This is a genomic window from Caballeronia novacaledonica (genome assembly GCF_900258035.1).
GTDB classification, from domain to species: domain Bacteria; phylum Pseudomonadota; class Gammaproteobacteria; order Burkholderiales; family Burkholderiaceae; genus Caballeronia; species Caballeronia novacaledonica.
The window spans coordinates 1-57,671 of record NZ_OGTP01000016.1 but is presented as its reverse complement, the minus strand read 5'-3'; the positions used below and the strand labels follow the sequence as shown (position 1 = coordinate 57,671).

51 protein-coding genes and 1 other RNA gene (1 of these 52 running past the window's edge) are annotated in these 57,671 nt (G+C 64.2%); 40 read left to right on the top strand and 12 right to left on the bottom strand.

The genetic code is table 11. The features are described 5' to 3' along the window. The 7 genes from NOV72_RS21200 to trxA all read right to left on the bottom strand — a co-directional run. On the bottom strand, positions 1–1,035 hold the 5' portion of the coding sequence (locus NOV72_RS21200; RefSeq protein WP_106856541.1) for an alpha-2-macroglobulin family protein. Its footprint begins 4,944 nt before the window's first position; only the first 1,035 of its 5,979 coding nucleotides appear in the window; the start codon lies at positions 1,033–1,035; the stop codon falls past the left edge of the window. 102 nt (positions 1,036–1,137) lie between these two features. Then, complete coding sequence (locus NOV72_RS21195; RefSeq protein ID WP_106856620.1) at positions 1,138–2,499, bottom strand: MATE family efflux transporter; 1,362 nt, start codon at positions 2,497–2,499, stop codon at positions 1,138–1,140. A gap of 40 nt (positions 2,500–2,539) precedes the next feature. Further along, positions 2,540–4,303 (bottom strand): ArnT family glycosyltransferase, encoded by a 1,764-nt coding sequence (locus tag NOV72_RS21190; protein ID WP_106856540.1) that lies wholly within the window; start codon positions 4,301–4,303, stop codon positions 2,540–2,542. 211 nt (positions 4,304–4,514) lie between these two features. After that, positions 4,515–4,769 carry a type B 50S ribosomal protein L31 gene (locus NOV72_RS21185; protein ID WP_106856539.1) on the bottom strand — a complete coding sequence of 85 codons (255 nt, stop codon included), beginning with the start codon at positions 4,767–4,769 and terminating at the stop codon, positions 4,515–4,517. A 143-nt stretch (positions 4,770–4,912) separates the two neighbouring features. Then, the gene (locus tag NOV72_RS21180) at positions 4,913–5,740 is read right to left on the bottom strand and encodes a M90 family metallopeptidase (RefSeq protein WP_106856538.1); all 828 of its coding nucleotides are present in this window, start codon (positions 5,738–5,740) and stop codon (positions 4,913–4,915) included. Positions 5,741–5,843: 103 nt separating this feature from the next. After that, positions 5,844–7,109: a transcription termination factor Rho gene (gene rho, locus NOV72_RS21175; RefSeq protein ID WP_035501035.1), complete on the bottom strand. Its 1,266-nt coding sequence runs from the start codon at positions 7,107–7,109 to the stop codon at positions 5,844–5,846. A gap of 260 nt (positions 7,110–7,369) precedes the next feature. Continuing rightward, complete coding sequence (trxA, locus tag NOV72_RS21170; RefSeq protein ID WP_008349330.1) at positions 7,370–7,696, bottom strand: thioredoxin TrxA; 327 nt, start codon at positions 7,694–7,696, stop codon at positions 7,370–7,372. 333 nt (positions 7,697–8,029) lie between these two features. On the opposite strand from trxA, the gene ffs reads away from it, so the two are divergent. From ffs to NOV72_RS21120, 10 genes are all read left to right on the top strand, one after another. Then, an RNA gene (gene ffs / locus NOV72_RS21165) (signal recognition particle sRNA small type) lies at positions 8,030–8,128 on the top strand. Positions 8,129–8,291: 163 nt separating this feature from the next. Further along, on the top strand, positions 8,292–10,457 hold the full coding sequence (locus tag NOV72_RS21160) for a DNA polymerase III subunit gamma/tau (protein ID WP_106856537.1): 2,166 nt from the start codon (positions 8,292–8,294) through the stop codon (positions 10,455–10,457). Between the two features lie 105 nt (positions 10,458–10,562). Beyond that, positions 10,563–10,889: a YbaB/EbfC family nucleoid-associated protein gene (locus NOV72_RS21155; RefSeq protein ID WP_035930503.1), complete on the top strand. Its 327-nt coding sequence runs from the start codon at positions 10,563–10,565 to the stop codon at positions 10,887–10,889. A 40-nt stretch (positions 10,890–10,929) separates the two neighbouring features. Beyond that, a complete protein-coding gene (gene recR, locus NOV72_RS21150; protein WP_106856536.1) occupies positions 10,930–11,526 on the top strand; it encodes a recombination mediator RecR in 597 nt (198 codons plus the stop codon). A gap of 11 nt (positions 11,527–11,537) precedes the next feature. Further along, positions 11,538–11,762: a DUF1653 domain-containing protein gene (locus NOV72_RS21145; protein WP_106856535.1), complete on the top strand. Its 225-nt coding sequence runs from the start codon at positions 11,538–11,540 to the stop codon at positions 11,760–11,762. 28 nt (positions 11,763–11,790) lie between these two features. Then, a complete protein-coding gene (locus tag NOV72_RS21140; RefSeq protein ID WP_106856534.1) occupies positions 11,791–12,996 on the top strand; it encodes a CaiB/BaiF CoA transferase family protein in 1,206 nt (401 codons plus the stop codon). A gap of 41 nt (positions 12,997–13,037) precedes the next feature. Next, entirely contained in the window at positions 13,038–14,075 is a 1,038-nt protein-coding gene (locus NOV72_RS21135) for an ABC transporter substrate-binding protein (protein WP_106856533.1), read from the top strand. 12 nt (positions 14,076–14,087) lie between these two features. Next, on the top strand, positions 14,088–14,906 hold the full coding sequence (locus NOV72_RS21130; RefSeq protein ID WP_106856619.1) for an ABC transporter ATP-binding protein: 819 nt from the start codon (positions 14,088–14,090) through the stop codon (positions 14,904–14,906). Positions 14,907–14,918: 12 nt separating this feature from the next. Continuing rightward, a complete protein-coding gene (locus NOV72_RS21125) occupies positions 14,919–15,743 on the top strand; it encodes an ABC transporter permease (RefSeq protein WP_106856532.1) in 825 nt (274 codons plus the stop codon). A 257-nt stretch (positions 15,744–16,000) separates the two neighbouring features. Further along, the gene (locus NOV72_RS21120) at positions 16,001–16,960 is read left to right on the top strand and encodes a glycosyltransferase family 9 protein (protein WP_106856531.1); all 960 of its coding nucleotides are present in this window, start codon (positions 16,001–16,003) and stop codon (positions 16,958–16,960) included. Between the two features lie 9 nt (positions 16,961–16,969). On the opposite strand, the gene NOV72_RS21115 is transcribed toward NOV72_RS21120, so the two are convergent. Both NOV72_RS21115 and NOV72_RS21110 read right to left on the bottom strand, forming a co-directional pair. Continuing rightward, entirely contained in the window at positions 16,970–17,956 is a 987-nt protein-coding gene (locus NOV72_RS21115; protein ID WP_106856530.1) for a glycosyltransferase, read from the bottom strand. Between the two features lie 46 nt (positions 17,957–18,002). Then, positions 18,003–18,974: an NADPH:quinone oxidoreductase family protein gene (locus NOV72_RS21110; protein WP_106856529.1), complete on the bottom strand. Its 972-nt coding sequence runs from the start codon at positions 18,972–18,974 to the stop codon at positions 18,003–18,005. A 102-nt stretch (positions 18,975–19,076) separates the two neighbouring features. Between NOV72_RS21110 and surE the strand changes: the two genes are divergently transcribed. The 6 genes from surE (at position 19,077) to rlmD (ending at position 25,287) form a co-directional block, all read left to right on the top strand. After that, on the top strand, positions 19,077–19,835 hold the full coding sequence (surE, locus tag NOV72_RS21105; RefSeq protein WP_106856528.1) for a 5'/3'-nucleotidase SurE: 759 nt from the start codon (positions 19,077–19,079) through the stop codon (positions 19,833–19,835). After that, positions 19,805–20,914 (top strand): protein-L-isoaspartate(D-aspartate) O-methyltransferase, encoded by a 1,110-nt coding sequence (locus tag NOV72_RS21100; RefSeq protein ID WP_106856527.1) that lies wholly within the window; start codon positions 19,805–19,807, stop codon positions 20,912–20,914. The genes surE and NOV72_RS21100 overlap by 31 nt, the downstream gene beginning before the upstream one ends. A 4-nt stretch (positions 20,915–20,918) precedes the next feature. Beyond that, a complete protein-coding gene (locus tag NOV72_RS21095) occupies positions 20,919–21,875 on the top strand; it encodes a peptidoglycan DD-metalloendopeptidase family protein (RefSeq protein ID WP_106856526.1) in 957 nt (318 codons plus the stop codon). Positions 21,876–21,887: 12 nt separating this feature from the next. Continuing rightward, positions 21,888–22,985 carry an RNA polymerase sigma factor RpoS gene (gene rpoS, locus NOV72_RS21090; protein ID WP_106856525.1) on the top strand — a complete coding sequence of 366 codons (1,098 nt, stop codon included), beginning with the start codon at positions 21,888–21,890 and terminating at the stop codon, positions 22,983–22,985. Positions 22,986–23,027: 42 nt separating this feature from the next. Then, complete coding sequence (locus tag NOV72_RS21085; RefSeq protein WP_106856524.1) at positions 23,028–23,804, top strand: 3'-5' exonuclease; 777 nt, start codon at positions 23,028–23,030, stop codon at positions 23,802–23,804. Positions 23,805–23,871: 67 nt separating this feature from the next. Continuing rightward, positions 23,872–25,287, top strand: coding sequence for a 23S rRNA (uracil(1939)-C(5))-methyltransferase RlmD (rlmD, locus tag NOV72_RS21080; RefSeq protein WP_106856523.1), 1,416 nt, complete (start codon positions 23,872–23,874; stop codon positions 25,285–25,287). Between the two features lie 70 nt (positions 25,288–25,357). Here the strand turns inward: rlmD and NOV72_RS21075 are convergent, their stop codons facing one another. After that, complete coding sequence (locus tag NOV72_RS21075) at positions 25,358–26,056, bottom strand: Bax inhibitor-1/YccA family protein (protein ID WP_008349366.1); 699 nt, start codon at positions 26,054–26,056, stop codon at positions 25,358–25,360. A gap of 338 nt (positions 26,057–26,394) precedes the next feature. On the opposite strand from NOV72_RS21075, the gene ndk reads away from it, so the two are divergent. From ndk to NOV72_RS20990, 17 genes are all read left to right on the top strand, one after another. Continuing rightward, positions 26,395–26,820, top strand: coding sequence for a nucleoside-diphosphate kinase (ndk, locus tag NOV72_RS21070; RefSeq protein WP_106856522.1), 426 nt, complete (start codon positions 26,395–26,397; stop codon positions 26,818–26,820). 148 nt (positions 26,821–26,968) lie between these two features. After that, on the top strand, positions 26,969–28,111 hold the full coding sequence (gene rlmN / locus NOV72_RS21065) for a dual-specificity RNA methyltransferase RlmN (protein WP_106856618.1): 1,143 nt from the start codon (positions 26,969–26,971) through the stop codon (positions 28,109–28,111). A 185-nt stretch (positions 28,112–28,296) separates the two neighbouring features. Continuing rightward, a complete protein-coding gene (locus NOV72_RS21060; protein ID WP_106856521.1) occupies positions 28,297–29,409 on the top strand; it encodes a RodZ domain-containing protein in 1,113 nt (370 codons plus the stop codon). A gap of 134 nt (positions 29,410–29,543) precedes the next feature. Next, entirely contained in the window at positions 29,544–30,860 is a 1,317-nt protein-coding gene (ispG, locus tag NOV72_RS21055; RefSeq protein WP_106856617.1) for a flavodoxin-dependent (E)-4-hydroxy-3-methylbut-2-enyl-diphosphate synthase, read from the top strand. A 12-nt stretch (positions 30,861–30,872) separates the two neighbouring features. Next, positions 30,873–32,222: a histidine--tRNA ligase gene (gene hisS, locus NOV72_RS21050; protein ID WP_106856616.1), complete on the top strand. Its 1,350-nt coding sequence runs from the start codon at positions 30,873–30,875 to the stop codon at positions 32,220–32,222. A 105-nt stretch (positions 32,223–32,327) separates the two neighbouring features. Then, positions 32,328–32,957, top strand: coding sequence for a tetratricopeptide repeat protein (locus tag NOV72_RS21045; protein WP_106856520.1), 630 nt, complete (start codon positions 32,328–32,330; stop codon positions 32,955–32,957). Between the two features lie 133 nt (positions 32,958–33,090). Further along, positions 33,091–34,236, top strand: a complete 1,146-nt coding sequence (bamB, locus tag NOV72_RS21040; RefSeq protein WP_106856519.1) for an outer membrane protein assembly factor BamB — start codon at positions 33,091–33,093, stop codon at positions 34,234–34,236. A gap of 389 nt (positions 34,237–34,625) precedes the next feature. Then, complete coding sequence (der, locus tag NOV72_RS21035) at positions 34,626–35,966, top strand: ribosome biogenesis GTPase Der (protein ID WP_106856518.1); 1,341 nt, start codon at positions 34,626–34,628, stop codon at positions 35,964–35,966. Positions 35,967–36,126: 160 nt separating this feature from the next. After that, positions 36,127–36,363: an RNA chaperone Hfq gene (hfq, locus tag NOV72_RS21030; RefSeq protein ID WP_008349383.1), complete on the top strand. Its 237-nt coding sequence runs from the start codon at positions 36,127–36,129 to the stop codon at positions 36,361–36,363. Positions 36,364–36,450: 87 nt separating this feature from the next. Then, on the top strand, positions 36,451–37,719 hold the full coding sequence (hflX, locus tag NOV72_RS21025; protein ID WP_106856517.1) for a GTPase HflX: 1,269 nt from the start codon (positions 36,451–36,453) through the stop codon (positions 37,717–37,719). 60 nt (positions 37,720–37,779) lie between these two features. Next, positions 37,780–39,174 carry an FtsH protease activity modulator HflK gene (gene hflK / locus NOV72_RS21020; protein ID WP_106856615.1) on the top strand — a complete coding sequence of 465 codons (1,395 nt, stop codon included), beginning with the start codon at positions 37,780–37,782 and terminating at the stop codon, positions 39,172–39,174. A gap of 11 nt (positions 39,175–39,185) precedes the next feature. Continuing rightward, complete coding sequence (hflC, locus tag NOV72_RS21015; protein ID WP_106856516.1) at positions 39,186–40,088, top strand: protease modulator HflC; 903 nt, start codon at positions 39,186–39,188, stop codon at positions 40,086–40,088. A gap of 63 nt (positions 40,089–40,151) precedes the next feature. After that, positions 40,152–40,337, top strand: a complete 186-nt coding sequence (locus tag NOV72_RS21010) for a DUF2065 domain-containing protein (RefSeq protein ID WP_425428745.1) — start codon at positions 40,152–40,154, stop codon at positions 40,335–40,337. Positions 40,338–40,458: 121 nt separating this feature from the next. Next, complete coding sequence (locus NOV72_RS21005; protein ID WP_106856514.1) at positions 40,459–41,610, top strand: ATP phosphoribosyltransferase regulatory subunit; 1,152 nt, start codon at positions 40,459–40,461, stop codon at positions 41,608–41,610. Positions 41,611–41,765: 155 nt separating this feature from the next. After that, the gene (locus NOV72_RS21000) at positions 41,766–43,112 is read left to right on the top strand and encodes an adenylosuccinate synthase (RefSeq protein WP_106856513.1); all 1,347 of its coding nucleotides are present in this window, start codon (positions 41,766–41,768) and stop codon (positions 43,110–43,112) included. Positions 43,113–43,211: 99 nt separating this feature from the next. Next, a complete protein-coding gene (locus NOV72_RS20995) occupies positions 43,212–43,772 on the top strand; it encodes a phosphoribosyltransferase (protein ID WP_106856512.1) in 561 nt (186 codons plus the stop codon). Positions 43,773–44,037: 265 nt separating this feature from the next. Continuing rightward, positions 44,038–45,930, top strand: a complete 1,893-nt coding sequence (locus NOV72_RS20990; RefSeq protein ID WP_106856511.1) for a potassium transporter Kup — start codon at positions 44,038–44,040, stop codon at positions 45,928–45,930. Positions 45,931–46,004: 74 nt separating this feature from the next. On the opposite strand, the gene NOV72_RS20985 is transcribed toward NOV72_RS20990, so the two are convergent. Beyond that, on the bottom strand, positions 46,005–48,329 hold the full coding sequence (locus NOV72_RS20985) for a Tex family protein (protein WP_106856510.1): 2,325 nt from the start codon (positions 48,327–48,329) through the stop codon (positions 46,005–46,007). 251 nt (positions 48,330–48,580) lie between these two features. Here NOV72_RS20985 and NOV72_RS20980 point away from each other — a divergent pair, with 251 nt between their 5' ends. The 3 genes from NOV72_RS20980 (at position 48,581) to yoaA (ending at position 51,990) form a co-directional block, all read left to right on the top strand. Beyond that, positions 48,581–49,390, top strand: a complete 810-nt coding sequence (locus NOV72_RS20980) for a flotillin family protein (RefSeq protein WP_106856614.1) — start codon at positions 48,581–48,583, stop codon at positions 49,388–49,390. A 101-nt stretch (positions 49,391–49,491) separates the two neighbouring features. After that, positions 49,492–49,677, top strand: coding sequence for a DUF465 domain-containing protein (locus NOV72_RS20975; protein ID WP_035500990.1), 186 nt, complete (start codon positions 49,492–49,494; stop codon positions 49,675–49,677). A gap of 84 nt (positions 49,678–49,761) precedes the next feature. Beyond that, positions 49,762–51,990 (top strand): DNA repair helicase YoaA, encoded by a 2,229-nt coding sequence (gene yoaA, locus NOV72_RS20970; protein ID WP_106856509.1) that lies wholly within the window; start codon positions 49,762–49,764, stop codon positions 51,988–51,990. A 75-nt stretch (positions 51,991–52,065) separates the two neighbouring features. Here the strand turns inward: yoaA and NOV72_RS20965 are convergent, their stop codons facing one another. Next, entirely contained in the window at positions 52,066–52,899 is an 834-nt protein-coding gene (locus NOV72_RS20965; RefSeq protein WP_106856508.1) for an outer membrane protein assembly factor BamD, read from the bottom strand. A 98-nt stretch (positions 52,900–52,997) separates the two neighbouring features. Between NOV72_RS20965 and NOV72_RS20960 the strand changes: the two genes are divergently transcribed. The 4 genes from NOV72_RS20960 to NOV72_RS20945 all read left to right on the top strand — a co-directional run. After that, positions 52,998–54,155, top strand: coding sequence for an RluA family pseudouridine synthase (locus NOV72_RS20960; RefSeq protein ID WP_245933112.1), 1,158 nt, complete (start codon positions 52,998–53,000; stop codon positions 54,153–54,155). Continuing rightward, entirely contained in the window at positions 54,152–54,988 is an 837-nt protein-coding gene (gene pgeF, locus NOV72_RS20955) for a peptidoglycan editing factor PgeF (RefSeq protein WP_106856507.1), read from the top strand. Before NOV72_RS20960 ends, pgeF begins: the two co-directional genes overlap by 4 nt. Before the next feature lie 329 nt (positions 54,989–55,317). Further along, positions 55,318–57,333: a class I poly(R)-hydroxyalkanoic acid synthase gene (gene phaC / locus NOV72_RS20950; protein WP_106856506.1), complete on the top strand. Its 2,016-nt coding sequence runs from the start codon at positions 55,318–55,320 to the stop codon at positions 57,331–57,333. 75 nt (positions 57,334–57,408) lie between these two features. Then, positions 57,409–57,671, top strand: a 263-nt coding sequence (locus NOV72_RS20945) for a thiolase family protein (RefSeq protein ID WP_483862441.1), incomplete at its 3' end; no start/stop codon positions are given.

The window sequence follows — 57,671 nt, the reverse complement described above, 5'->3', positions numbered from 1 at the left end:
GAGCGTGCGGCCGCTCGCGTCCTTCAGGCTCGCGGGAGCGTCGATGGTGAGATCGGCGCGCTCGGGCAGCGGCGCGGCGAACTCGACGGCGCTCACTTCAGCGTCCTTGTCGGAAGGATCGAAACTCGGCGATGCGTTGCCCTTGGGGCCGTGCAGCACGAACTTCTGCGCATCGGCGCGGCCGATCGGCGCGCTGAAGTTCAGGCGCAGCGGGCGCAGCGGCGTGCAGGGCGCTTTCGCGTTCTCGCGCTCGCACGAAAAGCTCGCCGTGAAGGGCTCGCGCACGTCGAAGTCGAAGCGCTTTTCGACGTCGTTGGCGATGCCGCTCGGACCCGTCACGCCCGCGCCGTACACGAGCTGCATCTTCGTCGCGGACGGCAATGTTTGCTGGCACGCGAGCGTGAGCACGCGATCGCTTTGCTTTTCCAGCCGGAAATGTTTCAGCAGGGCGGCGCGGGTGGCGTCGTCGACCGCGCGCACCGGAATGCGGTTGCCGAGCGCGCTCGATTCGCACCACACGTGCTGAAGCACCGAGGCTTGCGTGGCGGGGCCGTTCAGGCTCAGCACGAAAGCCTGATTTTCTTCGATGTCGCCGTAGCCCGGCATGACGCGCGTGACGAACGGTCCGCCCGTCTGGAATGCGAAGTGGCGCGGGCCGGACAGCGCATTGCCGGCGACGGACTTGAGGCCGTCCGCGAGATCGAGCGCGCAGCGCGCGCCGGGCGGCAGATCGTGTTCGAAGTCGAAAGCCCAGGTTTTGGCGTCGATCCAGCGTTGCGAGCCCGCCGTGGCCGACGCGCTCGCGCCGCTACAGGTGAGCTTTCCGGGCGCGGGCGCCGCCGCATTGCCGAACGCGATCATCGGTTCGTCGAACTTGGCGACGACCTGCCGCACCTGCGCGACCTTGCCTTGCGGCGACACGCTCGCGATGCGCGCGGCATGGGCCCGATGAATCGCGGCGCCCAGTCCGAGCGCGGCGATCAGCGTGGTTGCGGCCAGAATCCATTTTTTTTGTGACGTTGTAATGCGGCTCATCCACTCGCTCCGAGTTTTCCTCGACGCGAAATTCTACTGGAGCCTTACGCCGATCTTTCCGTCGATGCGAACCGCCGATGCTTTTTCGCAAAAACGGGCGGCTCAGGCCGGATCGACGTTGTTCAGGTGCCGCGCGCTCACGCGCCGCCAATAAAGGAACAGGCCGACGCCCGCGACGCCCAGACTCGCCGAATTCGCGATCCAGAAGCCGCGCGCGCCTTGCAGCCATTCGGGCACGCCGCCGCCCACGTCGAAACCGAGCAGATAGCCGCCGCCCAGCCCGATGCCCCACAGCGCGATGGCGTAGATCACGGTCGGCACGAGCGTCACCTTGTACGCGCGCAGGACGAACGCGGTGGTGATCTGCAGCGCGTCGCCGAGATGATAGAACGCGATGATGAGCACGAGCGGCATGGCGGCGGCAATCACGTTGGCATCGGGCGTATAGGCCGCGATGATGTGCGGGCGCGCCGCGATCAGGAACACGCCGTACACGAGCGCGAGCACGCACGCCATGCCGATGCCGTGTCGCGAGATCGAGCGGGCGTCGTCGTGACGCCGCGCGCCGAGCGCCTGCGACACGAGCGTCGACGACGCGATGCCGATCGACAGCGGCGTCATGTACAGCACCGCGCCGAGATTGCCCGCGATCTGGTGGCCGGCGAGCGTCGTGGTCCCGAAGCGCGAGATGAAAAGCGCCATGAACGTGTACGACGTGACTTCGATGAGATAGGAGAGTCCCATCGGAATGCCGAGACGCAGGAGCGCGAGCTGACGCCGCCAGACCGGCCAGCAGAAGTGCGAGAAGATGCCGAACGGGCGAAAGAATTCGAACTTCACGAGCACCGTCATGCCGACGATCGCGAGCACCCAGTTGATGAGCGTGCTCGCGAGCGCGCAGCCCGGACCGCCGAGCGCGGGCACGCCGAATCCGCCGAAAATGAACCAGGTGTTGAGCGGAAATTTGAGCGCGAGTCCGCCGACTTGCAGGAACATCACGAGCCGCGGCTTGCCGACGGCGTTGGTGAGCGAGCTATAGACGCGAAACGCGAGACTCGCGGGCAAGCCGAACGAGAGAATGCGCAGATACTGGACCGTGCGGTCGTGCAGCGCGGGCGGGCTTTTCGCGAGCGAGAGCAGCGGTTCGGGGAAGTAGAGCAGCACGAAGCCGATCACGGTGAGCGCGGCGGCGAGCCACAGCGCCTGACGCGTTTCCTCGCCGATCTCGCTTTCGCGGCCCGCGCCGAAGAGCTGCCCGGCGATCGGCTGCAACGCGACGAGAATCCCCGTCAGGCCGATATACACCGAGATATAGACCGAGCCGCCGAGGCCGAGCGCGGCGAGATCCGTCGCGGAGAAGCGGCCGACCATCGCGGTGTCGATCACGCCGAACGCGATCACCGCGAGCTGGCCGATCAGCACCGGCCACGCGAGCGCGGCGATCTTGCGGACGTCGCTCAGCATGCCGGTCGTGCCGGCGGAGATCGGCATCGCGCGCATCGCGTTATTGCGCCCGGCGCAGGCTCTTCGGGCGCAGCGGTTTCTTCGCCGGCGGCGTGGGACGCTCGATGCGCACGTAGAGACGGAAGCGCTCGTCGCGGTCGGCGACGCGCCGGCCTTCCCACACGAGCTTCCACTGGAACGCGGACATCGACGACGGCTCGCCGTAATCCGCCGGGTCCTGGCGCAGGATCACGTCGCAATCTTCGTCGAACGCGAAGTGCATGCCGCCGAAATAGGCGAAGGTGGCGATCTGCGCGTCGCCGAGACGCACGGGCGAGATGCAGGTGTAATCGGGCGGCAGATGATCGGCGATCTTCTCGGCCACGTCGCGATACGTCCGGCTGTAATTCACGACCGGCAGCCACAGCGTCATGAGCAGCACCCACATGAGCGTGGTGCCCGCGCTCGACAGCACGACGCTGCGCCACAGCACCTTCGGATGACGCGCCAGCCGCCAGCGCGCCAGCAGGAACCAGCAGACCGTCACGGCCACCGCGCACACGAAGGAAATCAGCTTGAATTCGGGATGAAAGCCCGGCGCGAGACGCGCGAGATTGCGGGCCATCGACGCGGGAAAACCGAACATGCCGGCCGTCCACACGAGCCACACCAGCGAGCCGATGATGGTGAAGCTCAGCATCGCGAACCAGTCGATCGCGTTGATCGCGCCGCGTTTCAACGTGGGCAGCGCGAAGGTCGCGAGCACCGAAAGCGGCGGCAGGAGCAGCATGAAGAGCCGGTTGGTCTCGTGCGCCTGCAGGACGACCAGCACGAGCAGCGGCCCGATGATCGACAGCGGCACGCCGACGTGCGGCGAGCGGCGCAGCCCGCCCCAACTGACGAACGCCCAGACCGCGAGCGGCCACGCGGGCCACGTGAAGAGCGGCAGGTTCTTCATGGCGTAGCCGAAGATCGATCCGGGCGTGCCGGAGAAGAACGAAAAGCTGTTGCGCCACCATTGGCGCAGCCACCATTCGCCGTCGTCGGGGAAGTAATGGAGCGTCGGCAGCACCCACGCGGCGATCAGCACGATGGCGACCGGCAAGCCGTAGATCAGAAGCGGCGCGGCACGCACCTGTTTCACGATGATCGTCATTGCGAGCGTGCAGAGCAGGAGCGCGAACACGAGCACCGGCGAACTCGACAGCCCGACCACGCCGATCGCCACGCCCCACATGAGGCCGCCGTGGATCGGCTTGTCGAGGCTGCGCACGAGCGCGTAGAGGAGCATGGCGGTGCCGGCGAACTGCGCGAGCTGCGGCGTGGTTTCGTGGCCGCGCTCCGCGAGCCCGAAGCACGCGAGCAGGATGAGCAGCGCGCCGTCGGCGAGCGTGCGGCCGTAGTCGCGCGGCTCCGGTTCGCCGCCGAACGCGTATTTGAACGGCTGGGCTTCGTCGCGCCGGCCGAGCAGATAGGCCGAATACCACACGAACGCACAGGCCAGACAGAAGAGCAGACCGGTGACGACGCGCGAGGCGTTGCTTGCGTCGACCCACGGACTCAGCAGCCGGATTGCCGACGCGCCGAGCCAGTACATCAGCGGGCCGTCGGCGGTGGGCGCCTTGCCGACGAGGTTCGGCAGCAGCCAGTCGCGCGCGTCGCCGTTGGCCATCGTCCACATGACGCCGAAGCCGGCCGCATCCTCGTTCTTCCACGGATCGCGGCCGAAGAGCCCGAACGACGCGTAAGTAATACAGATGGCGAGCAACAGCCAGCGCGGCAGGGCGCTGGTGGCGGAGGCAGTCAGACGAACGACAGATCGCATGCGAGATGGTTTGATGGAAAACGGTCCGCCGGTCTCGCTTGAAAGCGAGCCTGGGCTGGAGCAAACCGGCATTGTAGTCGCGCAGCGGCGTTAAGGGCGGTTCGATGATGCCGGCGATAACCGCGCGCAACAACGCTTGAAAGAAGAAAAGCAATCGGCGACAAAAAAGGGCAGCCAAAGCTGCCCTTTTTGCTGAAGCATGAAGCCCGACTTACTTCTTGGTGGAGAAGCGCGCGAACTTGTTGTTGAACTTCTCGACGCGGCCCGCCGTGTCCATGATCTTTTGCTGACCGGTGTAGAACGGGTGCGATTCCGACGACACTTCGATTTTCGCGAGCGGGTAGGTCTTGCCGTTGAATTCGGCGGTTTCGCGCGTGTGGATGGTCGAACGCGTCACGAACTTGAAGTCGTTCGACATGTCGACGAACAGGACTTCGCGGTAATCGGGGTGAATGCCTTGTTTCATGGTCTTTCCTGAGATCTGGCGGTAGCCAACCCGTTGCACTTGCTTGATCGAGTGCCGAGCGAGTCACTTGCCTAGGGTCGAAAAACGGCGATTATGCCAGAAAATCAGTCGCTTGACATCTTTTTCGGGCGTTGCGGCGCAACTCAGGCGTCGAGCGCGCCGACGCCCGCCGGGTCCTGCCGGTAATAGCGCGCGAGCAGCCGGTAAAGCTCGGGATACTCGGCTTCGAACGCCTGCGGCGTCACGAAAAGCGCCTCGCTGCACACGGCGAAAAACTCCGACGGATGGTCCGTGGCGTAAGGATCGATCAGCGATTCGCGTTCGAAACGGCGAAAGCGCGACTGCGGCACGGCGTCCACGCGCGCGCAGAACTGGTCGTAGGCGTTGTCGAAGATATCGGACCAGGCGGTGGCGTCGAGCGGCGCGTGCCAGCGGCGAAAGAGCGGGGGGTGACCATCGGCCTCGCCCGTCACCATGTCGATCTTGTGCGCGAACTCGTGGATCACGACGTTGTAGGCGTCCGAGCCGTCCGCCATCTGCGCATCTTCCCACGAGAGCACGACGGGACCGCCTTCCCACGCCTCGCCGCTCGCATCGTGCTCGATCTCGTGCACGACGCCGTCTTCGTCCTCGACCGTCTTCCTGATGATGAACTCGCCCGGATAGACGATCACGCCGACCCAGCCGCGATACAGATCGAGACCGAGATTGAGCACCGGCAGGCAGGCTTGCGCGGCGATCGAGACGATCATCCGATCGGTGAGTTCGAGATCGTGCGCGGTCGTAAATTCCTTTTGCGCGATGAAAAGACTCGCGGTTTCGCGCAGGCGGCCGAGGTCGTCCGCATTCAGATGGCCGAAGCACGGGTACGTGTCGAGCGTGCGCTGCCAGAGCGCGTCGTCGATCGCGTATTTGCGCAGCGCGCGCTCGCGGCGTTGCGCACCGAACCAGCGGGAAAAGAGGTTGGCCATGCGTCGGACCGGAAGACGGGAACAGTTGCGGATTGTACGCACGGCGCCAATAAAAAACCGCCTGACGAAGCAGACGGTTTTTTCTCGACGCAACGAAGCGGGATCAGCCTCCGCCGCGACGCATCATGTCGAAGAACTCGGCGTTGTTCTTCGTCTGACGGATCTTGTCGAGCAGGAATTCCATGGCTTCGACTTCGTCCATGTCGTGAATGAACTTGCGCAGCACCCAGACCTTCTGCAGCAGGTCCGGCTTGATGAGCAGTTCTTCGCGGCGCGTGCCCGACTTGTTCAGGTTGATGGACGGATACACGCGCTTTTCCGCGAGACGGCGCTCGAGGTGCACTTCCATGTTGCCGGTGCCCTTGAACTCTTCGTAGATCACGTCGTCCATTCGGCTGCCCGTCTCGATGAGCGCCGTGCCGATGATCGTCAGCGAGCCGCCTTCTTCGATATTGCGCGCCGCGCCGAAGAAGCGCTTCGGACGCTGCAGCGCGTTGGCGTCGACACCGCCCGTCAGCACCTTGCCCGACGCCGGCACGACCGTGTTGTAGGCGCGCGCAAGACGCGTGATCGAGTCGAGCAGAATCACGACGTCGTGCTTCATTTCGACGAGACGCTTCGCCTTCTCGATGACCATTTCGGCCACCTGCACGTGACGCGCGGCGGGTTCGTCGAACGTCGAGGCGATGACTTCGCCGCGCACGGAGCGCTGCATTTCCGTGACTTCTTCCGGACGCTCGTCGATGAGCAGCACGAACAGGATGACGTCCGGATGATTCGCCTTCACCGCATGCGCGATGTGCTGGAGCATCACGGTCTTGCCCGACTTCGGCGACGCGACGAGCAGGCCGCGCTGGCCCTTGCCGATCGGCGAGATCATGTCGATGATCCGGCCCGTGACGTTTTCCTCGCCGCGCATTTCGCGTTCGAGCGGCAGCGGCTTGTTCGGATGCAGCGGCGTGAGGTTCTCGAACATGATCTTGTGTTTCGAGGCCTCGGGCGGCTGCCCGTTGACTTTGTCGACCTTCACGAGCGCGAAATAACGCTCGCCGTCCTTCGGCGTGCGCACTTCGCCTTCGATCGTGTCGCCGGTATGCAGATTGAAGCGGCGGATTTGCGACGGACTGATGTAAATGTCGTCCGTGCTCGCGAGATACGAGGTCTCGGGCGAGCGCAGGAAGCCGAAGCCATCGGGCAGCACTTCGAGCGTGCCGTCGCCGAAAATCGTGTCGCCAGCCTTGGCGCGCTTTTTAAGAATGGCGAACATGAGTTCCTGCTTGCGCAGGCGGTTCGCATTTTCGATCTCGAGGCCATTGGCCATCTCGATCAGTGCAGACACGTGCTGAGACTTGAGCTCGGATAAATGCATACGGATTTCCCGCCGGGGAGAGAGGTGCGACAGAAAGATTTGGGAGAAGAGGTGAGCGGAACCGCTCGAGACTTAATACTTCTGGAACTCTTGTGATTCTAGCATAGCACACGCCACGCGAGCCTCGGGTCGGCTTTGGGCGGGCCTCTTGGGCCGATGTTGTCGCGCGACAACATCGCCTGCATCGCGTTCGCGCCTGTTGTGCGCTGGGGATGCTGCAAGCGGACGCCGGGAGATGCCGGCGCCCGCCGATAATGCGGTTACAGGTTACTGTCGAGGAACGCGGTCAGTTGCGACTTCGACAATGCGCCGACCTTCTGGGCAGCGACTGCGCCGTTCTTGAAGAGGATCAGCGTGGGAATGCCGCGCACGCCGAACTTCACGGGCGTCGACTGATGCTCGTCCACGTTGATCTTCGCGATTTGCAGGCGATCGCCATAATCCTTCGCGACTTCGTCGAGGATCGGGGCGATCATTTTGCACGGACCGCACCACTCCGCCCAAAAGTCGAGCAGGACAGGTTTATCCGACTTGACGACATCCTGTTCAAAAGAAGCGTCGCTGATGTGCTTGATTGATTCGCTCATTGTCTGAATACCTCTATTGTTTCGAGGTCCGCGTTTGAATGCTCGCCACGATACACCAAACTGAAAAAAATTTTCGTCGCCAACGGCCAGGATTCGGCCCGCACGCCGTGCGCCAATACGGCTCGCGAACGGCGGCGAATGTTCCGAGGAAGGGCAAAATGCACCACATCCGGGTTATTCAAATGTCATCTTAGCCTACTTTGCTATCCGTTGCCGGGTACCGATAGGCCGCATCTGAGGGCGAAAACACGAAGCGCAAGAGGGCGTCGCCAAGGTCCGCGCAATTCGCGGCCGGCTTCCAGGCGGCGCCGACCCCGTGGTACAATTCGACGTGACGGGCCTCCTCGCATGGTGGCGCGGTCAACCTGGTCAGGTCGGGAACGAAGCAGCCACAGCCGCTTTCCACCAGTGCCGAGGGTCGGGCTCGTCACCTTCCGCTTTTCTTCTGTTGTTCCTCTCTCGTTTTCCCTGATTTCTTCGCCGTATTCCGCGCCGTCACTCGGCCTATTTTCGCGCGTCCGTAACGCTTGTCCGTGCGCTCCGGCAGCCTTTGGGGCGGCGTTTGCGCAAGGTCGTTGCTGATACAATTTCGCGCATGACCTATCAAGTTCTCGCACGCAAATGGCGGCCGAAATCGTTCGAGTCGCTCGTCGGCCAGGAGCACGTCGTTCGTGCGCTCACGCACGCGCTCGACGGCGGCCGCCTGCATCACGCCTATCTCTTCACGGGCACGCGCGGCGTCGGCAAGACGACGCTCTCGCGCATCTTCGCGAAGGCGCTCAATTGTGAAACCGGCGTGACGTCCAAGCCGTGCGGCGTGTGCCGCGCGTGCCGGGAAATCGACGAAGGCCGTTTCGTCGATTACGTCGAAATGGATGCGGCGAGCAATCGCGGCGTCGACGAAATGGCGGCGCTGCTCGAACGCGCGGTGTACGCACCTGTCGATGCGCGCTTCAAGGTCTATATGATCGACGAAGTGCACATGCTCACGAACCACGCCTTCAACGCCATGTTGAAGACGCTGGAAGAGCCGCCGCCGCACGTGAAGTTCATTCTCGCGACGACCGATCCGCAGAAGATTCCGGTCACCGTGCTCTCGCGCTGTCTGCAGTTCAATCTGAAGCAGATGCCGGCGGGGCATATCGTGTCGCATCTGGAGAACATTCTTCAGCAGGAGAGCATCACGTTCGAGTCGCAGGCGCTGCGCCTCTTGTCGCGCGCGGCGGACGGCAGCATGCGCGACGCGCTTTCGCTGACCGATCAGGCCATCGCCTATTCGGCCAACGAAGTCACCGAGGAAGCCGTGCGCGGCATGCTCGGCGCGCTCGATCAAAGCTATCTGATCCGCCTCATCGATGCGCTCGCCGCCGGCGACGGTCCCGGCGTGCTCGCGATCGCCGATGAAATGGCGCTGCGCAGCCTGTCGTTTTCGACGGCGTTGCAGGATCTCGCGAGTCTCCTGCATCGAATCGCTTGGGGGCAGTTCGCGCCGTCGTCGGTGCTGGACGAATGGCCGGAAGCCGCGGATATCCGCCGTTTCGCCGAACTCCTTTCCGCCGAACAGGTGCAGCTTTTCTATCAGATCGCAACGGTCGGGCGCAGCGAGCTCGGCCTCGCGCCCGACGAATACGCGGGCTTCACGATGACGCTGCTGCGCATGCTCGCTTTCGAGCCTGCGGGCGGACCGGGCAGCGGCGTGGCGGTGAGCGCACCGGCGAGCGTCAAGCCCGCGCGCACGGCGGCGCTCGCGGGTGCGATGGCCGAACGTGCGGTCGCGCCCGCGCCCGTGGCGAAAGCGCCGGCGCTTTCCACGGAAACCGTCATCGTCAAGGCTAAAGAAACGCCGCCGGTCGAAAGCGCGGAGTCCACGCCGATCAACGAGACGAGCGAACCCGTCGCTTCGAAGCCGATGCCAAGCGCGGTGCGCCAGGCCGTGCAAGCATCGGCGCCCGAGCCTGCGGCGCCGCGCCCCGCAGGCGGCGCAAGCGCGGCGCTCGACGTGTTGCGCAGCGCCGGCATGCGCCTGTCTTCCGATCGCGGCGCGCGAAGCGCACCGGCGGCTCCCGCGGCGCCGAAGCCCGTCGCGCAAGTTCAGGCGCCCACGCCTCGTCGCGCGCCCGCAGCGCCCGAATCGAAAACCGCAGCAGCCAAGTCCGGCGTCGTTCCGCCGTGGGAAGACATGCCGCCCGACGACTATGCGCCGGCGGGATCGGAAGCCGACTACTTCATGCCGCCGGACGACGGCTTCGTGCCCGCCTTCGACAGCGGTCCCGACGACATGCGCTTCAACGCCGAGCCCGTCGCGAAACCCGCGCCCGTCATCGACGTGAAGCCGCTGCCGCCCGCCGTTCCGCTCGATGCGCTCGGCGTATCGGTCGAATGGGCCGCGCTTGCCGTCGATCTGCCGCTGAAGGGCGTCGCTTATCAGCTCGCGTTCAACAGCGAACTGACCGCCTGCGACGCGAATTCCGTCACGCTCGCCGTCGCGGTGCAGATGTACACCGACGCATCGCACGTCACGAAGCTCAAGGCGGCGCTCGCCGAAAAGCTGGGCCGCGCGGTCGAAGTCAGCGTCAACGTCGCGCCCGTGCGCCGCACCGCCGCCGCGCTCGACGCGGCCGAGCGCGCGCGCCGCCAGCAGGAAGCCGAGCAGGAGATCAAGCAGGATCCGTTCGTGCAATCGCTGATCCGCGATTTCGGCGCGAGCATCGTGCAGGGTTCGATTAAGCCGATCTCCGCATCGGGCGCGAACCCGTCATGAATCGAAGCGCGCGGCGGTTTTTTCGACGCCGCGCGTAGACACTGAATCACGAGCGCGCGAATCAGGCGCGCTTTCGCTACACGTTTTCCAGAAAGGAGCCGAACCATGATGAAGAACCAACTCGCCGGGCTGATGAAACAGGCTCAGCAGATGCAGGAAAACATGAAGAAGATGCAGGATCAGCTCGCGCTGATCGAGGTCGAGGGCCAGTCCGGCGCCGGTCTCGTGAAAGTGACGATGACCTGCAAGAACGACGTGCGTCGCGTGCAGATCGACCCGAGCCTGCTCGCCGACGACAAGGACATGCTCGAAGACCTCGTCGCCGCCGCGTTCAACGACGCCGTGCGCAAGGCCGAAGCCACCACGCAAGAGAAGATGAGCGGCATGACCGCCGGCATGCCGATGCCGCCGGGTTTCAAGCTGCCGTTCTAAACCCGCGCGCCGGAGCGATTCCGGCGTGCCATGAGGAAACATGAAACAACCTTCCGCCCTGTCGGCGCTCGTCGAAGCGCTGCGCGCGCTGCCCGGCGTCGGACCGAAGTCGGCGCAGCGCATGGCGTATCACCTGATGCAGCACGACCGCGCGGGCGCCGAAAAACTCGGCGCATCGCTTCTCTTCGCCACCGGGCATCTGAAGCACTGCGAGAAGTGCAACACCTTCACCGAAGCCGACATCTGCGAAGTCTGCCTCGACGAGGAACGCGACCCGGCCTTGCTGTGCGTCGTCGAAACGCCCGCCGATCAGATCATGCTCGAGCAGACGCTCACGTATCGCGGGCTCTATTTCGTGCTGATGGGGCGGCTGAGTCCGCTCGACGGAATCGGGCCGAAAGAGATCCACTTCGAGCGCCTGATCAGCCGCGCGCTCGACGGCACGGTGCAGGAAGTGGTGCTCGCCACCAACTTCACGAACGAAGGCGAGGCGACCGCGCACTATCTCGCGCAGACGCTCAAATCGAAAGGACTGAAAGTGACGCGGCTCGCGCGCGGCGTTCCCGTCGGCGGCGAGCTCGAATATGTCGATGCGGGCACGATCGCGCGCGCGATGCTCGACCGGCGTTCCGTATAAGGATCGATTCCATGACAGAAACCGAAGCGCTCGGGCTCGCGACGCATCGTCACTACAAGGGCGGGCTGTATCGCGTGATCGGCGTGGCGCGCCACTCCGAGACCGAGGAAGCGATGATCGTCTACGAACATCTCTGGCCGCACGAACGCGGGCTGTGGGTGCGCCCGGCCGCGATGTTCAACGAGACGTTGCCCGACGGCACGCCGCGCTTCAAGCCGCTCGACATTCCGCTTTAAGACCCGCACAAAAACAAGGGAGACGAACATGAGCGCAACGACGGGACCACTCGCCGGCGTCAAGGTTCTGGAGCTCGGCACGCTCATCGCCGGGCCGTTCGCCGCGCGCTTCATGGGCGAATTCGGCGCCGACGTCATCAAGATCGAAGACCCGAACGGCGGCGATCCGCTGCGCAAGTGGCGCAAGCTTTATCCCGAAGTGGGCGGCACGTCGCTCTGGTGGGCGGTGCAGGCGCGCAACAAGAAATCGGTGACGGTGAATCTCAAGGCCGACGAAGGCAAGGAGATCGTGCGCCGGCTCGCGAAGGAAGCCGATATCGTCGTCGAGAACTTCCGGCCCGGTTTGCTCGAAAAGCTCGGGCTCGGTTATGAAGTCCTGTCCGCCGACAATCCCGGTCTCGTGATGGTGCGTCTGTCCGGTTATGGGCAGACCGGGCCGTACCGCGACCGGCCGGGTTTCGGCGCGATCGCCGAGTCGATGGGCGGCTTGCGGCACATCACGGGCTATCCGGATTTGCCGCCGCCGCGCATCGGCATTTCCATCGGCGATTCGATCGCGGCGCTGCACGGCGTGATCGGCGCGCTGATGGCGCTGCATCATCGGCAGGTGAATGGCGGCAAGGGGCAGGTCGTCGACGTGGCGCTGTACGAAGCCGTCTTCAACATGATGGAAAGCGTCGTTCCCGAGTACGGCGTGTACGGACTAGTGCGCGAGCGCACCGGCGCGTCGCTGCCGGGCATCGTGCCGTCGAATACCTATCCGTGCCGCGACGGCAGCATCGTGATCGGCGGCAACAGCGATCCGATCTTCAAGCGTCTCATGAACGCGATCGATCGCGCGGATCTCGCGGACGATCCCGCGCTCGCGTCGAACGATGGCCGCGTGCCGCGCACGAAGGAAATCGACGACGCCATCGCCGCGTGGCTCGCGACGCGCAGCATCGACGAGTCGCTCGCCGTGCTCAACGCCGCCGACGTGCCGGCCGGGCGCATCTACAGCGTCGCCGACATGTTCACCGATCCGCAATACATCGCGCGCCAGATGCTGCAACGCTTTCCGTGGCAGGACGGCAAGGACATCACGTTGCCGAACGTCACGCCGAAGCTCTCGGACACGCCGGGCGAAACGCGCTGGCTCGGCCCGCAACTCGGTGAACACACGGATGAAGTACTTCAAACGCTCGGGTATGATGCCGACGATATCGCGCGGCTGCGGGCGGCCAAAGTGATCTGACGCACGCGCGGACAACAAGAATTCCAAGGAGACACACAACGATGAAACGCAGAACGTTCATCGCGAGCGGCGCCGCGCTCGCGGCCGGATCGTGGTCGGCCATGCCGCTCGCGTTCGCGCAGGCGAAGCCGGAGCAGGCCAAGGTATCGATCGCGGTCGGCGGCAAGAATCTCTTCTACTATTTGCCGCTCACGATCGCGGAGCGCCGCAACTACTTCAAGGACGAAGGCCTCGACGTCGAAATCGCCGATTTCGCGGGCGGCGCGAAGGCGCTGCAGGCGGCGGTCGGCGGCAGCGCGGACGTGGTCTCCGGCGCGTTCGAGCACACGCTTTTGCTGCAGGCGAAGAATCAGTATTTCCGCGAGTTCGTGCTGCAAGGACGCGCGCCGCAGATCGTGCTCGCGGTGTCGAAGAAAGCGATGCCGAATTACAAGTCGGTCGCGGATCTCAAAGGCAAGAAGATCGGCGTGACGGCGCCGGGCTCGTCGACCTCGATCATGGCGAGCTTCGTGCTGGCGCAGGCCGGCCTGAAGGCGACCGACGTGTCGTTCATCGGCGTGGGCGCGGGAGCGGGCGCGATCGCCGCGCTGGAATCCGGCCAGATCGACGCCATCGCCAATCTCGATCCGGTGATGACCAAGCTCGACCGCGCGGGCGACATCCGCATCGTCTCCGACACGCGCACGCTCGCCGATACCGTGAAGGTGTTCGGCGGCAACATGCCGGCGGGCTGCCTGTATGCATCGCAGACTTTCATCACGAAGAATCCGAACACGACGCAGGCGCTCACCAACGCAATGGTGCGCGCGCTGAAGTGGTTGCAGTCGGCATCGGGCAAGGATCTGATTTCGACCGTGCCGGAGAGCTATCTGCTCGGCGATCGCGCGCTCTATCTCGATTCGTGGCAGCACGTGAAGGAAGCGCTGTCCCCGGACGGCCTGATGCCCGCCGACGGTCCCGCGACGTCGCTCAAAACGCTGCAAGCCTTCGACGAAACCGTGAAGGGCAAGCCGATCGACTTGTCGAAGACCTGGACCAACGACTTCGTCAAGAAGGCGCTCGCCACCGTCAAGGTCTGATCGATGTCGTCGATTTCGAAACCCGCGCTCGCGCTCGCGGACGTCACCTGCACGTTCTCGTCGCGGGAGAATCGCAAGGATCGCTATACGGCGGTGCGCAATACGAGTCTCGCGATTGCGCCGGGCGAGTTCGTGTCCGTCGTCGGGCCGACCGGCTGCGGCAAGTCCACGCTGCTCAACGTGTCGGCGGGGCTGCTCGAACCGTCGTCGGGCACGGTCAGCGTGTTCGGCGAAACGCTGAAGGGCATCAATCGCCGCGCGGGCTACATGTTCCAGGCCGATGGCCTGATGCCGTGGCGCTCGGCGCTCGACAACGTGACGGCCGGCCTCGCGTTTCAGGGCGTGCCGAAAGCCGAAGCCGAGGCGCGCGGCGAGGCGTGGCTAAAGCGCGTGGGTCTCGGCGGCTTCGGCGATCGTTACCCGCATCAGTTGTCGGGCGGCATGAGGAAGCGCGTCGCGATGGCGCAGACGCTCATCCTCGATCCGGACATCATCCTGATGGACGAGCCGTTCTCCGCGCTGGACATTCAAACGCGCCAGTTGATGGAAAACGAGCTGCTCGACCTGTGGGCCGCGAAGCGCAAGGCCGTGCTGTTCATCACGCACGATCTCGACGAGGCGATCTCGATGTCCGATCGCGTCGTCGTGCTGGCGGCGGGGCCGGGCACGCATCCGATCGGCGAGTTCGCGATCGACCTGCCGCGCCCGCGCGATGTCGCCGAAATCCGCTCGCATCCGCGCTTCGTCGAACTGCATGCGCAAATCTGGGGCGTGCTGCGCGAGGAAGTGTTGAAGGGTTATCAGCAGCAATTGAAGCCCGCCGTCGAATAAGCCAATACGATCATGTGGAACAAGCTGCGCCCGAATCGGGCGAATCTCATCGTGTGGCAATGGTTGCTGCTGCTCGCGTGCTTCGTGCTGTGGTACGTGCTGACGAGCCCGACGCTCCTGCCGCCTTTCTATTTCGACGACGCCAACAAGGCCGCGTTCTTCTTCGGCGAGCCGCAGAAGGTGCTCGTGCGCATCTGGGAGTGGTTCACGAGCGGCGAGATCTACATCCATCTGTGGGTGACGCTGATCGAAACCGTGCTGGCGTTCGTGATCGGCACCGTGTCCGGGCTCGGCGTGGGGCTGTGGCTCGCGCTCGCGCCCACGACGAGCGCGCTTCTCGATCCCTACATCAAGGCGGCCAACTCGATGCCGCGCGTGATTCTCGCGCCGATCTTCGCGGTGTGGTTCGGGCTCGGCATCTGGTCGAAGGTCGCGCTGGGCGTGACGCTCGTGTTTTTCATCGTGTTTTTCAACGTCTATCAGGGCGTGAAGGAAGTGAGCCCGGTCGTGCTCGCCAACGCGCGCATGCTCGGCGCGAATCGCAAGCAACTGCTGCGGCACGTCTATTTGCCGAGCGCGACGAGCTGGGTGTTTTCCAGCTTGCATACGTCGGTGGGGCTCGCGTTCGTCGGTTCGGTGGTGGGCGAGTATCTCGGCTCGGCGCGCGGCGTCGGTTATCTGATTCTTCAGGCCGAAGGCACCTTCGACATCAACACGGTGTTCGCCGGCATCCTCGTGCTGACGGCGTTCGCGCTGGTGCTCGACGGCCTCGTCGCGCTGGCCGAGCGACGCCTCATGAAATGGCAGCCGAAGAGCGGGGAAACCGAGAAGCTCTGAAGGGACGCGCAAATAAGCGGTAAACCGCGGCAGCCCGTTTTTAGAAGTTTCGTTATGGCAGGACTCCGCCGATCTCGCTATGATGCTTCGCTGACCGGGCGTCGTGTGGCGTGCCTCATCCGATCTTCCGTGATTCGGGGCTGAATCGACGCGAGCAGCACATCAAGTCGTAACGCAAACCGGGCGACACTCCGTATTCGGGCGCCATTGCGCGGGTTCCGTGCGACGTCCATCCGCGCGATCCCGCGAGAGCAAGAATGAAACTGCGAACTGACAGTTCGATAGCGGTGGTGCTGCCATCGCCGATCGGTGACAGCCTCATCGGGCTCGTCCTCGTCGACAATCTCATCCGCAACGGATATCGGCCCGTCGTGTTCGGCTGGGTCGCGGAGCAGCTTGCCGACTGGTTTCCGCATGTGACCGTGGGACAGCGCGCCGCCTGGCAGGGCGCGTTCGACACGGTTCTCGAGCTTCGGCCGACCGACTACGCGTCGACGCTGAGCCGTTCCGGCAAGACGATTTGCCTCGCCACGCTGCCGGAATACGGCGGCTCGAAACATATGGTGGACCGCATCGTCGATATCGCGACGAACGTGCTCGGCCTTGCCGACGTGACGCGCTCGAACGGTCTCGTCGTGCCGTCGGACGTCATGCGCGGGCGCTTCGCCAATCGTGTCGTCATTCATCCTACCGGCAGCCATCCCGAAAAGATGTGGAGCCGCAAGAAGTTCATCGCGCTGTCGCGTGTGCTCGTGCGTCGTCAGTTACAGCCGAGCTTTCTCGTCGCGCCTTCCGAGCTGGATGTGCGAGGTGAAATCGCGAAGGAAGGCTGCGAGGTCCACGCGCTGCCGAAGTTGAGCGAAGTCGCGGCGTGGATCGCGGAGTCATCGTGGTTCATCGGCAACGACTCGGGCCTCGGGCATCTCGCGTCGTGCATCGGCGTGCCCACGCTTTCGCTTTTCATGCGTCAGGGCCTCGCGCGCTCCTGGCGTCCCGGCTGGGGGCCGGGCGCGGTCGTGCTGGCGCCTTCCTTTTTGCCCTTCGGCGGGCTTCGCGAGCGTTTGTGGCAAAGGCTGCTCACCGTGCGGCGCGTGATGTCCGCGTTTCACAAGCTGCATGGCAAGCACGCGCGCGCGACGCATCACTTCGCGGCAGCCGAGACCAATTCGGCGACGCGCATCGGCATGCTGCCCGGCGCGCAGTCGCGGCGGTTCTAGACGCGCGCTTCAGGTCGCGAAGCGCGAGTAAATGCGCCAGCAGCGAAGCGCGCGCCACATTTCGCTCGCGTTGGTCGCGCCCTTCAACATCACGCGGATGTAACCGGACTGCAGAAACTGCCGGGCGAAAGACTTGCGCAGATCGTCGTCGTGCAGGCGCTTTCTGAGCACGTGCAGCAGATGACCGCCCTCGCGGTTGGCCTGGCGCAACAGAATCCGGCTCAGACTTCGATCGGTTCGCGGGTCGAGCGCGGCGGTCACGAGCGCGTCGATCACGCGCAGATAACCCGCGGCGCGGCGCGCGACGTCGGCCTGCGACGGCGAGCGGGTGATCGACGCCGGATTGCGCCGATAACCGTAGCAAGGCTCGCGCACGAAACCGACGCGCCGCGCGTGCAGCCCGACACCCAACGCCCAGATGATGTCCTCGTGCACGACGCCTTCCTCGAAACGCAGGCCGTGCGCTTCGACGAACCGGCGTCGCACGCATTGCAGCCAGACGCAGACGACCCAGTCGTCGTTCGGCACGGTTCGTTCGAGCCACGCCGTGCCGGTGCAGATTTCGCCCCAGGGCTGGCGTTCGTACATCGGCGGGGGATCGGCAGGGGCGGGCAGTGCGTCGAAGCTGAATCCGTTGCCGATCACGACGTCGAGATCATGCTTTTCGCCGTGTTCGATCCACGTGCGCATCGTGCCGGGCTTCATCCAGTCGTCGCCGTCGGCGAACACGATCCACTCGCCGCGCGCGAGTGACAGGCCGACATTGCGCGTCGCGGAGACGCCGCGATTCTCCTGCGTCACCACGCGAATACGCGCGTCGCGCGCCGCCATCGATTCGAGCACGGAGAGACTGCCGTCCGTCGCGCCGTCGCAGATCGCGATGACTTCCAGATCGACGCCTTGCTGATCGAGCACCGAGCGCAACAGCGCTTCGAGCCACGGCTCGCAGTTGTAGACCGGTACGATGACGCTGGCGTCGGGGCGGGTGCTCGTCATGGCGTGCTGAATGGACTCGAAAGGGCGCGATGTTAGCAGCCTCGCATCACGGCTCGATCACGATCTTGCCGGTCACGCGCCGGTTCATCATGTCGTCGAGGGCGCGTGGCGTGTCGTCGAGCGAATAGCGCTTCGTGACGACGGGGCGCAGCTTGCCCGACTTGATCCAGTCGACCATCGTCGCGAATTCCCGATCGGCGATCGCGTGCTCGCGTTGCATGTGGCCGCCCCAGAACACGCCGACGATGCTCGCGCCTTTCAGCAGCGCGAGATTGAACGGCAGCTTCGGAATCTCGCCGTTCGCGAAGCCGACGACCAGATACCGCCCGCGCCAGCCGATGCTTCGGAACGCGGGTTCCGCATACGCGCCGCCGACGGGATCGAAGATGACATCCGGTCCGTCGCCGCCGGTCAGCGCCTTGATGCGCTCGCGCAAATCCTCCTCGTAGTCGATGACGTCGTCCGCGCCGTGCTCGCGGCAGAACGCGAGCTTGTCCGCGCTCGACGCCGCCGCGATCACGCGCGCCCCGACGATCTTGCCGATCTGGACCGCGGCGATACCGACGCCGCCCGCCGCGCCCAGCACGAGCAGCGTGTCGCCGGCCTTGAGTTCGCCGCGATCGACGAGCGCGTGATACGACGTGCCGTAGGCGAGCGTGAATGCGGCGGCGCCGGCGAGATCGACGTCATCGGGCAACGCGATGCAATCCGCTTCCTTCGCGCGCGCCTGTTCGGCGAACGCGCCTTGCGCGGTATAAGCGGCCACGCGCATGCCGGGCGACAGGCGCGTGACGCCCGCGCCCACTTCGCGCACGATGCCGGCGAACTCCGCGCCGGGCGTGAACGGCAGCGGCGGCTTGAACTGGTATTTGTTCTGGATGACGAGCACGTCGGGGAAATTCACGCTCGCCGCTTTCACATCGATGACGACTTCGCCCGCGTCCGGATGCAGATCGGGGAGCGTTTCGACCGAAAGCGTGTCGGGTAATCCGTGTTGGTTGCAGCGTACGGCGCGCATGGCGTCTCCTCGTTTTACGAAGGCTCAGTTTAGGGCACAGGGCAGGTCGGGAGCGAGCCTGCGAGTCGTCGTCGCGCCACTTTCCTCGGTTACAATCGTCGGATGCGAATCCTACTCAGCAACGACGACGGTTATCTGGCGCGCGGCATCAATGTGCTGCACGAAGTGCTGCAGCCGCTCGGCGAAGTGACCGTGATGGCGCCCGAGCAGAACTGCAGCGGCTCGTCCAACTCGCTTACGCTGTCGCGGCCCTTGAGCGTTCATCAGGCGCCGAACGGTTTCAACTTCGTGAACGGTACGCCGACCGATTCCGTGCACATCGCGCTGACCGGCATGCTCGAGCAACAGCCGGATCTCGTCGTGTCGGGCATCAACAACGGGCAGAACGTCGGCGAGGACACGCTGTACTCGGGCACCGTCGCGGCTGCCACGGAAGGCTTCATGTTCGGCATTCCGGCGATCGCGTTTTCGCTCGTCGGGCGCGACTGGCTTCATCTCGAAGACGCCGCGCGCGTGGCAGCGGAGATCGTTGCGCATTTCCTCGAACATCCGATGCCGGGCCATCCGTTGCTGAACGTGAACATCCCGAGCCTGCCGTACGAGCAGCTCGGCGCATGGACCGTCACGCGCCTCGGCAAGCGCCATCCGTCGCAGCCGGTGATTCGCCAGAGCGATCCGCGCGGCAACCCGATTTACTGGATCGGCCCGTCGGGCGACGCGCTCGACGCGAGCGAAGGCACCGATTTCCACGCGGTCGCGAACGGCTTCGTCTCGATCACGCCGCTGCAACTCGATCTGACTCACACGAAGCTCATGGCCGAAACGCGCGAATGGGCGCGCGCCGGGAGCGGTCGCACATGAGCGACGAGCGCGCCAAGCGCTTTCCGCTGGCGCTCGCGGATCTGGTTCGCGAGCCGCGCAAGCCCGCGAACCGGCCGCAGGATTCCCGCGCGAAGCAAGCCGCCGCTTCGGCGCTCAAGCCCGCGCCCGCGCAACCGGCGAAGCCGGGTCCATCGCGCGCGGCGAACGCGCCGATGAAAAATCCCGCGACGGCGGCGGCGTCCGCGACGCCGGCCACGTCGGTTTTTCCGGCGCGTTCCGGCAAGAAGCCGGCCGTTGGCGCGGCGAAACCGGTTTCGTCCGCGAGCAAGAGCGCCGCGCAGACGCATCATGCGCCGCACGCCCCGCGCGCAAGCGCGTTGCGCCCGGCGGCGCGATCCGCCGAACGCGATCCGAATACCACCGCCAGCGCGCCGAAAAAAGGCGCGCCCAACGTTGCGCTGGCGAGCACTCAGACGCTCACGTCGGAACGGGTGCGGGAGCGCATGGTCGAACGGCTTCGCTCGAACGGCGTGACCGATCCGCGCGTGCTCAATGCGATGTCGGTGGTGCCGCGTCACATGTTCGTCGATCCGGGGCTCGCCGCGCAGGCTTACGAAGATGCCGCGCTGCCGATCGGCCATCACCAGACGATCTCGAAGCCGTCCGTCGTGGCGCGCATGATCGAGCTGGTCGCGACGGGACGCGCATTGAACAAGGTGCTGGAGATCGGCACAGGGTGTGGCTATCAGGCGGCGGTGCTGTCGCAGGTCGCCACCGAGGTTTATTCGATCGAGCGCGTGCGCCCATTGTCGGAGCGCGCGAAGCTCAACCTTCGGCCGTTGCGTGTGCCGAACATCAGGCTGCATTACGGCGACGGCCGCCTGGGCTTGCCCGCGGCCGCGCCGTTCGACGCAATCGTGATCGCCTGCGCGGGCCTCGACGTGCCGCAGGCCCTGCTGGATCAACTGGCGGTGGGCGGCAAGCTCGTCGCGCCGGTCGGATCGCAGGCCGCGCAGTCGCAGGTGCTGACGCTCGTCACGCGCGTGTCGGCAACACAATGGCGAGAAGAGCAACTCGATCGCGTCTTTTTTGTACCTTTAAAATCCGGAGTGATTTGACCCGATGAGTATCCTGCGTGCTTTGCAAGAAGGAAGTGCAGGCCAACGCCTGAGCGCGGCGCAGCGCGGCGTGTGCGTGCTGGCGTTGTCCGCGCTGGCCGCGTGTTCGACGCGCATGGACATGGCGCCCGTCGTCGACAGAACGGGCGCGCCCATCGGCACGACGGCGGCCCAGACGCCGGACAACGGACCGCCGCCGCCGGGCTATTACCGTGTGAAGCCGGGCGATACCCTATATCGGATCGCGCTGGAAAACGGTCAGAATTATCACGATATCGCGACGTGGAACAACCTGACCAACCCGAACCAGATCGAAGTCGGCCAGTTGATGCGCGTGGCGCCTCCGGGTGCGAACGTCTCGGCGGCGACCCCCGGTGTGGCGACCGCGCCGATCATTGGCGGCGGCGTGCAGACGCAGCCGCTCAACGGTACGAACGCCTACGCGTCGCCGCAGCCGGGCACGACCGCGCAGCCGCCGTATTACGGTCCGAATTCGGGCATGGGCGCAACGCCCGGAACCCCTGCTGCGGCGGCGGGCATGGCGTCGGCGCCGGGTGTGCCTGGCGCGGATGCCAATGCGGCGGCGCCCGCGGCTCAGCCGGCGTTCATCTGGCCGGCGCGCGGACCGATTCTCGGCACGTTCGACGACGCGAAGAACAAGGGTTTGAATATTGGCGGTGCGGCGGGAGATCCGGTCAACGCGTCGGCGGACGGCCGGGTGGTTTATTCCGGAAATGGGCTGCGCGGCTACGGCAATCTCATTATCATCAAGCATGACGCGACTTTTCTCACCGCGTACGCACATAACCGCGCTTTGATGGTAAAAGAAGGGGACGCGGTAACTAAAGGGCAGAAGATCGCTGAGATGGGGAACAGCGATTCGGACCGCGTGATGTTGCATTTCGAAGTTCGCCGGCAGGGAAAACCTGTTGACCCACTGAAGTATTTGCCGCCGCAATAAAGCGAAACCATCATGCCAAAAACGAAGCGCCGCCTGCCGCTAGCCGAGACTGAGACGATCAGCCGACCCTTGCAAGTGTCGGTGGAAGACGGTGCTTCGACTCATGATGACGAAATCGACAACGTCGATGTCGATGTCGACTCCGAGGAAGAAGGCGGCAGCCGCGGAAAGGGCAGCGACGAAGCGAGCGAAGGCGCAAACGATTCCGCCCCTGACGCCGACGACTTCCGCTCGCTCCTGCAGGCCGAGCTCACGGCCGACACCATTCAGCACTACCTGAATCGCATCAGCGTGAAGCCGCTCTTGACCGTCGAGGAAGAGCAGCGCTATTCGCGGCTCGCGAAGGCGGGCGAATTCGAAGCGCGGCAGGTCATGATCGAGCGCAATCTGCGGCTCGTCGTCAGCATCGCGAAGGGTTATCTCAATCGCGGCGTGCCGCTGCTCGATCTGATCGAGGAAGGCAATCTCGGCCTCATGCACGCCATCGAGAAATTCGATCCGACGCGCGGCTTTCGTTTCTCGACTTACGCCACCTGGTGGATCCGCCAGAGTATCGAGCGCGCGATCATGAACCAGGCGCGCACGGTGCGGCTGCCGGTGCACGTGATCCGCGAACTCAATCAGGTGCTGCGCGCGAAGCGCCATCTGGAAAAAAATTCCGCCAATTCGAACGACAGCGTCGCCCCCGAGCGGCGCGACGCGAGCATTGACGATATCGCGTATCTGACCGGCAAGACGCCCGAGGAAGTCACCGATATCCTCGCGCTCAACGAGCACACGGCTTCGCTCGACGCACCGCTCGACCTCGATCCGGGCAGCAGCCTGCTCGATCTTCTGTCCGACGACCAGAGTCAGTCGCCGGATGCCGAAGTGCAGCATCGCGAGCTCGAATCGCTTACGCGCCTGTGGCTGTCGCGCCTGTCCGACAAACACCGGCACGTGATCGAGCGGCGTTTCGGGCTGAACCACATCGAACCCGCGACGCTCGAAGAGCTCGCCGAGGAAATGGGCCTCACGCGCGAGCGTGTGCGCCAGATCCAGCAAGAGGCGCTCGTGCGGCTCAAGCGCTTTTTCGCATCCAACGGCGTTCGCAAGGACGCCGTGCTTTAACGCTTTGGCGGTGCCCGCCAGGGCATCGCGTTCCAGGATTCAATGACACCGATTCTCGTTTTCGACATCGAAACAATCCCCGATGTCGACGGCATTCGCCGTCTCGACGATTTGCCCGACGATCTTTCCGACCGCGAGGTGGCCGAACATGCGTTCGCGGCGCGCCGCGAGCGCGTCGGCAACGACTTTCTGCCGCATCATCTGCAGCGCGTCGCGGCGATCTCCTGCGTGTTTCGCGACAACAACGGCTTTCGCGTGCGCTCGCTCGGCACCACCGCCGATGGCGAGGCCGCGCTCATTCAGTCGTTCTATCGCGTGATCGAGAAGTACACGCCGCAACTCGTGTCGTGGAACGGCGGCGGCTTCGATCTGCCCGTGCTCCATTACCGTGCGCTGGTGCACGGCGTCGCCGCGCCGCGTTACTGGGACCTCGGTCAGGACGACCGCGAGTTCAAGTTCAACAATTACATCGGCCGCTATCACATGCGTCACATCGATTTGATGGACGTGCTCGCGATGTATCAGGCGCGCGCCAACGCGCCGCTCGATGCGCTCGCGAAACTGTGCGGCTTCCCCGGCAAGCTCGGCATGGATGGCGGCAAGGTCTGGGACGCGTACTGCGACGGCCAGATCGAGGAAATTCGCAACTATTGCGAGACCGATGTCGTCAATACGTATCTGATGTACTGTCGTTTTCAGATGATGCGCGGCGGCTTCACGCCCGACGAGTACGCCGACGAAATCAATGTCGTGAAGAACGCGCTCGCGCAGGAATCGTCGCCGCATTGGGCCGAGTATCTCGCGGCGTTCGGGAACTAGGCGCGGCGGCGTGATGACGTTCGTCTACAATCTCGCCTTTGCCATTCGTTAGCCAGGAAGTACGCAGGTGTCTGAAGCCGCTCGAAAATCCCAGAATCGCCGCCGCGCCGCGCCGGCGAAGTTCGTCACGCCCGATCCCGATTTCGTCGCGCCCGAACTCGAAATCGATTCGCTCGATATGGAGGCGCGCGGCGTCGGCCGCACGGTCAACGAGAACGGCGAGCCGGGCAAGGTCATCTTCGTCGAAGGCGCGCTGCCGGGCGAACGAGTGAGCTATTCGAGCTATCGCAGAAAGCCGAGCTTCGAGCAGGCGCAGGTGGTGAACGTGCTGCGCGAGAGCGTGATCCGCGCGAAGCCGAAGTGCCAGTTTTTCGGCACCTGCGGCGGTTGCTCGATGCAGCATCTCGACGTGCGCGCGCAGATCGCCGTGAAGCAGCGCGTGCTCGAAGACAGCTTGCAGCATTTGTCGAAACTGCGCGCCGAAACCATGTTCCGGCCGATTCACGGGCCGTCGTGGGGCTATCGCTATCGCGCGCGGCTGACGGTGCGGCACGTCGAAAAGAAGGGCGGCGTGCTGGTCGGCTTTCACGAGCGCAAGAGCAGCTACGTCGCCGACATGACGAGCTGCGAAGTGCTGCCGCCGCACGTCTCCGCGATGCTCGTGCCGCTACGTCATCTGGTGGCGGGGCTTTCGATTCGTGACCGCATGCCGCAGATCGAACTCGCGGTCGGTTCGGACGTGACGGCGCTCGTGCTGCGCATTCTGGAGCCGCTGACGGAAGCCGACGAAGCGCTGCTGCGCACCTTCGCCGACGAACACGGCGTTCAGTGGTGGCTTCAGCCGAAGGGGCCGGACACCGTTTATCCGTTTTATCCGCTCGATCGCGAACTGGCTTACACGCTACCGGAATTCGACATCCGCATGCCGTTCAAGCCGACGGACTTCACGCAGGTGAATCACCAGATCAATCGCGTGCTGGTGAGCCGGGCGCTCAGCCTGCTCGCGGCGGCAAAGTCGGATCGCGTGCTGGATCTCTTCTGCGGCATCGGCAACTTCACGCTGCCGCTCGCGCGCGTGTCGCGTGAAGTGGTCGGCATCGAAGGCAGCGAGGCGCTGACGGCCCGCGCGCTGGAAAACGCAACGGCGAACGGCGTCGACGGACACACGTCGTTCGCGTGCCGCAATCTGTTCGAAGTCACCGCCGACGATCTGCGTGCGCTCGGTCACTTCGACAAATTCCTCATCGATCCGCCGCGCGAAGGTGCGCTCGCCGTGTCGAAGGCGCTGGCGGACATCGCCCAGTCCGGCGACGGGCCGTTGCCGCAGCGCATCGTCTATGTGTCGTGCAATCCGGCGACGCTCGCGCGCGACGCCGGCCTGCTGGTACACGAAGCGGGTTACCGGATGAAGGGCGCGGGCGTGGTGAACATGTTCCCGCACACGTCGCACGTGGAGTCGATCGCGTTGTTCGAGCGCGACTGATTCGAATGAAGCAGACGCAAAAAAAACCGGCCCGAAGGCCGGTTTTTTATTGCCGCGTCGAGAACCGAGCTTAGTTGCGGTTGCCGCCGAAGATGCCGAGCAGCGCCAGCAGGTTCGTGAACACGTTGTACAGGTCGAGGTAGATCGCGAGCGTCGCGCTGATGTAGTTCGTCTCGCCGCCATTCACCACGCGCTGAACGTCAAACAGCATGTATGCCGAGAAGATCACGATGGCGAGCACGGAGATCGTCATCATCAGGGCCGGCAACTGCAGGAAGATGTTCGCGAACGCGGCGAGCAGAATGACGATCACGCCCATGAACAGAAACTTGCCGAGGCCCGAGAAATCGCGCTTGCTGACGGTGGCGATGGTCGCCATCGCGGCGAAGATCACGCCCGTGCCGCCGAAAGCCATCATGATGAGCTGCGGCCCGTTCGAAAAGCCGAGAATAAAGCTCAGCAGGCGCGAGAGCATCAGGCCCATGAAGAACGTGAAGCCGAGCAGGACGACCACACCCATGCCGCTGTTCTTGGTTTTCTCGATGGCGAACATGAAGCCGAACGCGATCGCGAGGAACGCGATGAAGCTCATTGCCGGGCTGGTGGCCGCGAACAGCGAGAAGCCTGTCGCGACGCCGACCCACGCGCCGAGCACCGTCGGCACCATCGAGAGCGCGAGCAGCCAGTAGGTGTTGCGCAGCACGCGGTTGCGCACCTCGACCGAGGTGACGCTGCCATTACGGCCAAAGCTGTAGGGTGATTCGTTCATGGTTTCTCCTTGCTCCAATTGTCTGTCGTTTGGTCTTCCCGCGACATCCGTCACACACGAATGATAAGGTGCGCGGACTTAAGCCAGTATTAGGACCGCGTGGGTGCAGCCGCCGCAAGGCGCGGTTCCCGTTGCAATGCAGCGTTTTGTTCCAATATGGCCCCGGCGCGCGCCGAATTCAATAGTTCCAAAGGCTGATTCGGCCGTTCGGATAGTTAAGTCCTCGCTGGATTTGATCCTTACGGCGCCGTAAGGTTTCAATCGCAATCATACCTTGCTTCGTGCTACAATTGTCGATTCGTTTTAATCCGTAAACCGTTCATTTTTTGGAGTTTTTCATGGCGATCGAGCGCACCCTGTCGATTATCAAGCCGGACGCGGTAGCAAAGAACGTTATCGGCCAGATCTACAGCCGTTTCGAGAACGCGGGTCTTAAGATCATTGCGTCGCGCATGGTTCATCTGTCGCGCGCCGACGCGGAAAAGTTCTACGCCGTGCACGCCGCACGTCCGTTCTTCAAGGACCTCGTCGCGTTCATGATTTCCGGTCCGGTCGTCATCCAGGTGCTGGAAGGCGAGAACGCAATCGCCACGCATCGTGACCTGATGGGCGCGACCGACCCGAAGAAGGCGGACAAGGGCACGATCCGCGCCGACTTCGCCGACAGCATCGACGCGAACGCAGTGCATGGTTCGGATGCTCCGGAAACGGCGCGTCAGGAAGTTGCTTTCTTCTTCCCGGAAGTGAACGTTTACTCGCGTTAATTTTCGCGTCGTACCGCGCGGCGGCCGGTCGGCCGTCGCGCGCATCGCGCCTCGACGCAGCATAGCGGTATGAAAGTAGCAGGAACTGGCGCGAACGGTCCCGGGCAACACCGTCCGGACTTCGCAATCTGAAATGGCAGAACTCGACATGACGAGCAGCAGTACCGTCAACCTTCTCGATCTGGACGCCGCCGGGCTGACCGCGTATTGCGCGAGCCTGGGCGAAAAGCCGTTTCGCGCCAAGCAATTGCAGCGCTGGATCCATCAATACGGTGCCGACGACTTCGACGGCATGACCGATCTCGCGAAATCGCTGCGCGAAAAACTCAAGGGCCGCGCCAATATGGCGATGCCCGACATCATCAGCGACCACGTTTCCGCCGACGGCACGCGCAAGTGGCTGATCGACGTCGGCAACGGCAACGCGGTCGAAACCGTGTTCATCCCCGAAGAAACGCGCGGCACGCTGTGCGTGTCGTCGCAGGCGGGATGCGCGGTGAACTGCCGGTTCTGTTCCACCGGCAAGCAGGGCTTTTCCCGCAATCTGACGACGGGCGAGATCATCGGCCAGTTGCGCATGGCGGAGTTTGCGCTGCGCAAGTCGCTCGGGCGCGATGTCGGCGGACCGGGCAAGGGCGAGCGCGTCGTCACGAACGTCGTGATGATGGGCATGGGCGAGCCGATGCTCAATTACGACGCCGTCGTGCCGGCCATGCGCCTGATGCTCGACGACAACGCTTACGGCCTGTCGCGCCGCCGCGTGACGCTGTCCACTTCGGGCGTCGTGCCCATGATGGACCGTCTCGCCGCCGATCTGCCCGTGGCGCTCGCCGTGTCGCTGCACGCGCCGAACGATCCGCTGCGCGACATGCTGGTGCCGCTGAACAAGAAGTATCCGCTGCGCGAATTGATGGCCGCGTGCCAGCGTTATCTGAAGGTCGCGCCGCGTGACTTCATCACGTTCGAATATTGCATGCTCGACGGCGTCAACGACACCGAGGCGCACGCGCGCGAACTGCTCGCCGTGACGCGCGACGTGCCGTGCAAATTCAACCTCATTCCGTTCAATCCGTTCCCGGAATCGGGGCTCACGCGCTCGAAGAACGAGCAGATCAAGCGTTTCGCGCAGGTTTTGATCGATGCGGGTGTCGTCACGACGGTGCGCAAGACGCGCGGCGACGACATCGACGCCGCCTGCGGCCAACTCGCGGGCGCGGTGCAGGACCGCACGCGTCTTGCCGAACGCATGAGCCGCGCGGGCAGCAAGACGATCGAGGTGCGGGCAATCTGACGGCGCGCCCGAACAGAACAAAGCCGCAGCGAAAAGGCGTGGCAAACGCCGGGATGCGGCACTAAAAGACGAACATTTTGTTATAAAGCGGTCTGCAATGGCGCCGGAGTTGTATCGTTCACGTGGTTTTTCAACCGAAGAATGCAACAGGCGCTATATGAAAGAATCGATGCGAGGAATTTGGCATGAGTGAGCCGCAGCACCCGACGCCTTTCGGCAGTCATTCCGGCAACCGGTCCGGCGGTCAGTATGACGATCAGGCCGGCGCGGAACGGGCGGCGTCGAATGCGAGCCAGGCTGGGCCTCTGGACTCGATCCCGGCGGTCGGCGCGCGTCTCGCGCAGCTCCGCCAGGCGAAGGCATGGTCGATCGACGACGTGTCCGCGCGCCTCAAGGTGTCGCCGACGAAACTGCTCGCGCTCGAATCGGGCGATATCAGCCATTTGCCCGATCGCACGTTTGCCGCAGGCATCGTGCGGAGTTACGCGAAAATCCTGGGCGCCGATCCCGCGCCCTTCACGCAGGCATTCCGGCGCGATGGCGGCGAGATCGCGGAGAATCTGAAAGTGCCGGCGTCGGCGGGCGCGGGTCTGCCGCGCGGGCGCGTTTCGGTGCCGCTCGGCAATTCGTCGGGCCGCAAGCGTTCGTGGATGTGGGGCATGCTCGCCATCATCGTCGTGTTGGTGGCGTTGGTGATGTGGCACACCGGCGGCGACTCGAGCAACTGGCTCGCGCGCCTGAAAGCGACCACGGGCATGGGTTTATCGTCGACGCCGACAGCGCCGTCGAACGAATCGGCGGGTGCATCGTCCGCGCCAACGCCCGACGAAGCGGCGGCCGCGAACACCGGCGAAGCGTCGCTGCCCGAAGTCGCGACGGCGCCCGGCGAGCAGCCGATGCCGCGTCCGCTCGGCACGAACGCGCTGCCGGCTTCGTCGTCGACGCTATCCGCGGTGCAAGGCGCGAGCGCGCCGGCTGCCGCGGCGCCCGCATCGGCTGCGAAGACTGCACCGGCAGCGGCGGCGTCCGCACCTGCCGTCGCGGGCAGCGGTTCGAGCGCGATCGAGTTGAAAGTAAAGGAAGATAGCTGGTTCAGCGTGCGCGGCAAGGACGGCAAGGAACTGTTTTCCGGCCTCGTCCACGCGGGCAGCGCGCAGCGCGTGGAAGGCGAGGCGCCGTTCAAGGTGACCGTCGGCAACGCGAAGGGCGTCGAATCGTTGTCGGTCGACGACGAACCCGTCGATGCCAAGCGCTATTCATCCGCACGCGGAAACGTCGCGCGTCTCTCGCTGCCCTGAGCCGGCGAGGTCTATAGGTTCACTGCGCGGCGGACAAGTCAGGGGCGTCACGGTGCAAGCCGCGACGCCCGTTTGAGGTTCCATCCACGCAACCCGGCGCCGTATCGGCGGCAAGGTTGCAAAAGGGTTTTTCGATGCAATCCGAAGCTCAATCCCTGATCAGCAGCAAGATTTGTTCGACCGAGCCGGTCTTCGGCGGTCCGTTGACGCGCCGCGGATCGCACGCGGTGGATGTGCGCTGGGGCGGACAGCTCGTGACGATCGGCGGCGACGCGCCCGTGCGCGTCCAGTCGATGACCAACACCGACACCGCCGACGCCATCGGCACCGCCATCCAGATCAAGGAACTGGCGCAAGCCGGCTCCGAGCTCGTGCGCATCACGGTGAACACGCCGGAAGCGGCCGCGGCCGTGCCGCATATCCGCGAGCAACTCGATCGCATGGGCGTGACCGTGCCGCTCATCGGCGACTTCCATTACAACGGTCACCTGTTGCTGCGCGACTACCCGGCGTGCGCGGAAGCGCTGTCGAAATACCGCATCAATCCGGGCAACGTCGGTCAAGGCGCGAAGCGCGACACGCAATTCGCGCAGATGATCGAAGCCGCGATCAAATTCGACAAGCCGGTGCGCATCGGCGTGAACTGGGGCAGCCTCGATCAGGACCTGCTCGCGCGCATGATGGACGAAAACGCCGCGCGCTCGACGCCGTGGGAACTGCAGAGCGTCATGTACGAGGCGCTGATTCAGTCGGCGATCGGCTCGGCGGAACGCGCCGTGGAACTGGGCCTCGGGCGCGACAAGATCATCCTGTCGTGCAAGGTCAGCGGCGTGCAGGATCTCATCGCCGTGTACCGCGAACTCGCGAAGCGTTGCAGCTTTGCGCTGCACCTCGGTCTGACCGAAGCAGGCATGGGCTCGAAGGGCATCGTCGCGTCGACGGCGGCGCTTTCGGTGCTGCTGCAGGAAGGCATCGGCGACACCATTCGCATCTCGCTCACGCCCGAGCCCGGCGGCGCGCGCACCGGCGAAGTGGTCGTCGGCCAGGAAATCCTGCAGACCATGGGCCTGCGTTCCTTCACGCCGATGGTCATCGCATGTCCCGGCTGCGGCCGCACGACAAGCACGCTGTTCCAGGAACTCGCGTCGCAGATTCAGAACTATCTGCGCAGCTCGATGCCGACCTGGCGCGACCAATACCCCGGCGTCGAGAAGATGCATGTCGCGGTGATGGGCTGCATCGTCAACGGGCCGGGCGAATCGAAGCACGCGAACATCGGCATCAGCTTGCCGGGTTCGGGCGAGAATCCGGCGGCGCCCGTGTTCATCGACGGCGTGAAGGTCAAGACGCTGCGCGGCGAGAACATCGGCGTCGAGTTCCAGCAGATCGTCAGCGATTACGTCGAGCGCACGTATGGAAAGCGCGAAGAAACGAACTCAGCAACGGCTTGAATGCAAAAACAGATGACTGAAGAGAAGAAACGGCTCGAAAAACTGAGCGGTGTGAAGGGCATGAACGACATCCTCCCGCAGGATGCCGCGTTGTGGGATTTCTTCGAAACCACCGTCAAGTCGATGCTGCGCGCATACGGCTATCAGAACATCCGCACGCCGATCGTCGAGCATACGCAGTTGTTCACGCGCGGTATCGGCGAAGTGACCGATATCGTCGAGAAAGAGATGTACAGCTTCACGGATGCGCTCAACGGCGAGCATCTGACGATGCGCCCGGAGAACACCGCCGCGGTCGTGCGCGCGACCATCGAACATAACCTGCTGTACGACGGCCCGAAGCGCCTGTGGTACGTCGGTCCGATGTTCCGTCATGAGCGTCCGCAGCGCGGGCGTTATCGCCAGTTTCATCAGGTCGGCGTGGAAGCGCTCGGCTTCGCGGGTCCGGATACGGACGCCGAGATCATCATGATGTGCCAGCGTCTCTGGGACGACCTCGGGCTCACCGGCATCCGCCTCGAACTCAATTCGCTCGGTCAGGCGGAAGAGCGCGCGGCGCATCGCAAGGAACTGATCGCGTATCTGGAGAAGCACGTCGATTCGCTCGACGAGGAAGCGAAGCGCCGTCTCTACACGAATCCGCTGCGCGTGCTCGATACGAAGAATCCGGCGATGCAGGAGATCGCGCAGAACGCGCCGAAGCTCGTCGATTTTCTGGGCGACGCGTCGCGCAAGCACTTCGAAGGCGTGCAGCGTCTGCTCAAGGCGAACAACATTCCGTTCACGATCAATCCCCGTCTCGTGCGCGGTCTCGACTATTACAACCTCACCGTGTTCGAATGGGTCACCGACAAGCTCGGCGCGCAGGGCACGGTCGCGGGCGGCGGTCGTTACGATCCGCTCATCGAGCAGCTCGGCGGCAAGCCGACGGCCGCGTGCGGCTGGGCAATGGGCGTCGAGCGCATCCTCGAGTTGCTGAAGGAAGAGCAGCTCGTGCCGGAGGCCGAAGGCACGGATGTGTATGTCGTGCATCAGGGCGAGAAGGCGGCGGAGCAAGCGTTCATCGTCGCCGAGCGTCTGCGCGATACGGGCCTCGACGTCATCCTGCACTGCAGCCCGGACGGCGCGTCCGCGAGCTTCAAGTCGCAGATGAAGAAAGCCGATGCGAGCGGCGCGGCCTTCGCGGTCGTGCTGGGCGAAGACGAACTCGCGCAGGGCATGATCGGCGTCAAACCGCTGCGTCGTTCGGGCGACGAAACGTCCGACGGCCAAAAGAACGAGCAAGTGAACGTTCCGGCGGAAGACTTGACCGAATACCTAATCAATGCGATGGTTGCAACCGCCGATGACGAGGGTGCCTGAGAAAGAGGTGCATTGCCGTCGCGCGGCGGCCCGGATCGGGAAGAACCGGGCATCGCGCGCGGCGCTCGTTGAGGGAATTGAAACGCAGGAAGGAATAGCTGGACGATGAGCTATCACGACGAACAAGAATCACTTGAAAGCGTAAAGGCCTGGTGGGCCAAATGGGGTAACACCACGACTTGGATCGTGCTCGTGGTACTCGTCATTGGCGCCGGGTACAACGGATGGAATTTCTGGCAGCGCCGTCAGGCGGCCGAAGCGTCGGTACTCTACGACCATCTGCAGCAGGCGGTGAGCGCCAACGATCAGGCGCTGGTCGCGCGTGCGGCGACGGACATGGAAGACAAGTTCGGCGGCACGGGTTACGCGCAGATGACCGCGCTCGCGGCCGCGAAGTCGCTGTACATGGCGGGCAACACGGCGGGTGCGAAGGCGCAGTTGCAATGGGCCATCGATCACGCGAAGGACGCCGAGTACAAGCAGATCGCGAAGCTGCGCCTCGCGCTCGTCCTGCTCGACGAGAAGAACTACGACGCCGGTCTGAAGCTGCTTGCGGATCAACCGCTCGACGCGTTCAAGGGCGTGATCGCGGATCGTCGTGGCGACCTGCTCGCCGCGCAAGGCAAGCGTGACGATGCGCGCGCCTCCTACAAGGTCGCGCTCGAGACGCTGTCCGAGAACGAAACGTCCGCGCGTCAACTGATCCAGTTCAAGCTCGATGCGCTCGGCGGCTGATGCGCATCGTTTCAATCGGTATCGATCGATTTAGCACATCAGTCAATCAGGTCGCCCGCCACAGCGTCGCCATGCAGCGACGCGGCGGTCGGCGCCGATCAACCCAATTCAACAATTCATGTTGCGTCCACCGATGATTTTTTTGAAACGCTACGCCGTGCCGCTCACTTGCGCGATGACCGTCTTGTTGGCCGCCTGCTCGTCGACCAAGGATGAACGCCGCGTGCCGACACCGCTCGCGGACTTCAAGCCGGTGTTGAACGTCAACCAGACGTGGAAGGTGAGCGTCGGCAAAGCGGGACGCTATTTGTTCTCGCCGGTCGCGGTCGGCGATTACGTTTTCGCCGCGGGCACGAACGGCACCGTCGCCAAGATCGACGCGAAGACCGGTCAGGACGTCTGGCGCGTCAAGCTCAAGGACGATCTGTCGGCGGGCGTCGGCAGCGACGGCAATCTGACGGCCGTGGGCGGTCTGAAGGGCCAGGTCGACGTGCTCGGCGCCGACGGCAAGCTGCTGTGGACGGCCACGGCGCCCGGCGAGATCGTCTCGCCGCCGCTCGTCGGCAACGATCTCGTGATCGTGCGCACGATCGACGGCAAGGTCATCGCGTTCAACGCGCAGACGGGCGAGCAGAAGTGGGTCTTCCAGTTGCGCGCCGTGCCGCTGAACCTGCGCGTCGCAGCGGGCATGACGTTCGCCGGCAACCAGGCGGTGCTCGCGGGCTTCCCCGGCGGCACGTTCGCGGCGATCAACCTGCAGACGGGCGACGCCTACTGGCAGGCTCCGGTGTCGTACCCGAAGGGCGTGACCGAAGTCGAGCGCATCAACGACGTGACCGGCGCGCCGGGACTCGTCGGCGCGCAGACCTGCGCGGTGACGTTCCAGGGCCGCATCGGCTGCTTCGACGCCAATACGGGCCAGCCGGTGTGGGAAAAGAACTTTTCGAGCGACAGCGGCCTCGCGCAAGACGAGCAGACCGTCGCGGCGGGCGACGACTGGTCGGTCGTCAATGCGTTCCGCGCGTCGGACGGCTCGCAGATCTGGAAGACGGACGCGCTGAAGAACCGCAGCGTCAGCGTGCCGTACATTCTCGGCCGTGCGGTCGTCGTGGGCGACTATAAGGGCTTCGTGCATTTCCTGAATACGGAAAGCGGCGAACTCGTCGGCCGCGCGCCGACCGACGGCAGCGCGATCACCGCGGCGCCCGTGCTGGCGGGCAATACGCTCGTCGTGCAGACGCATGACGGCGATCTCTACGGTTTTCGTCCGGGCAACTGAGTGAAAATCGGGCCACGAGCGCGTGACGCGCGCTCGTGGCTTCCAGCAAGCGCGCCATCGGTGTAGAGCGGCGCGGCAGGTTCGCCCCGACGAGCCGCACGAGAAAGAAGCGCTGCGCCAGGCGCGCATCGCGATAAAACCCGCAAGCAAAAGCAGGGTGGAAGAACGAGCGCGTCGCGCGAAGGCGTCGCGCAAGAACGAGCCTCGAACGAGGCAAGACCGGCGATCGACCGCCGACGATCCGGCCAACCGAAGCGCCTCGCGTGCGGCAAGCCGAATCCATGCTAATTTTCGACAAGCGCAGCCATTGCGCGGCGTAGCGGAACGCAACGAGGCGTTTCTGCCGCCCGTTCCGCGTTCGCCTTGCGTTCAACCTTGAACAAAATCAGATGAAACCCGTGATTGCGCTCGTCGGGCGCCCCAATGTTGGGAAATCGACGCTTTTCAACCGGCTGACGCGCTCGCGCGACGCGCTCGTCGCGGACTTGCCGGGCCTGACACGCGACCGCCACTACGGCGAGGGTCGCGTCGGCGGCGAACGTCCGTACCTCGTCGTGGACACGGGCGGTTTCGAGCCCGTCGCGAAGGACGGCATCCTGCACGAGATGGCGCGGCAGACGCGCCAGGCGGTCGAAGAGGCCGATATCGTCGTGTTCATCGTCGATGGGCGCAATGGACTCGCGCCGCAGGACAAGGCGATCGCGGACTATCTGCGCAAGACCGGCCGGCCGCTCTTTCTGGTCGTGAACAAGGCCGAGGGCATGAAGTACTCGGCGGTCGCGTCGGACTTCTACGAACTCGGCCTCGGCGATCCGCGCGCGATCTCCGCCGCCCACGGCGACGGCGTCCTCGAGATGATCAACGACGCGCTCGACATCGCGTACAAGGATCAGCCGGAAGAGACGGAAGACGAGAAGGCGAAGCACGGCGTGAAGATCGCGATCGTCGGGCGTCCGAACGTCGGCAAGTCGACGCTCGTGAACACGCTGATCGGCGAGGAGCGCGTGATCGCGTTCGACATGCCCGGCACCACGCGCGACTCCATTTACGTCGATTTCGAGCGGCAAGGGCGCAAATACACGTTGATCGACACGGCCGGCCTGCGCCGCCGCGGCAAGGTGTTCGAAGCGATCGAAAAATTCTCGGTCGTGAAGACGCTGCAGTCGATCGCGGACGCGAACGTCGTGATCCTCCTGCTCGATGCGCAGCAGGACATCTCGGAGCAGGACGCGCACATCGCGGGCTTCGTGGTCGAGCAGGGGCGCGCGCTCGTCGTCGGCGTGAACAAGTGGGATGGCCTCGACTCGCATGTGCGTGAGCGCACGAAGGCGGACCTGACGCGCAAGCTCAAGTTTTTGGACTTTGCTAAATTCCACTACGTTTCCGCGCTCGAGAAGACGGGCATCGGCGCGTTGATGAAATCGGTCGACGACGCCTACGCCGCCGCGATGGCCAAGCTGCCCACGCCGAAGCTCACGCGCGCGCTGATCGATGCCGTCGAATTCCAGCAGCCGCGCCGCCGCGGTCCGGTGCGGCCGAAGCTGCGCTATGCGCATCAGGGCGGACAAAATCCGCCGATCATCGTGGTGCACGGCAACGCGCTCGACGCGATCACGGACACGTACAAGCGTTATCTGGAAGGGCGTTTTCGCGAAACTTTTGGACTCGTTGGCACTCCACTTCGCATAGAGTTTCGGTCGAGCCACAACCCCTACGCGGACAAGGACTAAGACCCGCGTGGAGCCTTACGTTTCGGTGCATTCAGCCATTTGGCCGAGGGGCGCCGAAAACGTAAAACAGCGAAAATCGGCTATAGTGTAGCGATTGTCGGCGGATCTCTTTTTCTTCGTCCACAATATTTCCAACCTGCAAAAAAACACGGAGTTTGCTATGAGCAACAAAGGGCAATTGTTACAAGACCCGTTTTTGAACGCACTGCGTAAAGAGCACGTGCCGGTGTCGATCTATTTGGTCAACGGCATCAAGCTTCAAGGAAACATCGAATCTTTCGACCAGTACGTCGTGTTGCTCCGAAATACGGTCACCCAGATGGTCTATAAGCACGCCATTTCGACGGTCGTGCCGGCCCGCCCGGTGAATTTCCACCCGGACGCCGAACCGTCCTAAACCTCGTCGCGGCCGGCGCGAATCTGCCATTTCCAAAATGAATATTAAGCAACTCGCCGGTCGCTTCAAAAACGTAAATACATTAATTTGATCAACGCAGCGCTCGTCGGCATCGACTTCGGCAAGATCGATTTCGAAGCCAGTCTTGAAGAACTCAGCTTGCTCGCACAAAGTGCGGGCGCTCATCCCGCCGTCACGCTCACCGGCCGCCGCTCGAGCCCCGATGCCAAGATGTTTATCGGCAGCGGCAAGGTCGAGGAACTGCGCCTGCAGTGCGAAGCGAACGACGTCGAACTCGTCATTTTCAATCACGCGCTCGCGCCCGCGCAGCAACGCAATCTCGAAGTCGCGCTGAATCGCCGAGTGGTCGATCGCACGAGCCTCATTCTCGATATCTTCGCCCAGCGCGCCCGCAGCCACGAAGGCAAGCTGCAGGTCGAGCTCGCGCAACTGCAATATCTGTCCACGCGCCTGATTCGCGCGTGGACTCACCTCGAACGCCAGAAGGGCGGTATCGGCCTGCGCGGGCCGGGTGAAACGCAGCTCGAAACCGACCGCCGGCTTATCGGCGAGCGCATCAAGGCGCTCAAGACCCGGCTCGAAAAGCTGCGCCGTCAGCACGGCACGCAGCGGCGTCAGCGCGCACGCAATCGCACGATGTCGGTGTCGCTCGTCGGCTATACGAACGCGGGCAAGTCCACGCTGTTCAACGCGCTCACGAAGGCGCAGGCGTACGCGGCCAATCAGCTCTTCGCCACGCTCGACACCACGTCGCGCCGCGTGTTCTTGGGCGAGGAAGCGGGGCATGTCGTCGTGTCGGATACGGTCGGGTTCATCCGCGAATTGCCGCACCAGCTCGTCGCCGCGTTCCGCGCCACGCTCGAAGAAACCATTCACGCCGACGTGCTGCTGCATGTCGTCGATGCATCGAGCGCGGTGCGCCTCGATCAGATCGATCAGGTGAACGAGGTGTTGCGCGGCATCGGCGCGGACAACATTCGCCAGATTCTCGTCTTCAACAAGATCGACGCGGTGCCCGAGCTCGCGGCCCGCGACGAAGCGGTTGAAAGGGACGAGTATGGTAATATTTCGCGCGTTTTCTTGAGTGCACGCACGGGTCAGGGGCTCGATGCGCTGCGCGCTGCCATCGCCGAAATCGCCACGGCGGAAACCGGTGAAACCGATGCGGGCCTACCCAGCGTGCTCGCCGAATTTCCGGAGTCGCACGAGGCGTCCGACGCAACGCAATCCACGCAGTCCGGGTCAAACGCCATACACGACACGAACGCGCAGCCGGACGACCACCGGCAACCCGTCGAACGTGACGATCACAAGGTCCCCGAGCACGGTCATTGAGTTGCTTCGGAATTGCATCGACCCGGCGTCGACCCCGGCTGTCTAATGGTGAATCACCGAGTGAACGACTATAAAGAGCGGAGTATCCGGCACGCTGTGCATGCCGTCTTTTCGATCAACGATCCGCGCTGGGGGCGGGGCGACGGCAATGGCGTGAAGAACGACTCGAAGCGCCCGCAAGACGGCAAGCGCCCGAACGGCAAGGACGAAGGTCCGCCGGATCTCGACGAAATGTGGCGCGAGTTCAATCGCCGCATCGCCGGCGTGTTCGGCAAGAAGCCCGGCAACGGCGCGCCGCGCGAGAACGGCCGCGGCACCAAGATCGGCGTCGGCATCGTGATCGGCGTGCTGATCGCCATCTATCTCGGCAGCGGCGTGTTTGTCGTGCAGGACGGGCATGTCGGCGTTGTCTCGCAATTCGGCCAGTATCGTCAGACGGTCTCGCAAGGCATTCACTGGCGTCTGCCGTATCCGTTCCAGTCGAGCGAAATCGTCGATACCTCGCAGATTCGTTCCGTCGAAGTCGGGCGCGGCACCGCGCTTTCGCAAGGCAACGTGCGCGACGCGTCGCTGCTGACGAACGACGCGGATATCGTCGATGTGCGCTTCGCCGTGCAGTATCAGATCAAATCGCCCACCGACTTCCTCTTCCGCAGCGTCAATGCGGACGACAGCGTCACGCAGGCCGCGCAATCGGCGATCCGCGAGATCGCGGGCGGCCTCACGACCGACGACATGCTCTACAAGGATCGCGAAACGCTGCGCGCCCGCCTGATCGAGACGATCCAGCGTTCGCTCGATACTTATCGCACCGGTCTGCAGGTGACGGGCGTCGCGGTGCAAAGCGTGCAGGTGCCGCAGCAGGTGCAGTCGGCGTTCGAGGAAGCGGCGCGCGTGCGTCAGGACAACGAGCGCGCCCGCGATACCGCGCAAGCCTATGCGGATCAGTTGCTGCCGCGCGCGAAGGCCGACGCGGCCAAGCTGATCGACGAGGCGCGCGCCTACAGCAATCGCGAGGTCACGCAGGCGCAGGGCGACGCGGAGCGCTTCAAGGAGGTCTACGCGGAATACTCGAAGGCGCCCGCGGTCATTCGTCAACGCATGTACCTGGACACGATGCAGCAGATCTACTCGCGCACCACGAAGGTTTTCGTCGACAGCAAGGCCGGCAATAATGTCGTGTATCTGCCGCTCGACAAGCTCGTCGAAGCCAATCGGCAGCAGGCGAAGGACGCGGCCGAGGGCACGAACGGCGCGGCTGCGTCGGGCGCGCCTGCCGCGGCCGAAGCACCTCAGGCGCGCGCGCAAGGCGCAACGAGCGCATCCGCGCCGGCCGCCGCCGCACCCGCCAGCGCGGCGAGCGCCGCCAGCGGCGCGAGCGCGAATGCCGGCGGCGATCCGCTGCGCTCGCGCGACGCGTTCCGTTCCCGCAGCCGGTCGGAAGACCTGCAATAAGGAGCGCGAACATGAATCGAATTTTTGCGCTCGTCGTCGCCGTCGTCATCGTGCTGTTCATCGGTTCGTCGATGATCTTCACCGTCGACGAAAGACATGCCGCCGTCGTCGCCGCACATGGCGAAGGCAATCCGCGTCTCGAAGGCCCCGGCCTGCACTTCAAGCTGCCGCCGCCGTTCCAGACGCTCACGCTCGTCGACACGCGCACGCTCACCATCGACGAATCCGGCGCCGACCGTTTCTCGACCGCCGACAAGAACGAAGTGCTGGTCAACACGGTGATCAAGTATCGCGTCTCCGATCCCCTGAAGCTCTTCGAAAGCAACGAGAAGAACACGCAGACGGCCGAAGAGCGCATCACCGCGCTCGCGCGCACGGCGCTCGCGAGCGCTTTCGCGAAGCGTCCGCTCACCGACGCGCTCGGCAATCAGCAGGCGATCGAAACCGACGCGCGAAAGAGTGTCGAAGGCGCGGCCGGCGGCTTCGGCGTGCAGCTCGTCGATCTGCAGATGACGCGCATCGACTTTCCGTCGGCGGTGGCCGATTCGGTCTACAAGCGCATGATCGCGGCGCGTCAGCAGGCCGCGGCGAACGAGCGCGCGAAAGGCACGGCGGAAGCGGACAAGATCAAGGCCGACGCGGAACGCACGCAGCAGGCCATCGTCGCGGACGCCTACAGCCAGGCGCAGTCGATCAAGGGCGAAGGAGACAGCAAGGCGGCGGCCATAGCGGCCGATGCGTACGGACGCGATCCGCAGTTCTACCAGTTCTATCAGAGCCTCGAAGCGTATAAGAAGACGTTCAAGCCGGGCGACGTGATCGTGGTCGATCCGAGCAGCGATTTCTTCCGCTTCATGAAGAGCCCGACCGGCGGCGCGACGGACACGTCGCCCCCGGCGACGGCGAAGCGCTGATCCCGTCCGCGCCGCGCGCCGGCAATGTGCCGGCCGCGCGGCAATCAAAACAAACCCTTGGACATGGCCGAGACGTTCCTGCTCGCTCTTGCGTTGATGCTGATTATCGAAGGCATGTTTCCCTTCGTTTTCCCGACTGCCTGGCGCGATACCTTTCGCCGCATCGCGGAGCGGCCGGTGCACCATATCCGCATCGGCGGGCTGGTCGCGATGGTGCTCGGCCTGATTCTGCTCCTGATCGCGACGTGAGCCTCGCCCGGCAAGCCGCCGCCATTTCGCCTATCTTGTCCTTATCCTTTCGTCCCTGACCGTTCAAGTCCGCAAGCCGCGCGACCCGCGCCGAAGCTTGCGTCCCGTAGGAAACGTATCGATGTCCACCTGGTTACTTCCCGAGAATATCGCCGACGTCTTGCCGTCGGAAGCCCGCAAGATCGAAGAGCTGCGCCGCCGCCTGCTCGACCGTTTCCGTTCGTACGGCTACGAACTGGTGATGCCGCCGATGCTCGAATATCTCGAATCGCTCCTGACGAGCGGCGGAACCGACCTGAATCTGCGCACCTTCAAGCTCGTCGATCAGTTGTCCGGACGCACGCTCGGCCTGCGCGCGGACATCACGCCGCAGGTGTCGCGCATCGATGCGCATCTGCTGAACCGGCAGGGCGTGACGCGTCTGTGCTACGCGGGCGTCGTGCTGCACACGCGCCCGCGCGGGCTGCACGCGACGCGCGAGCAGATTCAGATCGGCGCGGAAATCTACGGGCACGCGGGGCTCGAAGCCGATCTCGAAATCCAGCAACTGATGCTCGATTCGCTGCATCTCGCTGGTCTGAAGAAAGTGCGTCTCGATCTGTGCCACGCGGGCGTGCTCGCCGCGCTGCTGGAACTCGAACCGGCGGCGGCAGCGCTCGGCGAAGCGCTGTACGAGGCGCTCGCGAGCAAGGACGTGCCGCGCCTGCATGAACTGACGGCGCATCTCGGACAGGTGCCGCGCGAGGCGCTGCGGTCGTTGCCGTCGCTGTATGGCGATGCCTCGGTGCTGCAAACCGCGCGTGGACTTCTGCCGAATCTGCCGGTGATCGCGCGCGCGCTCGACGATCTCGCGTTTCTCGCGGGTCAGGTCGAAGGCGCGGAAGTGATGATCGACCTCGCGGATTTGCGCGGCTACGCTTATCACAGCGGCGTGATGTTCTCCGCCTATGTCGATGGCGTGCCGAACGCGGTCGCGCGCGGCGGCCGATATGACGACGTCGGCCTCGCGTACGGCCGTGCGCGGCCCGCGACGGGATTCTCGCTCGATCTGCGCGAAGTGGCGCGCATCTCGCCGGTGGACGCTCGCGGCAGCGCGATCCTCGCGCCCTGGAAGCATGACGAGCCGCTGCGCGCGGCGGTTCTCGCGCTGCGCGCGGCGGGCGAAGTCGTGATCCAGGCGCTGCCCGGCCACGATCACGATCTGGACGAATTCGCGTTCGACCGCGTGCTCGTCGAGCGTGACGGCAAATGGACGGTCGAAACGCGCACCTGAAGCGGGCGATGAATACAGTCGCTTGATCGGCAAAGGAATTTGCTTAGCCGATTCCAATCGCGCGAGCGTGACGAAATCGCGAAACGCGTCCCGAAAAACTCGGAACCTTTCGCGAACATAGGTAAAATGCGTTTTTAACCAGCTAACGAATCAACATGTCTGCCAGTGCAGTGAATGTTAATCCAGGACGCAACGTCGTCGTGGTGGGCACCCAGTGGGGTGATGAGGGCAAAGGCAAGATCGTCGACTGGCTGACGGACCACGCCCAGGGCGTCGTGCGCTTCCAGGGCGGTCACAATGCGGGCCATACGCTCATCATCGGCGGCAAGAAGACCATTCTGCGCCTCATTCCCTCGGGCATCATGCGCGCCGGCACGGCCTGTTACATCGGCAATGGCGTCGTGTTGTCGCCGGAAGCGCTCTTCAAGGAAATCGACGAACTCGAAGCAGCTGGCGTTGACGTCCAGAAGCGCCTGTTCATCTCCGAAGCCGCCACGCTCGTCCTCCCGTATCACGTCGCCATCGACCAGGCGCGCGAAGCCAAGCGCGGCGCCAGCAAGATCGGTACGACCGGCCGCGGTATCGGACCGGCGTACGAAGACAAGGTGGCGCGTCGCGGCCTGCGCGTGCAGGATCTCTTCGATCGCGCGGTGTTCGAGGAACGTCTGCGCGAAGCGCTCGACTTCCATAACTTTGTGCTGACTCAGTATCTCGGCGCGAAGGCCGTCGACTTTCAGGAAACGCTCGACACGATGCTCGGCTACGCCGACCGTCTCGCGCCGATGGTCACGGACGTCTCCCGCCGTCTCTACGACGAAAACCACGCCGGCCGCAATCTGCTGTTCGAAGGCGCGCAAGGCACGCTTCTCGACATCGACCACGGCACGTATCCGTATGTGACGTCGAGCAACTGCGTCGCGGGCGCGGCGACAGCGGGCGCGGGCATCGGGCCGCAGCGCCTGAACTACATTCTCGGCATCACGAAGGCGTATTGCACGCGCGTCGGTTCGGGCCCGTTCCCGAGCGAACTGTACGACGCGGACAACGCCCAGCGTCAGGATCAGATCGGCCTGAACCTCGCGACCGTCGGCAAGGAATTCGGCTCGGTCACGGGCCGTCCGCGCCGCACCGGCTGGCTCGACGCCGCCGCGCTGCGCCGTTCGATCCAGATCAACGGCATCTCGGGCCTGTGCATGACCAAGCTCGACGTGCTCGACGGTCTCGACGAAGTGAAACTGTGCACGGGCTACACGCTCGACGGCAAGCCGGTCGACATCCTGCCGCGCGGCGCATCGGAAGTGGCGCGCTGCGAGCCGGTGTATGAAACCTTCGGCGGCTGGAAGGAAAGCACCATCGGCATCACGCAATGGGACGGGCTGCCGGAAAATGCACGCAAGTACCTGACGCGCGTGCAGGAAGTGGCGGGCGTGCCGATCGACATGGTGTCGACCGGCCCGGACCGCGACGAAACCATCCTGCTTCGCCATCCGTTCAAGGTCTGAGCGCCGCAAAGCCTCGCCTGAACCGGACGCTGTAAAGAATGTGGCCGCCTGAAGCGGCCACATGTCGTATATAACCTAAGCATTTGAAAGAGCCTCACCATGATCGCGATGACGGACCCGCGCAACGACGACAAGAACCTCTGGGTCGGCTGGGATGAATATCACCGGCTGATCGAACTGCTCGCACTGAAGGTGCACGAGTCGGGCTGGAAGTTCGACAAGATCCTGTGCCTCGCGCGCGGCGGCCTGCGCGTGGGCGATCAACTTTCACGCATCTACGACCTGCCGCTCGCCATTCTCGCGACGAGCTCGTACCGCGAAGCCGCGGGCACGGAGCAGGGCGATCTCGACATCGCGCAATACATCACGATGACGCGCGGCGATCTGTCCGGCAACGTGCTGCTGGTCGACGATCTCGTCGATTCGGGCGTCACGCTCGCGCGCGTGCAGGAGCATCTGAAGGAGCGTTATCCGGGCATCACGTCGGTGCGTTCGGCGGTGCTCTGGTACAAGGCGTGCTCCAAGGTCACGCCCGACTATCACGTTCAGCATCTTGAAACGAATCCGTGGATTCATCAGCCTTTCGAGGAGTGGGACACGGTGCGTCCGCACAACCTGGGTGCGTGGATCAAGCGCGGCATGCAGAACGAACGCGGATGAACGTCGACGTCTGATTGTTTCGCATGACAGACGCCGTTCGCCGGGCACGACGCCGGGCGCAACGGCGTTTTTGTTTCTGCGCGATTGTGCGACGAACTGCAAACCATCATGCCGAGCGCGCCCGCCGACGCACGCGAAGCACGATGCTACACTCTCACTCGCGTCTCTCGTGGCGCTGGAGCAACACGCAAGAAGGCGTCTTCGCGTGCAACGTTAGATAGAATGGCGTTCGTTTTTTTCCGCTCTGGACGGATATTTCGCTTTTATGACTAACACGACTCACGCGCACGAGCATAAACAACCCATGCACTCGCTTGCGCTCGCAGCCATCGGCGTCGTTTTCGGCGACATCGGCACGAGTCCTCTCTATTCATTGAAGGAAGCCTTTAGCCCGTCGCATGGCATCGGCTTGTCGGAGGCGTCGATTCTCGGCGTGATCTCCTTGCTCTTCTGGGCGATCGTCATGGTGGTCGCCGTCAAATACGTTCTGTTCGTCATGCGCGCCGACAACAACGGCGAAGGCGGCGTGTTCGCCATGACGACGCTCGCGCTGCGCAGCGTGAAGGAGTCGGGCAAGGTCTCGGGCGTGCTGATGATGCTCGGCATCTTCGGCGCGTGCATGTTCTACGGCGATGCGGTCATCACGCCGGCGATGTCGGTGATCTCCGCGGTCGAAGGCCTCGAGATCGCGGCGCCCAAGCTCTCGCCATACGTGCTGCCGATCACGATCGTCATCCTGATCGCGCTGTTCTGGATTCAGCGCCACGGCACGGCGGTGGTCGGCAGGCTCTTCGGTCCGATCATGGTCGTGTGGTTCGCGACGCTCGCGGTGCTCGGCGCCGCGCATATCGTGATGGAGCCGCGCATCATCGCCGCGCTCAATCCGTATTACGCCATCTCCTTCATGGCGCAGCACGTGCTGCAGGCGTATATCGTGCTCGGCTCCGTCGTGCTCGTGCTGACCGGCGCGGAAGCGCTCTATGCGGACATGGGTCACTTCGGCGCGAAGCCGATCCGCTACGGCTGGTACGGTCTCGTCATGCCGTCGCTGCTGCTCAACTATTTCGGCCAGGGCGCGCTCCTGATGCACGATCCGAAGGCCATCGAAAGCCCGTTCTTTCTGCTCGCGCCCGACTGGGCGTTGCTGCCGCTCGTGATTCTGTCGACGGTCGCGACCGTGATCGCATCGCAGGCGGTCATCTCCGGCGCGTATTCGCTGACGAGCCAGGCGATCCAGCTCGGCTACGTGCCGCGCATGAAGATCCTTCATACGTCGGAGCTTGCGATCGGCCAGATCTACATTCCGCTCGTCAACTGGATGCTGCTCCTCATCATCCTGTGCATCGTGATCGGCTTCAAGAGCTCCGAGAATCTGGCGGCCGCGTACGGTCTCGCCGTCACCGCGACGATGCTCACCACGACCATTCTCGTGTCGGTCGTCATGGTGAATCTGTGGGGCTGGAACCGCTGGCTCGTCGGCGGGATGATCACCGTGTTCCTTGCAATCGACATCGGCTTCTTCGGCGCGAGCCTGCTGAAGATCGAGCAGGGCGGCTGGCTGCCGCTGTGCATCGGCGGGGCGCTCTTCTTCCTGTTGATGACCTGGTACAAGGGCCGCATGATCGTGAAGGATCGCACGGCCGCGGACGGTATCCCGCTGATGCCGTTCCTGCAGGGCTTGCTCGCGCATCCGCCGCATCGCGTGTCGGGTACGGCGATCTATCTCACCGGCAGCGATTCGCTCGTGCCCGTGAGCCTGCTGCACAACCTGAAGCACAACAAGGTGCTGCACGAGCGCACCATCTTCATGAACTTCGCGACGCGCGACATTCCGTATGTCGACGATGCGCATCGTCTCGAAGTGAAGGATATCGGCGGCGGCCTTTTCCTCGTGAAGGCGGCTTACGGCTTCAACGAGACGCCGGACGTGAAGGCCGTGCTCGAGCAGATCACGCGCACGCACGCGATGACCTTCGAGCTCATGGACACGTCGTTCTTCATGGCGCGCGAGACGGTCGTGCCCACGGAATTGCCCGGCATGTCGGTGTGGCGCGAGCGCGTGTTCGCGTGGATGCATCAGAACGCGGCGAAGCCGACCGATTTCTTCAGCATTCCCGCGAATCGCGTGGTCGAGCTGGGAACGAAGATCGAGATTTGACGCTGCGTTTTTCGGCAGCGTAAAAAAACCCCACGTCGCAAGACGTGGGGTTTTTTCTTTGGCGACTCGAAGCGTCAGCGCTTCAGTTTTGCGAACGCCGCGGCCATTGCGCCGGCCGCTTCCGGTTCGCGACGCTGTTGCGGACGCTGGCCCGAACGACGATCCTGCGAACCGCGCGATTGCGCGCCGCCCGCCGAAGGCGCTGCGGCGGAGTCGTCGTCGAGACGCATGGTGAGCGAAATGCGCTGGCGCTTCACATCGGTCTCGATCACCTTCACCTTGACGACCTGACCGGCCTTCACGACTTCGTGCGGGTCCTTGATGAACTTCGTCGACAAGGCCGAAACGTGCACGAGGCCATCCTGATGCACGCCGATATCGACGAACGCGCCGAAGGCCGCGACGTTCGTCACGACGCCTTCGAGGATCATGCCCGGCACGAGGTCCGAGATTTTCTCGATGCCTTCCCGGAATGTCGCCGTCTTGAACTCGGGGCGCGGATCGCGGCCCGGCTTTTCAAGCTCGGCGAGAATGTCGCGCACGGTCGGTAGGCCGAAACGATCGTCGACGAATTCGGTGGGCGAGAGACCCGTCAACGCTTCGCGCTTGCCGAGCACATCGCCGATATGCTTCTTGATCTTCGCGAGAATGCGTTCGACGACCGGATACGCCTCCGGGTGCACCGACGAGCGATCGAGCGGATTCTCGCCGTTGTTGATGCGCAGAAAGCCCGCCGCCTGCTCGAAAGTTTTGTCGCCGAGACGCGGCACCTTCTTCAGATGCGCGCGCGACGGAAACGGCCCGTTGGCATCGCGATAATCGACGATATTGCGCGCGAGCGTCGAATTCAGCCCCGACACGCGCGCGAGCAGCGCGACCGACGCCGTGTTCGCGTCGACACCGACGGCGTTCACGCAATCCTCGACGACCGCATCGAGCGAGCGCGCGAGTTCGCGCTGATTGACGTCGTGCTGATACTGGCCGACGCCGATCGCCTTCGGCTCGATCTTCACGAGCTCGGCAAGCGGGTCCTGCAGCCGCCGCGCGATCGACACCGCGCCGCGCAGCGACACGTCGAGTTCCGGAAACTCCTTCGCGGCCAGTTCCGATGCCGAATACACCGACGCGCCCGCCTCGGACACGACGATCTTCTGCAGCTTCAGATCGGGATGCTTCGCGATCAGCTCGCTCGCGAGCTTGTCGGTTTCGCGCGATGCGGTGCCGTTGCCGATCGACACGAGTTCCGCCTGCGTGGCGTGCGCGATGCGGGCGAGCTTCGCGATGGAGCCGTCCCAGTCGCGGCGCGGTTCGTGCGGATAGATGGTGTCCGTCGCCAAGACCTTGCCGGTGCGATCCACGACCGCGACCTTCACGCCGGTCCGCAAGCCCGGATCGAGACCGATCACGGCCTTCGGGCCGGCCGGCGCCGCGAGCAGCAAGTCCTTCAGATTGCGCGCGAACACGCGAATGGCTTCATGTTCGGCTTCTTCGCGCAGTTGCGTGAGCAGTTCGGTTTCGATATGCGGCTGCACCTTCACGCGCCAGCACCAGCGGCACACGTCGGCGAGCCATTTGTCGGCGGCGCGGCCACGATTGGCGATACCGAAGTGCTGCGCGATCATCGCTTCGCACGGGTGCGGAATCTGCGCGTCGAGTTCTTCGCCGAGACCGAGCTTGACGCTCAGCACGCCCGCGTTGCGGCCGCGGAACAGCGCGAGCGCGCGGTGCGACGGCACGGTGCGGATCGTCTCGCTGTAGTCGTAGTAGTCGCGGAATTTTTCGCCTTCCTCGCCCTCTTTGCCGTCCACCACGCTCGACGTGACGAGCCCCTGGCTGAACAGATGCTCGCGCAGCTTGCCGAGAATCTCGGCGGTTTCGCCGAATTGTTCGGAGAGAATGTCGCGCGCGCCGTCGAGCGCGGCTTTGGTGTCGGCGACGCCTTTATCGGCATCGACGAACTTTGCGGCTTCGGCTTGAGGATCGAGCGTGGGATCGGCGAGCAGCGCCTGCGCGAGCGGTTCGAGACCGGCTTCGCGGGCGATCTGCGCGCGCGTGCGGCGCTTGGGCTTGTAGGGCAGATAGAGATCTTCGAGCACCTGCTTGCTGTCCGCGCCTTCGATGGCCCCGCGCAGTTCGGCGGTGAGCTTGCCTTGTTCGTCGATACTTTGCAGGATGGTCGCGCGACGGTCTTCGAGTTCGCGCAGATACAGCAGGCGCTCTTCGAGCGTGCGCAGTTGCGTGTCGTCGAGATTGCCGGTGACTTCCTTGCGATACCGGGCGATGAACGGGACAGTCGAGCCTTCGTCGAGAAGCTCCACGGCGGCGGCGACCTGACGCGGCTGCACGGTGAGTTCGGAGGCAATGCGCTGTACGATCTTGAGTGCTACGGTTTGCGTCATGTTTCTGCGCTGTCTGCGGCTCGCCAGCGAGATCCGCGCCGCGTGGGCAGGCTCGCGAGAGCGAGGCGCCGCGGGCGGGTGACCGTAGAACGAGCCAGGTTCGGACCGGGTTGCTGAGCGGGGCATTTTGCCATAAATGGCGAAGCGCTCCGGCGCGCGGTGATAGAATTTGGGCATCGCACAGGCCGTTTCGCACCTGATTCTTTATCACGTTGCCGTTCATCCATTTGCCCAACTTCCGCCTTTCAAACGTGCCGTTCGCCGCGGCTGTTTCGCTGCTGTGCGCGGCAGGCGCATGCGCGTCGCAGCACGCGCTCGCTCAAACCGCCAGGCCGATCGATCCCGGCACTTCCGTGAGCGTACGTCCGCTGGATGCGGCTGCGTCGGACGCGCTGACTGCGCAAAATCCCGACGACGCGCTGAAAGCCGGTTTCGTCGAGCGCCAGAAGGTGCTCGACAAGCGTAGCGAAGAAAACAACTACCGTTACGGCGTGAAGCAGCACGACTGCTACAGCACGTTCTTCGTGAATCACTGTCTGGACAACGCGCGCAACGAAATGCGCGAAACGCGTCAGCAGATTCGCGAACAGCAACTCGCACTCGACGACGAACAGCGCGCCGAGCGGGCAAAGCAGCGCGACCAGCAGACGGCGATCAAGCGGGCACAATACGAAGCGGAAGCGCCGCAGCGCGCCGCGAACGAGAAGGCGAGCCAGCAGGCCTACGAGGACAAGCAGCGTCAGAACGCGCTGGCCGCCGCCCAGCGCACCGCCGAGGCGCCGCAGCGCGCGGCGAACCAGGCGGCGTACGATCGCAAGCAGGCGGACTACCAGAAGCAACTCGAAGACGCGCGCGCTCGCGGCGTGCAGGACGCGCAGGAACGCGAGCAAAAGGCGCAGCGCTACGAGCAGAAGCAGCAGGAAGCCGCGCAGCATCGCGCGGAAGTCGAGGCGCGTCAGAAGGAAGCCGCCAGAAAGGCGCAGGAAAAGGCGCAACAGCAGGAGCAGGCGCGCCAGGAACAACTGAAAATGCAACAGCAACAACAGCAGCAAGGTAAGTAGGGCAGCCGGGCTCGCTACACGGGTCCGGGCAAAGAGGATGAAAGGAGGCGAGCATGCAGCAGCGCTTGAGTGATTCCCCGCGCGCACCCCGACAACCCGCCATGGATGCCGCTGTGCTGCGCGATCGCATCGCGCAATTGCAGGAAGAGCATCACAGTCTGGACACGTTGATCGAAAAAATGTCCGGCACCGACGACCTCGAGCTGAGGCGCCTGAAAAAGCGCAAGCTCAAGGTGAAGGACACCATTCTCCTGCTGCAATTGCAGCTGGACTCGGACGCGCACTGAACGCAGCGCGCCGGCCGCGGGCTCGTGCTGGCGTCGGCGCCTCGCGTGCGCGGCCGCGCCGAAACCCGCAGGATTTAGCACGCCTTGAACTCACCCGCACAATCCAGCGAGGGCGCGAGCGCGCCGCTCGCGCTGACCGACAAGCGCGGCGTCGAGCTCGACGCCATCTTCGCCGCGCAAGGCCTGCTCGCACGCGCGATCGACGGTTATCGGCCGCGCGCGTCGCAGATCGAAATGGCGCGCTCGGTCGCGGCCGCGATGGAAGCATCCGGCCGCGCCATGCCCGAGCCCGCGATGTTCGAGGCGCAGCGCCGTCCCGCGCGCAAGCTCGGGCCTTCCGACAAACCTTACGCGCCGGACGAGCAACCGGCCGACGAGATCGGCATCGCGACGGCGAAGGCGGCCATCGATGGCGGCGAGAACACGCTCATCGTCGAGGCCGGCACGGGCACCGGCAAGACCTACGCGTATCTCGTGCCGGCGATGCTGTGGGGCGGCAAGGTCATCGTGTCGACGGGAACGAAGCATCTGCAGGATCAGCTCTTTCAGCGCGACATTCCGACCGTGCGCGACGCGCTCGCCGTGCCGGTGACCGTCGCGATGCTGAAGGGCCGCGCGAACTATCTGTGCCATTACTACCTGGAGCGCACCGCCGACAACGGCCGCCTGCCGTCGCGCCAGGATACGTCGCATCTGCAGGAGATCGTCCGTTTCGCGAAGATCACGCGCACGGGCGACAAGGCCGAGCTCGCGAGCGTGCCGGAGAATTCGCCCGTCTGGCCGATGGTCACGTCCACGCGCGACAACTGCCTCGGCCAGGAATGCCCGCATTACAAGGAATGCTTCGTGATGCAGGCGCGCAAGGAAGCGCAGCAGGCGGACATCGTGGTCGTGAATCACCACCTGTTTTTCGCCGACGTGATGCTGCGCGACACCGGCATGGCCGAACTGCTGCCGACGGCGAACACCATCATCTTCGACGAAGCGCATCAGTTGCCCGAGACGGCGACGCTCTTTTTCGGCGAGACGCTCTCGACGACGCAGTTGCTCGAACTCGCGCGCGACACCGTCGCCGAAGGTCTTTCGCACGCGCGCGACGCCGCCGACTGGACCAAGCTCGGCGCGGCGCTGGAGCGCGCGGCGCGCGATCTTCGGCTCGCGTTCAAGGAAGATTCGGTGCGTCTGTCGCTCGGACAGTTGCCGGACGGTCATCCGATTTTCGAGGCGCTCGACACGCTGGAGACGCATCTTTCGGCGCTCGCCGCGACGCTGTCCTCGCATGCGGAGCGGGCGGAATCGCTGCAGGCGCTGGTGCGCCGCGCGCGCGAGTTGCAGGACCTGCTCGCGGGCTGGACGACGCCGCCGACGTCGCTCGAACGCGCGGTCGTCGAGAACGAGGACACCGCGAAGCAGGCGGCGAAGGACGAGCCGAACGAGATGGTGCGGTGGATCGAAGTGTTCTCGCACACGGTGCAGTTGCACGAAACGCCGCTGTCGGTCGCGCCGATCTTCGCGAAGCAGCGCGCGGGCGTGCCGCGCGCGTGGATTTTCACGTCCGCGACGCTTTCGGTGCGCGGCGACTTCACCCACTACGCGGCGCAAATGGGCCTGAACGCGCGTCGTTCGATGACCTTGCCGAGCCCGTTCGATTACCCGACGCAAGGTCTCCTGTACGTGCCGCGCAATCTGCCGCAGCCTTCGTCGCCGCAGTTCACCGATGCCGTGTTCGAGGCGGCGCTGCCGGTGATCGAGGCGGCGGGCGGCGGCGCGTTCGTGCTGTGCACGACGCTGCGCGCGGTGGATCGCATCGCGACGCGTCTGCGCGACATCATCGAGCGGCGTGGCTGGGACAATCCGCTGCTCGTGCAGGGCGACGCGAGCCGCACCGAACTTCTCGACCGTTTCCGCGCTTACGGCAACGCGATCCTGGTGGGCAGTCAGAGCTTCTGGGAAGGCGTCGATGTGCGTGGCGATGCGCTGTCGCTCGTCGTCATCGACAAGCTGCCGTTCGCCCCGCCCGACGATCCCGTGCTCGCCGCGCGTCTCGACGCGCTGACGAAGAAAGGCTTGAGCCCGTTCGCCGTGCATCAGTTGCCGCAGGCGGTCATCACGCTGAAGCAGGGCGCGGGGCGGCTGATTCGCGCGGAGACGGATCGCGGCGTGCTGATGATCTGCGACACGCGCCTCGTCGATAAACCCTACGGCCGGCGCATCTGGCAAAGCCTGCCGCCGTTCAAGCGCACGCGCGAACTGGACGTGGTGCGCGAATTCTTCACCGATGCGGCGAAGTGGAAAACGGAACTGGCGGAGTAACTGCCGGAATCCCGAGTTTCTATCGACGAAAAAAAACGGCCGGTTATCAACCGGCCGTTTGTCTTGTTGCCCGTGTTACCAGATCTGGTACCAGGGCTTGTCGGTGCCCGCGCGGCGTTTGCCTGTCACGTACGGGCTGTCCGGGAACGTGGCGGCGAGCACGCGCTTGGTGTCGTCGGCGAGTTGCGGCTGATCGAGCTTCTCGTACGACAGCATCATGATGTGCAGCGCGTCTTCCGTTGCCGGCGCATTCCGGTACTCGCGAATGGCGAGTTGCGCGCGGTTGATCGCGGCCACATACGCGCCACGGCGATAGTAGTAATCGGCGGCGTGCACTTCGTGCGACGCGAGCGCGTTCACGATATAGCGCATGCGTTGCGCTGCGTCGGGCGCGTACTTGCTTTGCGGATATTTGTCGACGACGACCTTGAATGCGTCATAGGACTCGCGCAGCGACTTCGGATCGCGCTCGCTCATGTCCTGACCGGAGAAGCGGCCGAAAAGGCCGAGGTCGTCGTTGAAATGGATCATGCCCTTGAGATAGTACGCATACGCGATCTCGGGATGGTCCGGGTGCAGCTTGATGAAACGGTCGATAGCCTGGTCGGCGTTGGCGGTTTCGCTGTCTTTCCAGTCGCAGTACGCGACGTTGATCTGCGCCTGCTGCGCGAAGTGGCCGAACGGGTCGCGGCCTTCGAGCGCTTCGAAATACTTCGCGCACTTGCCCCAGTCGCTGCCGGATAGCGCGTCCTGAGCCTCCGTATATAATTTGTTGTTGTTCCACGTTGCCGTTTCGTCGGTCTTCTCGGGCAGGCCGTGACAGGCCGTTACGATGGCGACGCTCGCGGCCAGCGCCAGATACTTGATCGATTGACGCATCGAGAGATGAATGGTGTTGAAGTCTCGCATCAGTGCTTGCTGTTCCTGGCTGATTCTTACTGAATCTTCGCTGTTCTAGCTGTATTTCCGGCGCGGCTTCCGATTCATGCCGCCGAAATCTCGTTCAAATGACCCGCTCAAGTACTCGTCGTACCAAAGACCAACTCAAAGATTATAGCCCATGCGCCACCGGCGACGACGCGGCTTCGCCCGATCCGACCGGCGGCGCGGGCCCTGAAGCGCCGCGCGAGGCGCGCGTGCCCGACGATCTCGCGGGCGAACGGCTCGACAAGGTGCTCGCCAAAATCTTCCCCGAATTCTCGCGCAGCCGGATGCAGGGCTGGATCGAGGAAGGGCGCGTGCAGGTCGATGGCGCGGGCGCAAAAGTGCGTCAGCCCGTGCCGCTCGGCGCGACGATCACGCTCGTGCCGGACCTCCTGCCGGAGCAGCTTGCCTTCGCGCCGGAGCCGGTGCCGCTGCATATCGTGTACGAAGATGAAACGCTCGTCGTCGTCAACAAGCCCGCGGGCATGGTCGTGCATCCGGCCGCGGGCAACTGGAGCGGCACGTTGCTCAACGGGCTCCTGCATCGTTATGGCGACGCCGCCGCCGGTCTGCCGCGCGCGGGCATCGTGCATCGGCTCGACAAGGAAACGTCCGGCCTGATGGTCGTCGCGCGCACGCTCCAGGCGCAGACCGACCTCGTGCGTCAGTTGCAGGCGCGCACGGTGAAGCGCCGCTACGTTGCGTTCGTGTGGGGCAACATGCCCGACGAAGGCACCATCGACGCGCCGATCGGCCGCGATCCGCGCGAGCGCACCCGCATGGCGGTCGTGAAGACCGCGTCGGGCAAGCCCGCTCGCACGCATTTCCGCACCACCGACCGGACGACGTGGCACGGTCAGCCCGTCAGCGCGATCCACTGCGATCTGGAAACGGGCCGCACGCATCAGATCCGGGTGCATTGCGCGCACGTTCAGCATCCGCTACTCGGCGATCCGGTGTACGGACACGCGCGCGGCAAGCGCTCCGTGAGGCCGTTGCCTCACGATTTCGCGCGTCAGGCGTTGCACGCGTGGCGGCTCGGCCTGATTCATCCCGCGACCGGCAAGGAAGTGCACTGGCGCGCGGACGTGCCCGCGGACATCGCGGCGCTCGCAGCGGAGCTCGGCTTCGGGCAGGACGAGGAAGTCGAATTCGACGAGGACTTCGCAGAGGCCTACGAAATGGGCGAAGGCGAAGAAGACGACTGGGACGACGAAGAATACGAGGACGACGAAGCATGACGCACGAAGCCGCCGGACTGCAATCGAAAGACTGCGTGCTGCCGCAGTGGAAGGTGTCGCCGCGCGTGCGCGCATTCGTCACGACGCGCGCGGGCGGCGTGAGCGCGGCGCCTTTCGATGGCGGCGCGCCCGGCGCGGGCGGCCTCAATCTCGGCTTCTCATCGGGCGACGCACCCGATGCGGTGAAGGAAAACCGCCGCCGCGCGCTCGCCGCGACCGGTCGGCCCAATGCCGCCTGGCTCGAACAGATTCACGGCACGCAAGTCGAGGATGCGCACGCGGTCATCGAGCGTCTCGCGCTCGGCGAGCGCACGCGCGCCGACGCCAGCGTGACGGATCGCGCGGGCGTCGTGTGCGTCGTGATGACGGCCGATTGCCTCCCGGTCCTTTTTTGCGACGACGAAGGCCGCGCGGTCGGCGCCGCCCACGCGGGCTGGCGCGGTCTTGCCGGCGGCATCGTCGAGAAGACGGGCGAGCGCGTGGCGACGCTCGCGGGCGTACCGGCATCGAAACTCAATGCGTTTCTCGGGCCGGCCATCGGGCCGCAAGCGTTCGAAGTCGGCGAGGACGTGCTCGACGCCTTCGTCGCGGCTGCGCAGGCGGATCGGCGCGATGCGACGAAGGCCGCGTTCAGGCCCGTCGGCGGTGCGCCGGCCAAATACTTCGCGGATATTTATGCGCTCGCGCGCCTGCGCCTGGCGGACCTCGGCATCGATGCCGCGCGCCTGCACGGCGGCACGCATTGCTCGGTCACGGAAAAAGAGCGCTTCTATTCATACCGGCGCGACCGCGTCACCGGCCGCATGGCCGCGATGATCTGGCTAGCCGACTAAGTGTTTGACGGTCGGCAATCGCCTCGGAACATAGCCGGCAACCGTTTCCTGCCGATGACGAAACCTCATGCGAAATGCAATATTTCGCATGGGGGAAAACGATAATTAAAAAAATATCGCACTGCGGCAAAATCGGGACGAAGCATTGACATGCCTCACATCCTGGAGCAAGAATGTTTCAGGAATTCACTCAATCGGGGCACGGCGTAGCAAGGCATTCTTTGCCGCGCGCATATGGCGCACCAACACTTGCGCGCTGGTCGAGGAAAGCCCGGCGATGCCTGCGTTAGCAATCCAGGTCTTCCGAGACTCACAGGTCAATAGCGGGTATGGCTTCCAAATCTACTTCCTCATCTTCCCGCTCCCGTACCGCCGACAGCACCTCGGCTCAAGCATCCGCCGATACGACTGGCGTACAGCAGGCGTTCGATCAATGGCTGAACGCGTGGCGTTCCGTCGCCGATCCTGCGCAATGGTCGAAATTTTCTCCACAGACGAATCTCGCGGGCGACGCGTCGGCATCGGCATCGCCGTTCGCGGCATTCGCTGAATTCGCCAAGCGTTTTCCAGGCGGGTTTCCATCGACGGCATTTCCGGCTGCGTTCCCGACGCCGGGCGCCATGCCGCAGATGCCCGACTTCACGAAAATGAACGGCATGGCGGAATTCGCGAAGCTCGCGAGCAGCATGCCGGGCTTCGGCGCCGCAATGCAGGGATTGCCCACGCTGCCGAAGATCCCGACCGCCGCGATCCCGCCCGAGCGCCTTCACGAATTGCAGAGCAACTATTCGCGCGATGCCGCCGACTTGCTCAAGCAGGCAGGCGCGCAAAGTATCGATCCGACCGCGCTGAAGGATCGCCGCTTCACCGATACCTCTTGGCAGACCACGCCCGCCTACGCGTTCACCGCCGCGTGGTATCTGCTGAACGCGCGCTATCTGCAGGAACTCGCGGATGCGGTGCAGAGCGATCCGAAGACGCGCGAGCGCATCCGCTTCACCGTGCAGCAATGGGCCGCCGCCGCCGCGCCGAGCAATTTCCTCGCGCTCAATCCCGACGCGCAGAAGACGCTCATCGAAAGCAAGGGCGAAAGCCTGCGCCAGGGCATGCTGAATCTGCTGAACGACATGCAGCGCGGCAAGATTTCGCAGTCGGACGAGTCGCGCTTTCTGGTCGGCAAGAACATCGCATCGACGGAAGGTTCGGTCGTGTACGAGAACGAACTCGTGCAACTGATCCAGTACAAGCCGCTCGCGCCGAACGTGTACGCGCGCCCGCTTCTGATCGTGCCGCCGTGCATCAACAAGTTCTACATCCTCGACTTGTCGCCGGAAAGCTCGCTCGTGCGCTATGCGCTCGAGGAAGGGCATCAGGTGTTCATCCTGTCGTGGCGCAATGCGGATCAGTCGATTGCGCACAAGACGTGGGACGACTACGTCGAAGAGGGCGCGCTCGAAACGATTCGCGTCGTCCAGGAGATCAGCGGCGAGGACAAGATCAATACGCTTGGCTTCTGCATCGGCGGCACGATTCTCGCGACCGCGCTTGCGGTGGCGGGCGCGCGCGGCGAGGAGCCGGCGGCATCGATGACGCTGCTCACGTCGATGCTCGATTTCTCCGATACGGGCGTGCTCGACGTCTTCGTCGACGAGGCGCACGTGCAGATGCGCGAGCAGTCGATCGGCGGCAAGGGCGGCGCGCCGGCCGGTCTCATGCGCGGCATCGAGTTCGCCAATACGTTTTCGTATCTGCGTCCGAACGACCTCGTCTGGAATTACGTCGTCGACAACTACCTGAAGGGCCGCACGCCGCAAGCGTTCGATCTGCTCTTCTGGAACAGCGATTCGACGAATCTGCCCGGCCCGATGTGCGTCTGGTATCTGCGCAACACGTATCTCGAGAACAAGCTGAAGACGCCGCACGCGCTGAAGGTATGCGGCGAGTCGGTCGATCTGTCGCGCCTCACGCTGCCGACCTTCATCTACGGCTCGCGGGAAGACCATATCGTGCCGTGGAAATCGGCGTATGCATCCGCGCCGGTGCTCGGCGGTCCGCAGAAGTTCGTGCTCGGCGCGTCGGGGCATATCGCGGGCGTGATCAATCCGCCGTCGAAGAACAAGCGCAGTTTCTGGATGATCGACAGCGACGACGAGCGTCTGCCGGAGAACCCCGACGCGTGGTTCGAGGCGGCGGCGGAGCATCCCGGAAGCTGGTGGCCGGCCTGGTCGAAGTGGCTTGCGCAAAACGCGGGCGAGCGGGTCAAGGCAGGCGCGGCGCAGGGATCGAAGACTCACCCGGTAATCGAGGCCGCTCCCGGCCGTTACGTACTGGAACGCGATTCGTGACCGGCGGCCGATCGCGCGCGAGCGCATGGAGCCGTTCTGAACCGCATTAACATTCGATGCCAAAAGGAAACTGACATGACTGACGTAGTGATCGTATCGGCCGCGCGCACGGCGGTAGGCAAGTTCGGCGGCTCGCTCGCGAAGATCGCGGCGCCGGAACTGGGCGCGACGGTAATCAAGGCCGTGCTGGAGCGCGCGGGCGTGAAGCCGGATCAGGTGAGCGAAGTGATTCTGGGTCAGGTGCTCGCGGCCGGTTCGGGTCAGAACCCGGCGCGCCAGTCGCTCATCAAGGCCGGCCTGCCCGACATGGTGCCCGGCATGACGATCAACAAGGTCTG

Coding starts and splice junctions, on each gene's coding strand:
- NOV72_RS21195 (WP_106856620.1), bottom strand. CDS start 2,499: ATGCTGAGCGACGTCCGCAAGATCGCCGCGCTCGCGTGGCCGGTGCTG.
- NOV72_RS21190 (WP_106856540.1), bottom strand. CDS start 4,303: ATGCGATCTGTCGTTCGTCTGACTGCCTCCGCCACCAGCGCCCTGCCG.
- NOV72_RS21185 (WP_106856539.1), bottom strand. CDS start 4,769: ATGAAACAAGGCATTCACCCCGATTACCGCGAAGTCCTGTTCGTCGAC.
- NOV72_RS21180 (WP_106856538.1), bottom strand. CDS start 5,740: ATGGCCAACCTCTTTTCCCGCTGGTTCGGTGCGCAACGCCGCGAGCGC.
- rho (WP_035501035.1), bottom strand. CDS start 7,109: ATGCATTTATCCGAGCTCAAGTCTCAGCACGTGTCTGCACTGATCGAG.
- trxA (WP_008349330.1), bottom strand. CDS start 7,696: ATGAGCGAATCAATCAAGCACATCAGCGACGCTTCTTTTGAACAGGAT.
- NOV72_RS21160 (WP_106856537.1), top strand. CDS start 8,292: ATGACCTATCAAGTTCTCGCACGCAAATGGCGGCCGAAATCGTTCGAG.
- NOV72_RS21155 (WP_035930503.1), top strand. CDS start 10,563: ATGATGAAGAACCAACTCGCCGGGCTGATGAAACAGGCTCAGCAGATG.
- recR (WP_106856536.1), top strand. CDS start 10,930: ATGAAACAACCTTCCGCCCTGTCGGCGCTCGTCGAAGCGCTGCGCGCG.
- NOV72_RS21145 (WP_106856535.1), top strand. CDS start 11,538: ATGACAGAAACCGAAGCGCTCGGGCTCGCGACGCATCGTCACTACAAG.
- NOV72_RS21140 (WP_106856534.1), top strand. CDS start 11,791: ATGAGCGCAACGACGGGACCACTCGCCGGCGTCAAGGTTCTGGAGCTC.
- NOV72_RS21135 (WP_106856533.1), top strand. CDS start 13,038: ATGAAACGCAGAACGTTCATCGCGAGCGGCGCCGCGCTCGCGGCCGGA.
- NOV72_RS21125 (WP_106856532.1), top strand. CDS start 14,919: ATGTGGAACAAGCTGCGCCCGAATCGGGCGAATCTCATCGTGTGGCAA.
- NOV72_RS21120 (WP_106856531.1), top strand. CDS start 16,001: ATGAAACTGCGAACTGACAGTTCGATAGCGGTGGTGCTGCCATCGCCG.
- NOV72_RS21115 (WP_106856530.1), bottom strand. CDS start 17,956: ATGACGAGCACCCGCCCCGACGCCAGCGTCATCGTACCGGTCTACAAC.
- NOV72_RS21110 (WP_106856529.1), bottom strand. CDS start 18,974: ATGCGCGCCGTACGCTGCAACCAACACGGATTACCCGACACGCTTTCG.
- surE (WP_106856528.1), top strand. CDS start 19,077: ATGCGAATCCTACTCAGCAACGACGACGGTTATCTGGCGCGCGGCATC.
- NOV72_RS21100 (WP_106856527.1), top strand. CDS start 19,805: ATGGGCGCGCGCCGGGAGCGGTCGCACATGAGCGACGAGCGCGCCAAG.
- NOV72_RS21095 (WP_106856526.1), top strand. CDS start 20,919: ATGAGTATCCTGCGTGCTTTGCAAGAAGGAAGTGCAGGCCAACGCCTG.
- rpoS (WP_106856525.1), top strand. CDS start 21,888: ATGCCAAAAACGAAGCGCCGCCTGCCGCTAGCCGAGACTGAGACGATC.
- NOV72_RS21085 (WP_106856524.1), top strand. CDS start 23,028: ATGACACCGATTCTCGTTTTCGACATCGAAACAATCCCCGATGTCGAC.
- NOV72_RS21075 (WP_008349366.1), bottom strand. CDS start 26,056: ATGAACGAATCACCCTACAGCTTTGGCCGTAATGGCAGCGTCACCTCG.
- ndk (WP_106856522.1), top strand. CDS start 26,395: ATGGCGATCGAGCGCACCCTGTCGATTATCAAGCCGGACGCGGTAGCA.
- rlmN (WP_106856618.1), top strand. CDS start 26,969: ATGACGAGCAGCAGTACCGTCAACCTTCTCGATCTGGACGCCGCCGGG.
- NOV72_RS21060 (WP_106856521.1), top strand. CDS start 28,297: ATGAGTGAGCCGCAGCACCCGACGCCTTTCGGCAGTCATTCCGGCAAC.
- ispG (WP_106856617.1), top strand. CDS start 29,544: ATGCAATCCGAAGCTCAATCCCTGATCAGCAGCAAGATTTGTTCGACC.
- hisS (WP_106856616.1), top strand. CDS start 30,873: ATGACTGAAGAGAAGAAACGGCTCGAAAAACTGAGCGGTGTGAAGGGC.
- NOV72_RS21045 (WP_106856520.1), top strand. CDS start 32,328: ATGAGCTATCACGACGAACAAGAATCACTTGAAAGCGTAAAGGCCTGG.
- bamB (WP_106856519.1), top strand. CDS start 33,091: ATGATTTTTTTGAAACGCTACGCCGTGCCGCTCACTTGCGCGATGACC.
- der (WP_106856518.1), top strand. CDS start 34,626: ATGAAACCCGTGATTGCGCTCGTCGGGCGCCCCAATGTTGGGAAATCG.
- hfq (WP_008349383.1), top strand. CDS start 36,127: ATGAGCAACAAAGGGCAATTGTTACAAGACCCGTTTTTGAACGCACTG.
- hflC (WP_106856516.1), top strand. CDS start 39,186: ATGAATCGAATTTTTGCGCTCGTCGTCGCCGTCGTCATCGTGCTGTTC.
- NOV72_RS21010 (WP_425428745.1), top strand. CDS start 40,152: ATGGCCGAGACGTTCCTGCTCGCTCTTGCGTTGATGCTGATTATCGAA.
- NOV72_RS21005 (WP_106856514.1), top strand. CDS start 40,459: ATGTCCACCTGGTTACTTCCCGAGAATATCGCCGACGTCTTGCCGTCG.
- NOV72_RS21000 (WP_106856513.1), top strand. CDS start 41,766: ATGTCTGCCAGTGCAGTGAATGTTAATCCAGGACGCAACGTCGTCGTG.
- NOV72_RS20995 (WP_106856512.1), top strand. CDS start 43,212: ATGATCGCGATGACGGACCCGCGCAACGACGACAAGAACCTCTGGGTC.
- NOV72_RS20990 (WP_106856511.1), top strand. CDS start 44,038: ATGACTAACACGACTCACGCGCACGAGCATAAACAACCCATGCACTCG.
- NOV72_RS20985 (WP_106856510.1), bottom strand. CDS start 48,329: ATGACGCAAACCGTAGCACTCAAGATCGTACAGCGCATTGCCTCCGAA.
- NOV72_RS20975 (WP_035500990.1), top strand. CDS start 49,492: ATGGATGCCGCTGTGCTGCGCGATCGCATCGCGCAATTGCAGGAAGAG.
- NOV72_RS20965 (WP_106856508.1), bottom strand. CDS start 52,899: ATGCGAGACTTCAACACCATTCATCTCTCGATGCGTCAATCGATCAAG.
- NOV72_RS20960 (WP_245933112.1), top strand. CDS start 52,998: ATGACCCGCTCAAGTACTCGTCGTACCAAAGACCAACTCAAAGATTAT.
- pgeF (WP_106856507.1), top strand. CDS start 54,152: ATGACGCACGAAGCCGCCGGACTGCAATCGAAAGACTGCGTGCTGCCG.
- phaC (WP_106856506.1), top strand. CDS start 55,318: ATGGCTTCCAAATCTACTTCCTCATCTTCCCGCTCCCGTACCGCCGAC.